Below are 53195 nucleotides of genomic sequence, written 5' to 3' on the forward strand. Positions count from 1 at the left end.
GCCTGCGCATCCTGCCGTCCTCCACGCTCAAGGGCGAGGCCAACCTGCTGGTGTGCCCGAACGTGGACGCGGGCAACATCGCCTACAACCTGCTCAAGACGGCGGCCGGCGGCAACGTGGCGGTCGGTCCGGTCCTGCTGGGCGCCAACGCGCCGGTGCACATCCTGACCTCCAGCTCGACCGTGCGCCGCATCGTCAACATGACCGCGATGACTGTGGTCGATGCCAATACCCCACGTTGAAGTCGCCAATGGCGGTCCGGCGTGGCCGCGCACGCCGACCGGCCTGGTCCTGACCGGGGGCGGCGCGCGCGCCGCCTACCAGGTCGGCGTGCTCAGCGCCATCATGGAACTGCTGGACCCCGACTGGCATTCGCGTTTCAAGAATCCTTTCGACATCATCTGCGGCACCTCGGCCGGCGCCATCAATGCCGCCGCGCTGGCCTGCCGCGCGGAGCGGCCGCACCTGGGCGTGCGCCGCATCCGCCGGCTGTGGTCGTCGCTCAACACCGACATGATCTACCGGGCCGACGCGCCCGGCCTGATCCGCACCGGCGTGCGCTGGCTGGGCTTGCTGTCGCTGGGGTGGATGTATTCCGGCCTGACGCGCAAGCGCCCCCAGTCGCTGCTGGACAACAGCCCGATGCAGGCGTTGCTGGGGCGGGTGCTGAATTTCGATCACTTGCGGTCGGGCCTGGAAAGCGGCGCCTTGTCGGCGCTGGCGATCACGGCCTCGGGTTACACCAGTGGCGAACATTTGACCTTCTACCAGGCGCACACGCCGATCGAGCCATGGCACCGCTACCTGCGGCTGGCCATTCCGACACCGATCACGGTCGATCACTTGATGGCCTCATCCGCCATTCCGTTCGTTTTTCCCGCCAGGCAGATTACCGTGCATGGCAAGGGCGAGTGGTGCGGCGACGGTTCCATGCGGCAACTGGCGCCGATCAGTCCCGCCATTCACCTGGGGGCGCACCGGGTGCTGGTGATCGGTACCGGGTTTCGCGACGACACCCACCCGGAACACCGGGAAGATGCGCCGCCCTACCCGTCGCTGGCGCAGGTCGGCGGCCACGCCTTGTCCAGCATCTTCCTGGATGGCTTGTCAATGGACGTCGAGCGCCTGGAACGGATGAATTACCTGGTCGACCTGGTGGCCCGCCACAAGGAGGGCGAGACGGTGGCGCTGCGCCGCATCCAGGTGCTGACCATCACGCCAAGCCGTTCGCTGGATTCGCTGGCGCTGGAGCATATGGACGATATGCCGCCCCAGGCCCGTGCCCTTTTCCGCGTACTCGGTGTATCGTCCGATCCAGGCCGCCCTGGGGGCGGCGCATTGATGTCCTACCTGTTGTTTGAGTCCAGCTACACCAAGCGATTGATTGAACTGGGTTATGCCGATACGATGCAGCGTAATGATGAAGTGATCGCCTTTTTCAAGGAGGCACAGGCATGACGCGCAATGCCCAATCTACCCTGCAGCGGCAGTTGAAGCGAGGTGGAGCGCTGCCCCATGAAGGGTTGGACAAAAAGGCCGTGGTCGACGCCGCGCATGAGCTCGGCCTGGCGCTGTTCGTGGCCAATTGCGATCCGGCCCGCAGCCGTTCCGCGGTGCTGCGCGCCATCGTCAAGGCGGTGGATTTCCCCGAGTATTTCGGCGGCAACCTCGACGCGCTCTACGACTGCCTGTGCGACACCGTGCTGGATCACAAGACCGGCGTGGTGCTGTGGCTGTACAAGCTGCATTCCGGCGACCCGGCGCTGGAGGAAGACGCCGCCCGCATCGAGTCGGTGTGCGCCGACGCCGCCGAATTTGCCCACGAGAATGGCCGCAGCTTTGCGTATGTGGTGGAGCACGCGGGCAAACACCCGGATCCGGAACCCGGCGTGGCCGCCGCGCCCTATGGCGAGAATGACTGACCGCCCGGGCAGGGGCGCTCGCGCCGCCGGCCCCAGGGCCATCTGTCAGTGATGCCCCGGTACGGGGCGTCGATCACCAGCCGAGCAAGGCGCCGGCCGCTGAAATCAAGGCCAGCCCCGCCGTTTCCGTGCGCAGCACGCGCGGGCCGAACCTGACGGCCTGGACGCCCGCCTCGCGCGCCTGCGCCAGTTCCTTTTCCGACCAGCCCCCTTCGGGGCCGACCAGCAGCGTCAACGATTGCAGGTTCGGCGTGGCGCCGAGCCGGCCGGCCAAGTCGGCGTCGGCGTCCGGATGACACAGCAAGCGCAGGCCGTCGGCCGGCAGGGCCAGCCAGTCGGCCAGCGTCACGGGGGCGTCGACCGCCATCAGCCGGTTGCGGCCGCATTGCTCGGCGGCCGATTGGGCGATGCGCTGCCAGTGCGCCACCCGTTTTTCCAGCCGCGGGCCGGACAATTGCAGCACGCTGCGCTGCGCGGCGATGGGGCAGACCCGGGCGGCGCCCAGTTCCACCGCCTTTTCCACCACCCAGTCCATCTTGTCGCCGGCGGGCAGGCCCTGTACCAGCGTGAGGCGGCCGACCAGCTCGGCTTCGCGCGGATCGAACGCGCCCAACTGGGCGAAACCGGCCTTGCCGTCGATCTCGAGCACGGCCGGATATTCGCCGCCCTGGCCGTTGAACAGCACCATGGTTTCCCCCGCGCGCAGCCGCAGCACCCGGATGGCGTGGTGCGCCAGGGCCTCGGGCAGGACGATGCGGGCGCCGGCGGCAAGGGGAGCGTCGCAGAAGAAGCGGGGAGCGGACATGGGTAATGCGGTGGCGGACAGAAAGCGAACGTGGGACCGGGCGCAGACCCGGGGCGCGGCACGGGCAGCGGCCCGGCGACTCAGGGCCTGGCTCGTCGCCCGGTCACCTGAGCGCGTAGCCTACCATTTTGATGCCCCAGTCGATCAGAGTAGGGGCGCTGGACGCCAGTTGCAGCGTCAGCAGGGTCAGGAAGCCCACGGTCATTTTCTTGTCCAGCCGCAGCAGGTCGTGGCGCACCTCGGCCAGGTCTTCGTGGGTGGCGAAGCGCTTGAGTTCCTCGCGGGTGGGCAATTGCTTGAGCTCTTCGCGGGTGGGCAATTGCGCGACAATTTCGACGAGTCTGTCGAATTGTTCCTGGGCGGCGCGCCTGGCGATGTCGCGTTCGAGCTCGGCGCGTTCGCGGGCGAAGTCGACGCGTGACAGGGCATAGGCCTGGAGCTCGGCGCGCGCTTCGTCCTGCGAGCGCTTGAGCAGGTCGGCCTCGCCCTGCAGGCGGGCGTGTTCCAGCGCCTGCGCCACCGCGATGGCGCGTTCCTCGCCGAGCGCGTTGCGCAGGGCCAGGATGCCGGCGGCGGGAATGGTGAAGCTCAACATGGCAATCATGATACGGATTCCGACAAGGGGCTGTGCCAGGCCATCATCAATCTCGGACCGCCCCGCCGCAATTGTGGCAACTACGCTATGACATGGCTGTCTCCACCAGGGGGCGCCACGATTTTCCCCAGGAGCATCGTCCATCTGGCGGACCCCGCCGCCCGTGGCCGGTCGGGTCATCCCCAGGTGTTAAAATCGTCTGCTTCGCAACCTACTCAACTGGCCCCCATTTCCTGCGTGGGCGCGCCAGCCTCAAAGAGCCTTCCGAATGAGCAATCCGACCGCCCCTAAACTTGCCTTGGCGGATGCCATCCGCGTCCTCGCGATGGATGCCGTGCAACAAGCGAACTCCGGGCACCCGGGCGCTCCCATGGGCATGGCGGAAATCGCCCAGGCCCTCTGGATCGGCAACCTGCGCCACAACCCCAAGGATCCGGCCTGGGCCAACCGCGACCGCTTCGTGCTGTCCAACGGCCACGGCTCGATGCTGATCTACGCGCTGCTGCACCTGACCGGCTACGACCTGCCGATCGAAGAACTGAAGAATTTCCGCCAACTGCATTCCAAGACGCCGGGCCACCCCGAAGTGGGCATCACCCCGGGCGTGGAAACCACCACCGGCCCGCTGGGCCAGGGCCTGGGCAATGCCGTCGGCATGGCGCTGGCCGAAGCGCTGCTGGCCGCCGAGTTCAACAAGCCCGGCCACACCATCGTCGACCACCACACTTACGCCTTCACCGGCGACGGCTGCCTGATGGAAGGCATCTCGCACGAAGTGTGCTCGCTGGCCGGCACGCTCAAGCTGTCCAAGCTGGTGGTGCTGTATGACGACAACGGCATCTCGATCGACGGCCACGTCGAGCACTGGTTCGCCGACGACACCGCCAAGCGCTTCGAGGGCTACGGCTGGAACGTCATCCGCGGCGTCGACGGCCACGACGCCGCCGCCGTGGATGCCGCCATCAAGGCCGCCCGCGCGCAATCGGAAAAGCCTACGCTGATCGTCTGCCGCACCGTCATCGGCAAGGGCTCGCCCAATATGGCCGGCACCCACAACGTGCACGGCGCGCCGCTGGGCAAGGACGAGATCGCCGCCACCCGCGCCGCGCTGGGCTGGTCGGCCGAGCCGTTCCAGATCCCGCAGGACATCTACGACGGCTGGGACGGCCGCAAGACCGGCGCCGCCGCGCAGGCCGAATGGCAGTCGGCGTTCAACGCCTACGCCGCCGAATTCCCGGCCGAGGCCGCCGAGTTCACCCGCCGCATGAAGGGCGAGCTGCCCGCCGGCTACGCCGACCAATTCAAGGCGTTCCTGAACGCCACGCTGGAAAAGGCCGAAACCGTCGCCACCCGCAAGGCCTCGCAGTTCGCGATCACGGCGCTGGCCGCCGCGCTGCCGGAAATGCTGGGCGGCTCGGCCGACCTGACCGGCTCCAATTTCACCGACTGGAAGGGCGTGGGCGCGGTGCGCGCCGGCGACAAGGGCATCCAGTTCGGCCGCCACATCAACTACGGCGTGCGCGAATTCGGCATGGCCGCCATCATGAACGGCGTGGCCCTGCATGGCGGCTACCTGCCGTTCGGCGGCACCTTCCTGACGTTCTCCGACTACTCGCGCAACGCCATCCGCATGGCCGCGCTGATGAAGCAGCGCGTGGTGCACGTGTTCACGCACGACTCCATCGGCCTGGGCGAAGACGGCCCGACCCACCAGTCGATCGAACACGCCGCCAGCCTGCGCCTGATCCCCAACCTGTCGCTCTGGCGTCCCTGCGACACGGCCGAAACCGCCGTGGCCTGGAACGCCGCCGTGACGCGCCCGGCCAGCATCGGCATGGACGTGCATGACGGCGGCCCGACGGCGCTGCTGCTGTCGCGCCAGAACCTGCCGTTCGTGCAACGCGACGCCGCCACCGTGGACGCCATCGCCCGCGGCGGCTACGTGCTGCGCGACGCCGACGGCGCTCGCGCCGTGATCATCGCCACCGGTTCCGAAGTCGCCATCGCCCTGGAAGCGCAAGCGCAACTGGCCAAGGACGGCATCGCGGTGCGCGTGGTGTCCATGCCCAGCACCGACGTGTTCGACAAGCAGGACGCCGCCTGGAAGCAATCGGTGCTGCCCAAGGGGCTGCCGCGCGTGGCCGTCGAGGCCGGCGTGACCGCCTTCTGGCACAAGTACGTGGGCCTGGAAGGCGCCGTGGTCGGCATCGACCGCTACGGCGAATCGGCCCCGGCCGGCGCGCTGTTCAAGTTCTTCGGGCTGACCGCCGACAAGGTGGCCGAGACCGTCAAGCAAGTTCTGTAAAAAAGGAGCCTAGTCATGACCATTCGCGTCGCCATCAACGGTTACGGTCGCATCGGCCGCAACATCCTGCGTGCCCACTACGAAGGTGGCAAGAAGCACGATATCGAAATCGTCGCCATCAACGACCTGGGCGATCCCAAGACCAACGCCCACCTGACCCGCTACGACACCGCCCACGGCAAGTTCCCGGGCACCGTCGAAGTCGACGGCGAGTACATGGTCGTCAACGGCGACAAGATCCGCGTGCTGGCCAACCGCAACCCGGCCGAACTGCCGTGGGGCGAGCTGAAGGTCGACGTGGTGCTGGAATGCACGGGCTTTTTCACCACCAAGGAAAAGGCCGGCGCGCACATCAAGGGCGGCGCCAAGAAGGTCATCATCTCGGCCCCGGGCGGCAAGGACGTTGACGCCACCGTCGTCTACGGCGTCAACCACGGCGTGCTGAAGTCGACCGACACCGTCATCTCGAACGCCTCGTGCACCACCAACTGCCTGGCCCCGCTGGTCAAGCCGCTGAACGACAAGCTGGGCCTGGAAAACGGCCTGATGACGACCGTCCACGCCTACACCAACGACCAGGTCCTGACCGACGTCTACCACGAAGACCTGCGCCGCGCCCGTTCGGCCACCATGAGCATGATCCCGACCAAGACCGGCGCCGCCGCCGCGGTCGGCCTGGTGCTGCCGGAACTGAACGGCAAGCTGGACGGCTACGCCATCCGCGTCCCGACCATCAACGTGTCGATCGTCGACCTGTCCTTCGTGGCCAAGCGCGACACGACTGTCGAGGAAGTGAACGGCATCCTGAAGGCCGCCTCGGAAGGCGAGCTCAAGGGCATCCTGGACTACAACACCGAACCCCTGGTCTCGGTGGACTACAACCACAACCCGGCCTCCAGCACCGTTGACGCGTCGCTGACCAAGGTCTCGGGCCGCCTGGTCAAGGTTTCGTCCTGGTACGACAACGAGTGGGGCTTCTCGAACCGCATGCTCGACACCACCGTCGCGCTGATGTCGGCCAAGTAAGCATCGCTGTCGAACCGAAGGGGACGAACAGGTTTTCCGCCACGGCGGGAAGCGGGTTCGTCCCCTTCGTTCGCCAACTCTAGGAGACGCAAAGCAAATGTCCAAGGTCAATACCCTGTCCGCGCTGGCCAAGGCCGGCGCCCTGTCCGGCAAGCGCGTGTTCATCCGCGCCGATCTGAACGTGCCGTTCGATGACGCCGGCCGCATTTCCGAAGACACCCGCATCCGCGCCTCGGTGCCCGGCATCCGCCTGGCGCTGGACGCCGGCGCCGCGGTGATGGTCACCTCGCACCTGGGCCGCCCCAAAGAGGGCGTGCTGACCGAGGCCGATTCGCTGGCCAAGGTCGGCCAGCGCCTGTCCGAGCTGCTGGGCATGCCGGTGCCGCTGGTGCGGGACTGGGTCGACGGCGTCAAGGTCGAGCCGGGCCTGGTGGTGCTGCTGGAAAACTGCCGCGTCAACGTCGGCGAGAAGAAGGACGACGAGGCGCTGTCGCGCAAAATGGCGGCGCTGTGCGACGTCTACGTCAACGACGCCTTCGGCACCGCGCACCGCGCCGAAGCCACCACGCACGGCATCGCGCGCTTCGCGCCGGTGGCCTGCGCCGGCCCGCTGCTGGAAGCCGAGCTGGACGCGCTGGGCCGCGCGCTGCACGAACCCAAGCGGCCGCTGGTGGCGATCGTCGGCGGTTCCAAGGTGTCGACCAAGCTGTCGATCCTGCAATCGCTGGCCGACAAGGTCGACCAGCTGGTGGTGGGAGGCGGCATCGCCAACACCTTCATGCTGGCCGCCGGGCTGCCGATCGGCAAGTCGCTGGCCGAGCCGGACCAGGTGGAGCAGGCGCGCGCCGTGATCGAGCTGATGAAGCAGCGCGGCGCGGATGTGCCGATCCCGGTGGACGTGGTGTGCGCCAAGGCGTTCGGCGCGGACGCCGAGGCCACCGTGAAGGCGGCCGATGAAGTTGCCGCCGATGACATGATCCTGGACATCGGGCCGCAGACGGCGCAGCAATTGGCCGAGATCCTCAAGCAGGCCGGCACCATCGTCTGGAACGGCCCGGTAGGCGTGTTCGAGTTCGACCAGTTCGCCAATGGCACCAAGGTGGTGGCGCAGGCGATCGCGGATTCCGAGGGCTTCTCGATCGCGGGCGGCGGCGACACGCTGGCGGCCATCGCGAAGTACGGGATCGGCGAGCAGGTAGGCTACATCTCCACCGGCGGCGGCGCGTTCCTGGAGTTCCTGGAAGGCAAGACCCTGCCGGCGGTGGCGGTGCTGCAAGAGCGGGCCACGTCATCTTCCTGACCTGCCCGATGCAAAGCCGCTCCGACAGGAGCGGCTTTTTCTTGGGCGATTGCCGCGCTGCGCCCGGGCGCGGGGCCGTGCCGCCGCGCCCGGACGGGCGCTTATTCCATCTTCGCGCCCGACAGCTTGACAATGCCGGCGTAGCGGTCGATCTCGCTGCGCATGAAGGCGCCGAACTCGGCGGGGGTCTGGCCGGCGGGGACGATAGCGCCCATGGATTCCATGCGCCGGCGCATGGCGGGGTCGGCGGTGATGGCGTTGATGTCGCGGTTCAGGCGCTGGACGATGGCGTCGGGCGTACCGGCCGGAGCGACGATGCCATACCAGGCGGAAGCGTACATGTCGCTGACGCCGGCTTCGGCGAAGGTTGGCACGTTCGGCAGGGCGGGCAGGCGCTGGCGCGCGGCGACCGCGAGGGCGCGCAGGGCGCCGGCCTGGACCTGGGCCAGGGAGCCGGTGTCGATCATCATGTCGACCTGGCCGGCGAGCAGATCGGAGACGGCCGGGCCGCTGCCTTTGTAGGGGATGTGGAGGATGTCGACGCCGGTGCGTGCCTTGAACATGGAGCCGGCCAGGTGCTGGGACGAGCCGACGCCGCCGGAACCGTAGTTGAGTTTGCCGGGCGCGGCCTTGGCGGCGTCGACCAGTTGCTTGACGGACTGGTAGGGCGACTGTTTCGGCACTTCCAGGATGTTGGGAATTTCGGCAACGAAGGCGACGGGGGCGAAGTCCTTGACCGGATCGAAGCCCAGGCGCGCGTACAGGTGCGGATTGGCGGCGTTGGTGGAGCTGGTGGCGACCAGCAGGGTGTAGCCGTCGGGCTTTTCGCGCACGAAGGTGGCGGTGCCGATGTTGCCGCCGGCCCCCGCCTTGTTGTCGACGATGACGGTCTGGCCCAGGCGCTCGCTCAGGCGCTGAGCCAGCATGCGGCCCAGGGCGTCGGTGGCGCCGCCCGGGGGCCAGGGCACGACCAGCTTGATGGGCCGGTCGGGATAGGCCTGGGCCTGTGACAGGGCAGGGAAGGCGGCGAGCGCGGCCAGGGCGAGCGCGCTGGCGGCGCGGCGCAGGAATGCGTGCGGCATGGAGTCTCCTGTTGCGCGGTCCGTGGAATGGCCGCGCCGTTTGTTATGGGGGCTGTTTGTTGACAGCCTGCGTGCGGCATTGTGGCGCCGCGTGTTGGGTGGCACGACTCTACGCAAAATGGCACTTGATAAAAAGGGATAAATATTTAAGAAAATTAATTCCTTTTTGGAATAGTGGGCCGCATGCGCCAGCGGATTTGATTTGCCGCCGGTCGAGGGCGGCCGGACTGGTGTAGGCTTGGCCCTCGCCCGCGCTTCGCGGTTTTCCAGTCCTGTCCCGCTCGTCCCGCAGTCCCATGAACCTACGTTTCTTTCCTGGCCTGAACAACCTGCGGGGCCTGACCCGGCAGGCCGCCGGCCGCGACATCGCAGCGGGCCTGAGCGTGGCCGCCGTGGCGCTGCCGGTGGGGCTGGCGTATGCGGCGATGATGGGCGTGCCGCCGGTGGCTGGCCTGTGGGCGGCGATCGCCGGGATGCTCGGCTATGCCCTGTTCGGTTCCTCGCGCACGCTGATCGTGGGGCCGGACACCGCCACCTGCACGCTGATTGCGGCAACCCTGACCAGCATGGCGTTGACCACCCCCGAGGAACGGCTGATGGCCGCGACCGGCATCGCCCTGACGGTGGGCGTGGGTTGCCTGATCGCGCGGCTGCTGCGCCTCGGGGTGCTGGCGAACCTGCTGTCGCGGCCGGTGCTGATCGGCTACATGGCGGGCGTGGCAGTGACCCTGGCGCTGTCGCAATTGAGCGGATTGACCGGGGTGGGGCTGCGCAACAGCGGGCTGGTGCATCCGTTCCTGGAACTGTCGCGGCGCGTGTCCGAGATCCGCATCCCGACCCTGTGCCTGGGGGTGGCCTCGTGCTTGCTGCTGGTGGCGATCAAGCGTTGGCGCCCGACCTGGCCCGGCCCCATCATGCTGGTGGTGGGGGCCTGTCTGCTGTCGTGGCTGTTCGATTTTCCCCGGCTCGGCATCGCCGTGGTGGGCGACGTGCCGGCCGGGCTGCCGGCCCTGCGGCTGCCGGTGCGGCTGGAAGGCGTGGACGACATCCTGCTGGGCGCGGCGGGCGTGCTGGTGGTGAGTTTCTCCAGCGGTATCGTGACCGCGCGCAGTTTCGCCGCTCGCACCGGCGAGCATGTCGACCCGAACCGCGAACTGGTCGGTTTCGGCGCGGCCAATGTGGCGGCTGGACTGTTCCAGGGGTTCGTGGTGACAGGGGCCGATTCGCGCACGGCGGTGGGTCTGGCGGCCGGAGGTTCTTCACCGTTGGTGGGCGTGAGCGCGGCAGTGGCGCTGGCGGTGGTGGTGGGGCTGCTCAGCGCGCCGCTCTATTGGCTGCCGCAGGCCGTGTTGTCGGCGATCCTGCTGCTGGCCGCCGCCAGCCTGTTCGATGGCCGCGCATTCCTGCGGCTGGCGCGCATCTCGCGCATCGAACTGGCGTTCGGCATCCTGGCGGCGGTGGGGGTGGTGGGCTTCGGCGTGCTGCAGGGGGTGGCGGTGTCGGTGGGCGCCACGCTGCTGTATGCCATGTATGTCTCGGGCAACCCGCGCGATGCGCTGCTGGGGCGGCTGCCGGGGGAGTCGGTGCTGGGCAAGATGCATCTGAACCCGCAGGCGCAACCGGTGCCGGGCACGGTGATCTGGCTGTTCGAATCGTCGGTGTGGTTCTTCAACGCCGATGCGTTTCGGCGGCGCGCGCGCGAGGTCATCGAGCAGGCGGGCGACGCTACCTGGTTCGTGCTCGACGCCGAGGCCATGACTCAGGCCGACGCCGATGCGATCGAGGCGCTGTATGAATTGCGGCACGAGCTGCGCGACCGTGGCATGGTGCTATTGGTGGCCGGCGGCCATGGCCAGTTCCGCATGGCGCTGGAGCGCTCCGGCCTGGCCGGGCACATCGGCCGCGACAAGATCTTCCCCACGCCCGAGCAGGCGGTCGAGGCCATCGAGCGCTGGCGCCAGGGGCCGGCGCCGGCGACGCTGGCCTGAGGCGCCGGGCCGCGCGACCGGCGCGCCTTCAATCGATGATGTGATAACCGCCGTCGATGTACAGCGTCTGGCCGGTCATGCGGCGCGCGGCATCGGTGGCGAGCCAGGCGGTGGCCTCGCCGACGTCGTCGATCGACACCAGGCTGCGTGCCGGCGCCTTGGCCTGGGCCCGGTCGAGCAGCGCATCGAACTCGGCGATGCCCGAGGCGGCGCGAGTCTTGAGCGGCCCCGGCGAGATGGCGTGCACGCGTATGCCCTGCGGGCCGAGCTCGGCAGCCAGGTAACGGGTGGCCGATTCCAGCGCGGCCTTGACCGGGCCCATCATGTTGTAGTGCTCGACCACCATCTGCGAGCCGTAGTAGCTCATGCAGAACAAGGTGCCGCCCGCCGGCATCAGCGGCTCGGCCAGCTTGGCCATGCGGATGAACGACCAGCACGACACGTCCATGGCCGTGAGGAAGCCGTTGCGCGAGCAGTCGGTGACGCGGCCATGCAGGTCTTCGCGCGGGGCGTAGGCGATGGAATGCAGCACGAAGTCCAGGCCGCCCCATTCCGCGGCGATGCGATCGAACACGGCTTCGAGTTCGCCGTCGCGCAGCAGGTCCAGCGGCATCAGCAGGGGCGCGTCGACCTGCCGCGCCAGCGGTTCGACGTGCGGGCGGGCCTTGTCGTTCAGGTAGGTCACCGCCAGCTCCGCGCCCAGGGCGCGGAACGCCTTGGCGCAGCCCCAGGCGATGGAATCGGCGTTGGCGATGCCAGTGACCAGGCCGCGCTTGCCGGCCAGGGGCAGGGCGGCGCTCATTGTTGCTTCACCAGGGCCAGGGTGTGTTGCGCAATGATCAGCTCTTCGTTGGTGCGCACCACGTACACGCCGATGCGGCTGTCGTCGCTGGAAATGCGCGGCCCGTGATGCGCGTTGCGCTCGGGATCGAGCCGGATGCCAAGCCAACCCCAGTGCTCGCTGATGGCCTGGCGGATTTCGGCCGAGTTCTCGCCGACGCCGGCGGTGAACACGATGGCGTCGATGCCGTTCATGGCGCAGCCCAGCCCGATCATGCCCTCGGCCACGCGCCAGGCGAAGTACTTCAGCGCCAATTTGGCCGATGGCGCGTCGCTGGCCAGCAGTTCGCGCATGTCGTTGCTGATGCCGGACAGGCCTTTCATGCCGCAGTCGTGGTACAGCAGATGCTCGATGTCGTCGTGCGACATGCCCTGCTCCATCATCCACAGCACCACGCCGGGGTCCAGGCGGCCCGGGCGCGTGCCCATCGGCAGGCCCTCGAGCGCGGTGAAGCCCATGGTGCTGTCGACGCTCTTGCCCTGGTGCATGGCGCAGGCGGACACGCCCGAGCCCAGGTGCGCGGCGACGATCCTGCCCATGGCGATGTCGGGCAGCGCCTGGCGCAGCCGCTGCGCGATGTACTCGTACGAAAGCCCATGAAAGCCGTAGCGGCGCACGCCCTGCTGGTAGAGCGCTTCGGGCAGCGCGTAGCGGTCGGCGACGTCGGAATGGCTGCGGTGGAAGGCGGTGTCGAAACAGGCCACCTGCGGGATCCAGGGGCGCCGCTCGCGAATCACGCGGATCGGCGCCAGATTGTTGGGCTGGTGCAGTGGCGCCAGGGGCGTGAAAGTGTCGAGCCTGGCGAGGATGGCGTCGTCGATCAGCACCGGCTCGGACAGGTCGGGGCCGCCATGCACCACGCGATGGCCCACCGCCAGCGGCGCGCCGCCCAGGTGGCCGCTGAGCCAGGTGCCGACCACTTCCTGGCCATTGGGCACGTCGGGCGCGTGGCTGGGGGCGATGTCGCGCTCCACCAGGGTCCGGCCGGCGGCGTCGCGCACCCGCAGGCGCGGATGGCTGGTGCCGATGCCTTCGAGCTGGCCGCCCAGCCGCGGGGCCAGCGCCTGCTTGTCGTCGATGTCGTACAGGTAGAACTTGATGCTGGAACTGCCGGCGTTGATGACGAGAATGGTATCGGACATGGGGCGAGCGCCTCCGGTTGCAACGGACAAGACGGGGCCAGGGCGGACCGACCCGCGCCGCGCGAGCGGGCGAACCGGACAAACCCGGGCCGCCGCCGCTTCAGGCCAGCGGCCGCGCCTGCTGCGTGGCCAGGTGGCACGCGTAGATCGCGGCCACCGCGCAAGACGCCAGGCGCGAACGTGGGCTGTCGGCACGGCTGGTCAGGATGATCGGCACGCGCGCGCCGAGCACGATACCGGCGGCTTCGGCATTGGCCAGGAAGGTCAGGTTCTTGGCCAGCATGTTGCCGGCTTCGAGGTCGGGCACCACCAGCACCTGGGCCACGCCCGCCACCAGCGAGCGGATTCCCTTGATGCGGGCGGCGTCGGGGCTGATGGCATTGTCCAGCGCCAGCGGGCCGTCGAGCACGCCGCCGGCGATCTGGCCGCGGTCGGCCATCTTGCACAGCGCCGCGGCCTCGATGGTGCTGGGGATGTTGGGCGTGACCTGCTCCACCGCCGACAGGATCGCCACGCGCGGTTCGCCCAGGCCCAGGCCGTGGTGCAGGTCGATGACGTTGCGGATGATGTCGGCCTTGGTTTCCAGGTCCGGGAAGATGTTGATGGCCGCGTCGGTGATGAACAGCGGTTCGGGGTAGGTCGGCACTTCCATGATGAAGACGTGGCTGATGCGCCGGCCGCTGCGCAGGCCGGTGCTGCGCGCGACCACCTCGTGCATCAGCTCGTCGGTGTGCAGGCTGCCTTTCATCAGCAGCGAGGCCTCGCCGCCGCGCACCAGGGCGACCGCGCATTCGGCCGCGGCGTGGCTGTGCGGCACATCGACGATGCGGGCGTCGCCCAGATCGAGCCGGTACTGTTCGGCGGTATCGCGGATCTTGTGCCCGGGCCCCACCAGGATGGGGCGCAGCAGGCCGAGGTCGCGCGCCTCCAGCGCGGCCGACAGCGACGGTTCGTCGCAGGGATGGGCGATGGCGCAGGCCGCGGGCGCCAGGGTCTGGGCGCGCGCGATGAGCTTGTCGTAATGCGTCGAAGGGGGCAGGCTCATTCTGGTTTGGCCTTGGAGGTGGCGGGTTTGCGGACGCGAGCGGGCGCGGCTGCGCTTTTCCGGGCGCTGGTTTTCACCGTGGCGGCGCGGCGAGGCCGGGCGCGGGGCGATTCAAGGGCCTCGGCGGCCGGTGGGGCCTTCACGGCCGAACGCCCTGTGCCCGTCTTCCTGCTGGCGCCCGCGGTCGCGCCATTGGCTGCCGGCTCCAGGGAGGCTGCCGCGGCCCGCACCGCCTTGTGCGCGCGCGGCGCCGGCGCATGCTGCTGTGCGCGGCGCGCGGCGGTCTCGAAGATCTGTTCCATCTCGGCCAGGCTGGCGCGGGCGGCCGGGTTCAGCGGCTCGGCGGCCTCCAGCACGTGCTTCATCATGGCCAGCGCCTCACGGATGGCGGCCGGCGTGGCGCCTTCCAGCAACTGCGGCATGGTCTTGATCACGGCGGCCGAATCGAGCCGCATCATCATGGCCTGGTCGCGGGTGATGTCCTTGAATTCCTGCAAGGTCATGGCATTGCCCGCTTCAGCCCGCATCTTGCGGATCAGCGCGAAGCTGCGTTCGTCCAGGCCGCCCTCGGCGCCGGCCACGTACAGCAGCATGCGGATGGCGGCCACGCGCAGGCCGCCTTCCTGCAGCAGCGACCGCAGTTCGGCGGCGCGCTCCTGCATGAAGCGGCGGTGTTCCGGCGAGACGCCCGGGTGGCGGCGAGGCGGCCCTTCCTTGGCGCCCAGGCCGGCCATGTCCTGCACCAGCGGCGAGCCATACACCCCCATGAAGGTGCGCTCGTCGGCCGAGTCGCGCAGTTCCTGGAAGATGTTCAGGCTGGTCTCGATCAGCTTGGACATCATCTCCTGGGCCAGCAGGAACGGATTGTCCGGCGCTACCGGCTGGCGGTGTTCGCGCACCTGCTCGGCGACCTGGGCGATCGGGGCGATCAGCGGGTTGCGGTCGGACACCAGCTCATACGGCAGGCGCAGGGGGTGCAGGCGCTGGCTCCATTCGGCCGATTGCGGCGTCACCAGGGCGCGCACCCAGGGCTGCAGGAAGCTGCGGTACATGCCCAGGTTGATATCGGAAATGCGGGCCACGGCGGCAAAGCGCAGGTCGTCGTCTTCCTTGCGCTCGACGATGGCGCGCACGTCGTCCATGCGGCGCTGCTCGAACGACAAAACGTAGTTGCCGTAGGCCAGGTCGGCGTTGGGCGTGTCCGGCGTCTTGTCGGTGATCTCGGCCTGGTAGATGCCGGGCGGCAGCACATCGATCATGTCGATGTTGGAGGTGAATTCCTGGTGTTCCTTGCGCGCCACGCTGCCGGACACGAAGATGCCCAGGTGGCCGATGCTCTCGTGCACGGCATAGACGATGGTCTGGTCGTGCGCCAGCACTTCGGCGTCATCCTGGTACAGGTCGGGGATCCAGCCCAGCGCCTGCGGCGGCGGAGTGATGTTGTCGCCCTTGGAGCAGAACACCACGATCGGCGAACGGATGTTGCGCAGGTCGATGCGGATGCCGTCGGACGTGACCAGCCCGGCGGTCGAGAGGCGGTTGCCGAGGAACAGGTTGTCGACGATGTACTGGATTTCCGGCCCGTTCAGGAACACGTGGCCGCCCCACCATTTCTCGAAGCTGAGGTAGCGGCCGGCCTCGGTGTCGACCTTGGAATACAGGTTGTACTGCTTGGACCAGAGCGTGTTGGCGGGATTGAGGTTCTCGAAATTCTGCACCAGCCAGGCGCCGTCGAACTTGCCGTCGCCCAGGTCGCTGGTCAGGGCGGTGAGCCAGCTGCCGCCGAGCAGGCCGCCGGCGTAGCGCATCGGATTCATGCCGCGCCAGCCGGCCCAGTACGACAGCGGCGCGCCGGCGATGATGATGGGGCCGAACAGCTCGGGGTGCACGGCGGCGGTCATCATGATCTGCCAGCCGGCCTGGCAATTGGCCACCACCACCGGCTTGCCTTCGGCGTCGGGGTGGCGCGCGATGATGGTCTCCAGGAAGTGGGCCTCGGCCTTCATCACGTCTTCGACGGTCTGGGTCGGGACCGGCTGCGGCAGGAAGGTGGCGAAATAGCAGGGGTGGCCGGCGCGCACCGCCACGCCGATCTCGCTTTCGGGCTTGAAGCCGCCGATGCCCGGGCCGTGCCCGGCGCGAGGGTCGACCACCAGGAAGGGGCGCTTGATCGGGTCCACTACCACGCCCTCGGGCGGCTTGATGCGCAGCAGGCCGTAGTTGACCGGGCGCGGCAGTTCGCGGCCGTCCAGCACCAGTTCGTACTCCATGCTGAGCACGTTGGGGGCCCGCTTGGCCATGTGCTCGTGGTATTGGTTGCCGCGCTGGCGCATGACGTCGGCGTACAGCACGCCGCGCTGCCAGGCGTCCACGGCATATTCATAGGCGGCCGTCCAGGGGTTGAAGGACGGCGCGGAAACGCGATCGTTGCCGGATCCGGCCATGGCGATCTCCTGTAGGTAGCTCCCGGCAGCGGGGGGCTGCCGGACCGGTTCCTCAAGTGGAACCAGTTGACTTGACCCCCCCATTACACCTGAATGGATGTTGCGTCGCAACATGGGGACGGTTGATGCAAGTCAAACGCCCGGAACTATCCGTCCCCTTCTTGATTGCCGCGCTGCAACCGGGCTTCACGGCGCGTCGTGGCATACGGCTTCGATGCGGTTGCCCGACGGGTCCGACAGGAAGGCAGCGTAATAATGCGGATGGTAGTGCGCACGCGGCCCCGGCGCCCCTTCGTCGCGCCCGCCATGGGCCAGGCCGGCGGCATGGAAGGCGTCCACCGCGGCACGGCTGGCGGCCTTGAAGCACCAGTGGCGGCGCGCCGGCGGTGTGGGCGGGGCGGCGGGGTCGGCCTGCACGCTCAGGTAGGTGTGGTCGGTCTCGCCGGGGCGGCAGCGCTCGCCGTACCCCAGCGCGTCGGGGCGGTCGTAGACCTTGGCCGCGCCCAGGGCGGCCATGACGGCGTCGTAGAACGGCCGGGCGCTGTCGAGCCCGGCAACGCTGATGGAGACGTGATCCAGCAAGTGCATGGCGGCTCCGGCGGGGGAAAATCAGGCGCGGGCTTGCGCGTTGTGTTCCAGCCATTGGCGCACCGAGGGCCGCTGCCACTGGGCTTCGACATAATCGCGCAGCGGCTCGGGCAGGCCGTCCTGCCACAGGCGCCGCAGCGCCACGGCCAGATCCAGGTCGGCGATGCACCAATCGTCGAACAGGCTGGTCTGGCCCGCGCCGATCAGGGCGCCGGCCACGTGGATCAGCTTGGACGCGGCCGCATGGCCGTCGTCCGACAGCGGCTGGCCGGCGTCGCCGTAGAACACCGATTCGGTCTGCCGTTCCTGGCGCAGGGCGGCCAGGTCGCTGCGCAGCCAGGCTTGCAACTGGCGGGCGCGGGCGCGCTCGCGCGGGTCGGCCGGGTACAGTGCGGCACAGGCGGGCGCCGGGTGCAGGTCTTCCAGGTATTCCGTGATGGCGGTGGATTCGGTCAGGTTGAAATCACCGTGGGTCAGCGCCGGCACGCGCGCGGTCAGGGCGCGGCATTGGTACGGCTGCATGCGCTGTTCGCCCGCGGCCAGATCGATCAGCCGCAGCTCGAAGGGCAGTTGTTTCTCGGCCAGCGCGACGTAGGCCGACATGGCATACGGGCTGAGGAAGAGGGAATCGACGTACAGCGTAAACGGGGCGCCCAAGTGCATCTCCGGTCAGGCGGTTGAAAAGGGGCCGCGCGCGGCGGCGTAGCGCAAAGCGTAACGCAATTGAAATTTCGCGTGTCGCGCCGGCGCGTCAGTCGACGATGAACAGCCTGGCGCCGACCGCCGTGGATGAGCGGTGCGGCTCGGCCTGGTCGGCCACCTGGTAGCTCATGCCGGGGGTCAGCACGAAGGTGCGGCCGTCTTCCAGCTCGGTGTGCAGTTCGCCTTCCAGGCAGAACAGGATGTGGCCCTTGCTGCACCAGTGGTCGGCCAGGTAGCCCGGCGTGTATTCGACCATGCGCACGCGCAGGTCGCCGAATTGGCGGGTGCGCCAGTAGGCCATGCCGGTATCGCCGGGGTGCTCGGTGGGTTCGACCTCGGACCAGTCGGTGGTGCCGAAGGGGATGTTGCTCATCTTCATGGTGGGTTTCCTGGGGAGCGGCGCGCCGGTGCGCGCCACGGTAAGGCAAGGGGGAATATGGGGTTCAGGCCGCCAGCTTTTTCTGCCAGAACATGGCGCGGCCGGTTTCCTCGTCCAGCGAATAGCCTTCATAGCCGAGCTTGCGGTACAGGCCCTGGGCCACCTGATTGCCTTCCAGCACTTCCAGCGTGATCTTGCAGCAGCCCAGGCGCTGGGCGCGGTCTTCCAGCGCGGCCAGAAGTTGCTTGCCCACGCCCTGGCCCTGGAAACGCGGCGACACGGCCAGGTCGTGCAGGTTCAGCAGCGGGCGGCAGGCGAAAGTGGAAAAGCCTTCGAGGTAGATCGCCACGCCCGCGGCCTGGTCATCGACCCGCGCCAGCAGGGCGCGCGCGGTCGGCCGCTTTGCCAGCTCCGCGATCAGATTGCGCTGGGCGTATTCGGGCAGGGGCGTATTGCCGCCCATGGGGCCGCTGGCATACTCGTTGAGCATGGCCATGACCTGCTGGCCGTGTTCCGGGTTGTTGAAGTCGACGTCGATGATTTCCAGCACGATCGGTTCCTGTTCATTGGCGATGGCCCGCCGCGCCCGGTGGCGGGCGGCGCAACCATTCATTATGCGCGAAGCGGCGCGGCTGACGAAACGCATTGAAAAATCGTCCCGTAGCCCCTATCTTCTTTCCAATCAGGGCCGAATCCGGCGCGAGCCGCCTTTGGCTGCAACCCTAACCATGGGCTGGAAAATGGAGTTCAAGGACTACTACAGCATTCTTGGTGTGGAGCGCGGCGCCTCCGATGACGAGATCCGGCGCTCCTACCGCAAGCTCGCTCGCAAGTACCACCCCGACGTCAGCAAGGAAAGCGACGCCGAGGCGCGCATGCGCGACGTCAACGAAGCCTACGACGTGCTGCGCGACAAGGAAAAGCGCGAGGCCTACGACAACCTCGCCGCCGGCGTGTCGCCCGGCGGCGGCTTCCAGCCGCCTCCCGGTTGGGACGAAGGCTTCGAGTTCCACCGTGGTCCCGCATCGGGCGAAGAGGCCCAGTTCAGCGAGTTCTTTTCGTCGCTGTTCGGCGGCCGCGGCCAACGCGGCCGCGGCGCGGGGCCAGGCCACGAGCAGACGTTCCGCGCCCGCGGCGACGACCATCACGCCGCCATCGAGGTCGATCTCGAAGACGCGCTGCAAGGCGCCACCCGTGACATCAGCCTGCGCTCCATGAAGGTTGACGACCAGGGCCGTCCGCAGGTGCAAACCCGCACGCTCAGCGTACGCATTCCGCCGGGCGTGCGCGAAGGCCAGTTCATCCGGTTGGCCGGACAGGGCATGCCGGGTTACGGCGGCGGCGAGAACGGCGACCTGTACCTCGAGGTGCGCTTCAAGCCGCACGCCCGTTACCGCGCCGAAGGCCGCGACCTGTACATGACGCTGCCGGTGGCGCCCTGGGAGGCTGCGCTGGGCGCCAAGGTCAATGCGCCTACGCCTGGCGGCACGGTCGAGGTCTCGGTGCCGGCCGGTTCCGGCAACGGCCGCAAGCTGCGGCTGCGCGGCCGCGGCATCCCTGGCGATCCGCCGGGCGACCTGTACCTGGTGCTGGATCTGGCGTTGCCGCCGGCCGATACCGAGGCGGCCAGGCAGGCCTACCGCAAGATGCAGCAAGACCTGCCGTTCAACCCGCGGCGCCACCTGGGGGTCTGACCATGAAGAAAATCGTCATCAGCAGCGCCACCGTGGTGGGCAAGTCGCAGCCGCTCAGCGCCGACGATCTGGCGCGCGCCTGCGGCGCCGAAGTCGACTGGGTTGCGCAACTGGTCGAGGTCGGCATCGTCGAGGCCAGTGGCCCGCGTCCGGCGGAATGGCGCTTCTACAGCATGGACCTGCAGCGCGCGTTGCATGCGCGCCGCCTGGAACGCGACTTCGGCGCCGGCCTGGATGCCGTGGCGCTGATCCTGGATCTCAGCCAGGAGGTGCGGCGCCTGAAGGCGCAATTGCGCGCGCTGGGCGCGGTCGACGAATAGGGCGCGGCGCTCTGCCACGCCGCGTCCGGCGGGTGGCCCCGCCTCCCGGGATGCGGGGGACGCTGCTGGTCCCGGCGGGGCCGCCTGCGGCACAATGGTCTCCTGGTTCCAGCCCCGCAACCCAGGAGACCGCCCATGCTGACCCTGTACCACGCACCGCGCTCGCGTTCTTTTCGCATTCTCTGGCTGCTCGAAGAACTGGGCGTGCCCTACGACACCGAGATGGTGCCGATCCGCCGCCGCGACGGCTCCGGCCACATCCCCGCCGATTACCTCGATATCCATCCCCATGGCAAGGTGCCGGCGCTGGTGCACGACGGTGTGCCGGTGTTCGAAACCCCGGCCATCGCGCTGTACCTCACCGACCTTCACCCGCAGGCGGGCCTGGGCCCCGTGGTGGGCGATCCACAGCGCGGCCCCTACCTGACCTGGCTGGCCTATTCCACCGGCGTGTTCGAGCCGGCCATGACGGAGCGCGCCTTCAAGACGGCGCACCAGCAGGGTTCGATGGGATGGGGCTCGGCCGACGAGGTCGAGCAGGTCGTGACGCGTGTGCTGCAGTCCCGCCCATACTTCCTGGGAGAGCATTTCAGCGCCGTCGACATCGTGCTGGGCGGCACCCTGCAGTTCATGATGCAGGTGAAGCTGATCGCCGAGAATCCGGTGTTCTCGGCCTACGCCGAGCGGCTGGCGGCGCGCCCGGCGATGCACCGCGCGTTGCAGCGCGACGGCGACATCGGCCAGGCCTGATCACCCCAGGCGCTGGCACAGGTCCGCCTGCCATTGCGACGGGCGGCCCAGGAAGCGCGCCGGTTCCAGCAGTTCATAGGCGCCATCGCGCTCCAGCGCCAGCGTTGGGAACCCCGTGCCGCGCACCCGCGCCAGCAGTTCGCGGCTCTGCGCAATGTGGCGTTCAGTGGCCGCGCCTTCGGTGGCGGCAAAAGCGGCCTGGAAGGCCATGCCGTCCAGGCCGATATCCTCGGCCAGACGCCGCAGTTCGGCGGGGTCGGCGATGCGCCGGCCCTCGACGTAATGGGCCTGTTGCAGCCGTTGCAGCAGGTCCAGGCCGCGGCCGCCCAGCGCCTGCGCGGCCAGGATGGCGGTGGTCGGCGGGGCTGAATCGAACACGGCGCCGCTGTCGCGCAGCAGGCCGTCGACATAGTCCGGACCGAACACCTGGCCGGTCAGCCCGGCGATGCGCTCGTCGTGCGGCATGACGTAGCGGCGCAGCGCCTCGGTGACGGGCTGGCGGTTGCCGCCAGCCATCATGCCGCCGCCATGGGCCTCGATCGTCAGGCCGCTGATGCCGCGGGCGGCCTGCACCAGCGGCGCGGCGCCATAGCACCAGCCGCAGAGCGGGTCGTAGATGTAATGCAGGATGGGGGAGAGGGTAGCCATGGCGCCATGATAGGGGCGCCTGCGCGCCCGACATAGCCCCGCGCGGTAGCCACAGTGTTGCGCCGGCCGCGCAGATGGTCCGCGCGGCCGGGCCGGGGTCAGCCGGCGATCTGCACGCCGACCCAGAACAGGCCGGCCGCCAGCAGCATCGAGGCCGGCAGGGTCAGGATCCAGGCCAGCAGGATGTTGCGCACCGTGCCGCCCTGCAGGCCGCTTTTGTTGGCGATCATGGTGCCGGCCACGCCCGAGGACAGCACATGGGTGGTGGACACTGGCAGGCTGAAGACGTTGGCCAGGCCGATGGCGCCGACCGCCGTCAACTGCGCCGACATGCCCTGCGCGTAGGTCATGCCCTGTTTGCCGATCTTCTCGCCCACGGTCAGCACCACGCGGCGCCAGCCGACCATGGTGCCGGCGCCCAGCGCCAGCGCCACCGCCACGATCACCCAGAACGGCGCGTATTCGGTGGTGGCGGTCAGGTCGGCGCGCAGGCGCTGCAGATCGGTGCGCTCGCGTGCCGGCAGCCCTTCGATGCGCGCCACTTTCTTGGCGGTGTCGTCCAGGCAAAGCAGGTAGCGGCGCACGTCGATGCGCTTGGCGGCGGACAGGTCGGCGTAGTTGCTGACGCCGCGCAGGTCGGCCTGCAGCGCGTCGATGGTGGGCAACGTCAGTTGCGGGTCGCAGCGGAAATTGCGCGGCAGGTCCGAGGCCGAACCGGCGCGCTTGAGCGCCAGGAAGTCGTCCAGCATGGCCTCGTTGCGCTGGTAGAACGCGCTCAGGTGGGTGGCGGCGTCGCGCGTGCGTTCGATCTGGTAGGTGGTGCTGTTGGTATCGAGCACGAAGTTGGCCGGCACTATGCCGATCAGCACCAGCATGATCAGGCCGATGCCTTTCTGGCCGTCGTTCGAGCCGTGCACGAAGCTCACGCCCATGGCCGACAGCACCAGCACCAGGCGGTTCCAGAATGGCGGGTGCTTTTTGTTGTCGATGGCGCGGCGCTGCTCCGGGGTCTTGTGCATCTTCGACAGCGGCAGCCAGCGCTTGAGTGCCAGCAGCAGGGCGCCTGCCACCAGGAAGCCGGCCACCGGAGACACCACCAGCGAGGCGCCGATGTCGATCGCCTTGCCCCAGTTCACGCCGTCGGCCAGCGGCAGGTCGGTGATCAGGGCGTTGGCCAGGCCCACGCCCAGGATCGAGCCGATCAGGGTGTGCGAGCTGGAGGCCGGGATGCCGAAATACCAGGTGCCGAGGTTCCAGGCGATGGCCGCGGCCAGCATGGCGAACACCATGGCCAGCCCGCGCCCGGTATCGACGTTGATCAGCAGTTCCACCGGCAGCAGGTGGACGATGGCGTAGGCCACGCCCACGCCGCCGAGCAGCACGCCGAGGAAGTTGAAGATGCCGGACAGCACGACCGCCAGGTGCGGCGGCATGGCCTTGGTGTAGATCACGGTGGCGACCGCGTTGGCCGTATCGTGGAAACCATTGATGAATTCGAAGGCCAGGACGAAAGTCAGGGCCAGGACGAGGCTGAGGCCGACCCAGGGATCTAGGCCGTGGAAGAGGGAGGACATTGGGAGGCGGGGGGAGGTTCCGGCGAGCCCAGATTATTACAGATTTGTGACCTGTCCCCGGTTGCTCCAGGCACTTTTCCTGGCTTCCCCCGGGCCATCGCGGACTTCGCCCCGGACCGTTCGCGGAGGAGGGGGCAGAATGCGATAGCATCCTTGTCTGGCAGCCGGGGCCCGCAGCCCCGGGCCGGCCGCGTCCCGTTCCCGTTTCCTCCACGCCCAACCGCCCATGACCGCCCCTACCCGCATCGCCCGCCGCCACCCCGACGAACTGATCATCGGCCTGGTGTCGATCTCCGACCGCGCCTCGGCCGGCGCCTACCAGGACCAGGGGCTGCCGGCTCTGCGCGAATGGCTCGGCGCAGCCCTGGCTTCGCCCTGGCAGGCGGTCGACCGCTTGATTCCCGACGAGGCGCCGCGCATTTCCGAGACGTTGATCGAACTGGTCGACACCTGTGGCTGCGATCTGGTCCTGACCACGGGCGGCACCGGCCCGGCGCGCCGCGACGTCACGCCCGAGGCCACGCTGGCGGTCGGCACCAAGGAAATGCCGGGCTTCGGCGAGCAGATGCGCCAGATCAGCCTGCGCTTCGTGCCCACCGCGATCCTGTCGCGCCAGGTCGCCGTGATCCGTGAACGACCCGCCCACGCCGCCCTGATCATCAACCTGCCGGGCCAGCCCAAGGCGATCCGCGAAACCCTCGAAGGCCTGCGGGACGACGACGGCGCGGTGCTGGTGCCGGGCATTTTCGCCGCCGTGCCGTATTGCATCGACCTGATCGGCGGGCCTTATGCCGAGACCCGCCCCGAGGTCAGCGCCGCCTTCCGCCCCAAGTCCGCGCGCCGTCCGCAGCCGCCCTCGGACGCTGCGGTATAGTTGGCCGCCGCTTTCCATCCTTAGCCAGAGAGTCCCGATATGAAGGTCCGTACCGCCTTGTCCCTTACCGCTGTCCTGCTCGCCGTGTCAGCCTGCGCCAACGTCAAAGACGTCCGCGAGCGCGATCCGGTGTTCTTCGGCTCGACCCAGCGCACGGCCGAGGACTACACCAATTGCGTGGCCGCGGCCTGGAAAGACATGGACGTGAATTTCGAGCGCAAATCGGTGCGCAATGGCTTCGAGCTGATTCAGAGCGACAGCATGGGCGTCGAGGCGGTGCTGACCACGACCACCTGGAAAGGCAAGACCGAGGCCCGCCTGTCGACCCGCATCGCCCGCCGTGACCAGAGCCTGATCGAACCGGCCAACCTGTGCCTGCAACCGTGATGCCGGGTCGTCGAGACATGCTGCGGCTGGGCCTGGCCGCTGCGGCCGTGGGCCTGGCCTTGCCGGTGCGTGCCCGGCAGGCCCCAGCCGCCGGGGCGGGCGGCTTCATCAGCCGCAAGCTCAATGCGCCGGTGCCGGGCGGCGTGGCAGTGCTGGCCCTGGGCGATGCCGCGACGGCGCCGGAGGTGAGCTACCGCGACCGCCGTGTGCTGGTGGTGCGCGAGGAGGGCCGGCAATGGATCGCCGTGGTGGGCATCGCGCTGGCGGTCCAGCCCGGCCGCCAGGAAGTCACGGTGCGCGATGCCGACGGCGCACGCCAACTGCCTTTCACCGTAGGGGCCAAGGAATACGTGGCGCAGCACATCACGCTGAAGAACCCGCGCCAGGTCAATCCGAATCCCGATGACATGCGGCGCATCGAAAGGGAAATGGCCGAGCAGAGCGCCGCCAACCGTGCCTATCGCGCCGGCGTCACGCCCAGCAACCTGCTGCTGGACCGGCCCGTCAGCGGTGGCCGCCTGTCCAGTCCGTTCGGGCTGCGGCGCTTTTTCAACGGCGAGGAGCGCAATCCGCACTCGGGCCTGGATTTCGCGGTGCCGGCCGGCACGCCGATCAAGGCGCCGGCTGCGGGCGTGGTGTCGTTGGTGGGGGATTACTTCTTCAATGGCAAGACCGTCTTCCTGGACCACGGGCAGGGCTTCGTGAGCATGTTCTGCCACATGTCGGCGATCGACGTGAAGGTGGGCGACGCGGTGCCGCGCGGTGACGTGGTGGGCAAGGTCGGGGCCACGGGGCGCGCCACCGGCCCGCACCTGCACTGGAACGTCAGCTTGAACGATGCGCGGGTCGATCCCGCCATCTTCATCGGCGCCTTCAAGCCCTGAGGCCGCTGGCGCGCGTTCAGGCGGTCGCCGCCTGCGGCGCGGCCGCATCCTGCGCCTGTTGCATGGCGATGCGGTGCAGGATGTATTGGTGCATGCGCTCGGCGTAGCGCATTTGTTCCATCATGTCGTGCAACTGAACTTCCTGTTCATCCAGGCAGTTGTCGTACTTGGTCTTGGCCTCGGCGTAGGCCAGGCCGGTATTGCGCAGGCTGTTGATGAAGGCTTCGCGCGATTGGCGCAGCAGGCGCAGGCCTTCTTCCCCCTTGGCGAAACGTCTTCGCGTCAGGGAGAGCTGGTCGGCCGCTTCTTTCAATTCCTGTTTCAGATCCATCTTGCTGCGCCATGCGTTGCCGCCCGGTCTGGCGCCGGGCGGAGCGCCATTCTTTCACGAACCGGGATCTTGCGCATTACTACGGCAGGGCGCGGTCGAGTTTAAGGCCGTGCCCTGCCTGCGGCTGGCCGGCGGACGCCGGCCTCGCGGTTCAGCGGCGGTGATGCTGCGGGCGGCTCGGGGCCGGGCCGCGTTCGTCCTTGTGACGGAAGTTGATGCGGCCCTTGGTCAGGTCGTACGGCGACATTTCGAGGGTGACGCGGTCACCGGCCAGGATGCGGATGCGGTGCTTGCGGATGCGGCCGGAGGCGTAGGCGCCCACTTCGATGCCGTTGTCCAGGGTGACGCGGTAACGGCTATCGGGCAGCACTTCGTCAACGATGCCGTCCAGTTCGATGAGTTCTTCTTTAGCCATTTTCTACTCCTTGATTCAATACGCGCCGCCAAGCCGTCGGCATGGCACGCCGCCTGGGCGGCGGGCGCGTCGGACGCTGGTAGCCAGGTCCTGCGGTTGAACGTAAAACGTCCGGGCAGGCGCGGGTAGGGGCCATGGCATCCCGAGTGGATGTCTGAAATGACGGATACTCGCGCCGCGAGGGCAGTGTGCGCGATGCGCAGCTTGGTCGCGGGTTGGCGCTTGTGGCGCGTTGCCGGAAGAAGCGGGTTGAAGTGTTGCGGTACCGGGCAACGCGGGTTGGCACGTCGCGTGGGTGAAGCTGGGTGAAAAGCCCGGTTTTTGCGGAAAAAACACAGGCTTATGTTACTGCAAAGCGCATTGCTTAGCCAGTTTTTATCCGCCCTGGCGGCGCGATAGTTGCTATTGAACGACTGCGTCCGTTGCCGTCCGCGGGGATAACGCCATGGAAATGGGCCCGCGGACGGCAAGGGCACCCTTAGCGGACCGGGATGCGCGCGCGGTAGTCGGTCTCCCAGCGCTGCAGGCTCGACCAGAATGGCCCCGGCTCGAGGCCGGCCAGGCGGGCCGTGAGCACGTCCAGGTGCGCATGCCAGCCGCTCGCCACATCGATCATGTCGGCGTGCGAAGCCAGTTTGCGGTGCGTCAGCACCAGCCGGGTATGGTCGCCCTCCGGGGACAGTTCGAATGTGACCTCGGACGGTTCGCCCTGCGAACCGCCCCAGGTGAACGCCAGCAGCCGGGGCGGTTCGCACCGGGTGATGACGCCGTGCGTGGTGACGCCGTTTTCATACGGTTTGTAGGGGGCGGGCGTGGGCTCGGCCACCGAGGACAGGTCCGCGTGCACGAAGCGCAGCGTCACGCCGCCGCCCTCGCGCAGGTCCATGTCGCCGCTGGCCAGCCACAGGCCGCGCTTGTCGGATTCGGTCAGGAAGGCCCAGACACGTTCCACTCCGCCGGGCAGGATGCGGGTGAAACAAAGGGACGTTGGGCTCGTTACGACACCGTGATCACTCATGTTGGCTCTCCGGGAGATCCGGCCGGGGGCGCATGGGCGGCCAGCGCGGCTTCAAGCGCGTCCAGCCGGCCCGACCAGAAATGTTCATAGAAGCGCAGCCATTGCATGGCGTCGGCCATCGGGGCCGGGTTCAGGCTGCATATGTGGCTGCGGCCCTTGACGGTGCGCCGCAGCAGGCCGGCCCGTTCCAGCGCCTGCACGTGCTTGGAGGCGCCGGCGAAACTCATGCGCAGGGGCGCGGCCAGTTCACCGATGGTCCTGTCTGCGCCGGCCAGGTTGTGCAGCATCTCGCGGCGCGTGGGGTCGGCCAGCGCGCGAAAGACGGCATCGAGGGACGGGGGATGCAGTGGTTCAACCATAAGGTTGAATATAACCCCATGCCTGGCCATGCTCAACTGCCTGGTTGAATTTTTATGTAACCACCCTAAGTGACCGCGTGCGGCAATGCCGTCCCGGCCTCTTCGTACGCCTCGGGATACTGGGGCAGGGAATCCGTGATGTCGTACCAGGGGGCCTTGCTCGCCACATGGCAGTGCGCGGTCGGCTTGATGCCGGGGTCGTCGTCCAGCGCGCCCAACGGCAGCCCGTAGATGTCGGGCGTCTGGTCGAAGCGGCTGAGCAGCGGCGTGCCGCAGGCTTCGCAGAAGCCGCGGTAGTTGCCCGGCGACGAGCAGTACCAGGTGACGTGGTTTTCCCCCTTGGTCCAGGCGAAGTCCCTGGCCTGCACGGTGGCGCGGCTGCGGAACGCGGCGCCGTGCGACTTGCGGCACATGGCGCAATGGCAGTTGAGCGCGTCGGTGAGCGGGCCGGTGATCTGATAGGCCACACGGCCGCAGAGGCAGGAACCGTTGAGCATGATGACCGCCTGTCGAAAGGGGGGATTGTCTGAATATACCCGCCGTCCGCGATGGTGGCGCGGCCTTATGTGACGGATGTCTTTCAGTCGGTTGCCTTGGCCCCTATTTTCCGACAAATGATTCGATTCCCAGGTCATCGCGCTGTCATGCCGCGAAAACAGAATGCGCGAATGAACCAATCCAAGGGGTTTCAACGATGACCTACGCCATCGAAGTACAGGGGCTGAGCAAGTCCTTCCATCGCGGCGCGCGGGCGCTGGATAACGTCGACCTGCGCGTGGCCGACGGCGAGATGGTGGCGCTGCTGGGCGCCTCGGGCTCTGGCAAGTCCACCCTGCTGCGGCACCTGGCCGGTTTCGTGGCCGGTGATGCCGGCCAGGGCAGCGTGACCGTCAATGGCCAGTCGATCCAGCGCCATGGGCGCCTGTCGCGCAATGTGCGCACCGCCCGCGCCGGCATCGGCTTCGTGTTCCAGCAATTCAACCTGGTGGGGCGCCTGCCGGTGATCACCAATGTGCTGACCGGTCTGCTGCCGCGGGTGCCGATGTGGCGCAGCCTGGCGCGCGTGTTCCTGCGCGCCGAAGTCCGCCAGGGCCTCGACGCGCTTGCCCAGGTTGGTATAGACGACTATGCATTTCAGCGTGCCTCGACGCTGTCCGGTGGCCAACAGCAGCGCGCCGCCATCGCCCGCACGCTGGTGCAGAACGCCCGCGTGATCCTGGCCGACGAGCCGATCGCCTCGCTCGATCCGGAATCGTCGCGCCGCGTGATGGACACGCTGGCGCAGATCAACCGCAGCCGCAAGGTGGCGGTGGTGGTGTCGCTGCATCAGGTCGACGTGGCCCTGCGCTATTGCCCGCGGGTGGTGGCGCTGCGCCATGGCAAGGTGGTCTACGACGGCCCCTCGGCCGAACTGACGCCAGCCATGCTGCGCGATCTGTATGGCTCGGAACTGAGCGAGCTGTTGCCCGAGTATGCGCCGCAGGTCCGGCCCGTGCCGGACCTGGCGCCGTTGTCCCGACAGGCCTGCGCGGCCTGACCCCACCCGTTTCCTACCCGGAGCTTTCCATGCTACGCAGAACCTTTGTTGCCCTGATCGCCACCGCCGCCCTGTCCACGCAAGTCCAGGCGCAGGACGCCAAGACCTTGAACTTCGGCATCATCTCGACGGAATCCTCGACCAACCTGAAATCGGTCTGGCAGCCGGTCATCGACGACCTGAGCCGCGCCATCGGCGTGCCGGTCAAGCCGTTCTTCGCTTCGGACTACGCCGGCATCATCGAGGGCATGCGCTTCAACAAGGTGCAGTTGGCCTGGTACGGCAACAAGTCGGCCATCGAGGCCGTGGACCGCGCCAAGGGCGAGGTGTTCGCCTCGGTGATCGACAAGGACGGCAACCCGGGCTACTGGTCGTTGCTGATCGTCAACAAGGACAGCGACCTCAAGACCCTGGACGATGTGCTCAAGCGCCGCGGCCAGCTGACTTACGGCGCCGGCGATCCCAACTCGACCTCGGGCACGGCGGTGCCGGGCTATTACCTGTGGGCCGCCAACAAGATCGAACCCAAGACCTTCTTCAAGGCCGTGCGCGTCAGCAACCACGAAACCAACCTGCTGTCGGTGATCAACAAGCAGGTCGACGTGGCCGTCAACAACACCGAGGCGCTGGAGCGCTATCGCCTGAGCACCGGCAAGGACGCCAACGACAGCGTGCGCATCCTGTGGAAGTCGCCGCTGATCCCGGCCGATCCGCTGGTCATGCGCAGCGACCTGCCGGCCGACATGAAGGCCAAGATCCGCGACTTCTTCGTCAACTACGGCAAGGGCAAGGACGCCGCGCGCGAAATGGTCAACCTGAAGGCGCTGACCTACCAGGGCTTCCGCGCCTCGGACAACCAGCAACTGGTGCCGATCCGCCAGATCGAGCTGGCGCGCGAGAGGGCCAAGATCGAAGCCGACGCCACCATCGGCCAGGCCGAGAAGCAGAAGCAGTTGGCCGAGCTGGACGCCAAGCTGGCCAGCCTGGGCCAGCCGACCGCCAAGCAGTAACGATGCCGCGCAGGCGCCTGTCAGTCGGGCGCCGGCGCGTGTCCATCCGATTTCTCCACTCCGGAATCCCCATGACCCTGGCCGTGCCTTCTTCCCGTTCCCCCGCCGCGCCGCGCTCGTCGCTGCCGGTCCTGCTCGTCTGGGCCTTCGTGCTGGCGCTGCTGGTCATGTCCTGGCGCGGCGCCGACATGCGGCCGCTGGACCTGTTGCGGGACTCGGGCAACATGGCCCAGTTCGCCGCGGACTTCTTCCCGCCCAATTTCCGCGATTGGCGCATGTATCTGGACGAGATGATCGTGACGGTGCAGATCGCGGTGTGGGGCACGTTCCTGGCGATTGTGCTGGCCGTGCCGCTGGGGCTGCTGTGCTCGTCGAACATGGTGCCGGCCTGGGTCTACCAGCCGATGCGGCGCCTGATGGACGCCTGCCGCGCCATCAACGAAATGGTGTTCGCGATGCTGTTCATCGTGGCCGTGGGGCTGGGGCCCTTCGCCGGCGTGCTGGCGCTGTGGGTGCACACCACCGGCGTGCTGGCCAAGCTGTTCTCCGAGGCGGTCGAGGCCATCGACCCGCGTCCGGTGGAAGGCGTGCGCGCCACCGGCGCCAATGCGCTCGAAGAGATCGTCTACGGCGTGATCCCGCAGGTGCTGCCGCTGTGGATCTCGTACTCGCTTTACCGCTTCGAGTCGAACGTGCGCTCGGCCTCGGTGGTGGGCATCGTCGGCGCCGGCGGCATCGGCACCGTGCTGTGGGAAATCATCCGCAGCTTCCGCTACGCCGAGACCTGCGCGGTGATGATCATCATCGTCGGCTTCGTGGTGGTGATCGACATGGCCTCGGCCCGCATCCGCCGCGCGCTGATCTGAGCCCGGGGCGCGCCGAGGCGCGCCCCGCATTTCAACCGGCCGGCGTGAGCGCCAGAAAGGCCGGCAGGGCCAGCAGGCCCGCCAGCCGGGCCGCGGCGATGTCGGCCGGCGCCAGCGCCGCGCGCGGCATCAGGAAGTTGACGGTGCCCAGGCAGGCGCCGTCGAATACCACCGGCACGTTGATCACCGATTGCAGGCCGAGCGCCTGGATCGCGTCATGGTCGTCGAAGAATTCGCGGATCGCGTCGACGCCCTCGCCGATGAAGACCTGGCGTTCGAGCAGCACGTGGCGGCCCCAGGCCGTGCCGCGCTTGTCCTTGCTGCCGCCGGGCGGATAGGCGGCGGGGTTCGAACTGTACAGCCGCACCACCCGCATGCGTTCTGCGTCATGGCGGTTGATGGTGCACAGCGTGTGCCCCAGCGTGGCGTGGGCATGTGCGTCGAGCGCGGCGAAGGCGGCCGGGGCCGAGGCCCCGTCATAGGCTTGCGCGAGGCGCTCGACGGTGTCGGGCGGAAGGCTCATTCGGCGGTGATTCCCAGTTCCTTGATCAACTTGCCGTATTTGTCGGCGTCGCGCGCCAGCACCTGGCCGAACTGTTCCGGCGTGGTGTCGAGCAGCAGCACGCCCATGTCGCCCATCTTCTTGACGACTTCGGGGCGCTTGAGGATCTTGTTGATCTCCTGGTTCAGGCGGGCGGTCAGCTCGGGCGGCATGCCGGCCGGGCCGAAGGCGCCGTACCAGACCGACAATTCATAGCCGGGCAGGGTCTCGGCCACGGTCGGCACCTGGGGCAGCAGCGGCGAGCGCTTTTCCTCCGTAACGGCCAGCAGTTTGAGCTTGCCGGTCTGCACGTGCGGCAGGGTCTGGGTGCCGGCGCTGAACAGCACCTGGGTGCGGCCAGCCACCGTGTCCAGCACCGCGGGCGCGCCGCCACGGTAGGGGATGTGCATCATCTTCACGCCGGCGGCCTTCTCGAACAGGGCGGCGCTCAGGTGGTTGGTCGAGCCCTGGCCGGCCGAGGCGTAGGCCACCTTGTCGGGGTTGGCCTTGAGGTAGTCGATGAATTCCTTGACGTTGCTGGCCGGCACCGAGGGATGGACCACCATGGTGTTGGTGACCAGCGCCAGTTCGGCGATCGGCGTGAAATCCTTGACGCCGTCGAACGGCATGTTGCTGTAGAGCGCCTGGTTCATGGTATGGGTGCTCATCGAACCGACCAGCAGGGTGTAGCCGTCGGGCTTGGCGCGCGCGACGAACGTGCTGCCGATGTTGCCCGAGGCGCCCGAGCGGTTCTCAACGATTACCGGTTGGCCGAGCGATTGCGTCAGTCCTTCGGACAGCACGCGTGCCAGGATGTCGGTGGAGCCGCCGGCCGCCCATGGCACGATCAGCGTGATCGGCTTTTCGGGCCAGGCGGCATGGGCCAGCGCGGGCGCGGCGCAGGCCACGGTCAGGGCGCAGGCGCGCAACAGTCGTCGGATGGTCTTCATGGTGTTTACCCCTTGCGATAAGGCCGGTCTGGTCGCCGGCTGGATGGAAAATCGGTTCATCTGCCGACCGCGTAGCCCTGCATGCCGCGCGGGTTGGCGGCGGCGCGCAGCAGCAGGCCGCCGCCGGCGGCCGGTTCGCGGGTGCAGGCGCTGATGCGGCCTTCGGACCAGTCGGGGCCGACGCGCAGCTCATGGCCCGCCTCGCGCAGCGCCTGCCGCGTGGCTTCGGGCAGGCGGCCCTCGACGGTCAGGCGGTTCAGCGTCAGCGCACGGGGCCAGAACGAGCCCGGGAAATGGTCGATGTGCCAGGACGGCGCGTCGATCGCCTCCTGCAGGTTCAGGCCCATTGCGTGGCGCAGGAAGAAAGACACGGTCCACTGATCCTGCTGGTCGCCGCCGGGCGTGCCGAAGGCCATGTAGGGCAGGCCGTCGCGCAGCGCCAGGCCGGGCGACAGCGTGGTGCAGGGCCGTTTTCCGGGTTGCAACTGGCCGGGCACGCCTTCGTCCAGCCAGGTCATCTGCAAGCGCGTGGTCAGCGGAAAGCCCAGCGCTGGCACCACCGGGCTGGACGACAGCCAACCGCCGGACGGCGTGGCGGCCACCATGTTGCCGTCGCGGTCGATGACGTCGATCTGGCAGGTGTCGCCGACGAAGATCTCGCGTTGGGCCCATTCGGCCACGGGGGGCAGCGCCGCGAACGTCGGCTCGCCCACGCCGAAGCGCGTGTCGGATGCGGCCAGCGTGCGCACGGCCGCGTCCAGGTCGGGCAGGCGCGGCGCGCGGCCGGCCGGGGCGCCCGGCTGCAGCGTCGTGGCGGCGCGGGCGCCGATGCCGGCGGCGCGCGCGCGGGCATAGTCGTCGCTCAGCAGGGCGGCCAATGGCACGTCGACGAAGTCGGGGTCGCCATACCAGGCGGCGCGGTCGGCGAAGGCCAGCTTGGCGGCCTCGGCCACGCGGTGCACGAATTGCGGCGAGGCCGGGTCCAGCGCATCCATCTCCAGGTGGCGCAGCAGCGCCAACTGTTGCAGGTGCGCAGGGCCTTGCGACCATACACCGCACTTGGCCACGGTGTAGCGGCCATATTGCAGGGTGAGCGGATCGTCGTAGCGGGCGCGCCAGTCGGCCAGATCGGCCTTGCGCAGCAGGCCGCGATTGCGCTGGCCCGTGGTGTCGCGCACCGCTTCATGGGTGTAGTAGGCGTCGATCGCGTCGGCGACGAAGCCGCGGTACCAGATGGCCAGCGCGGCGTCGATGCGGCCACGGCGGTCGGTCGAGGCCGCGTGGGCTTCGTCCAGGATGCGGGTGTAGGTGGCGGCTATCGCCGGCGTGCGCAGCAGCGCGCCGGGCGCAGGCACCTTGCCATCGGGCAACCAGACTCCGGCAGAGCTGGTCCATTCGTCGCGGAACAGCGCCTGCACCGCCAGGATCGCCTGCGAAATGCGCGGCACCAGCGGGAAGCCGTTGCGGGCATAGTCGATGGCTGGACGCAGCACCTCGGACAGTTCCCAGGTGCCATAGTCGCGCAGCAGGGTCAGCCAGGCACCGAAAGCGCCTGGCACGGTGGCGGGCAGCAGGCCGATGCCGGGCACCAGGTCCACGCCCAATCCACGGAAATAGGCCGGCGTGGCCAGCGCCGGCGCCGGGCCCTGGCCGCACAGCGCGCGCATGCGGCCTTCCCGCTCGCTCCAAAGCAGAATCGGCACTTCGCCGCCCGGACCATTCAGGTGCGGCTCGACGATCTGCAGCGTGAAGCCGCCGGCCACCGCGGCATCGAAGGCATTGCCGCCGCGTTCCAGCACGCCCATGGCGACTTGCGAGGCCAGCCAGTGCGTGGACGAGACAACGCCGAAGGTGCCGCGGATTTCCGGGCGGGTGGTGAAGTCGGACATGGGGCGACAGGGATGCGAGGGTTGGGATCGGATGCAGTATAGGAGCCTGAAATAACTCTGTTGGCCATTGTTGGCATAATTCAATAACTATTCAGTTATAGGAAGAACGGCCATGGCCTGGGACGCGGCCCGTCTTGCCAACCGCCTCCGGCAGCGCCATCTGGTTTTGCTGGAGAACATTGCCCGGCATGGCACGCTGACTCGCGTGGCGGCGGTCACCGGCATCAGCCAGCCGGCGGCGACCAAGGCGCTGGCCGAGCTCGAGGGCATCTTCGGCGCGCCGCTGTTCCTGCGCACCGGGCGCGGCCTGCAGCCCACCGCGCTGGGCGAGCTGGCGCTGGTGCGCGCGCGCCGCATGCAGAGCGACCTGGCGCTGTGGGCGCGCGAAGTCGAGGCGTTGCACGATGGCCGCGCCGCGCACTTGCACGTGGGCGTGGTGCCGTACGTGTCCAGCGCGCTGCTGACCGCCGCCATCGGCCGCTTGCACCAGCGCCATGGCGTCACGCTGACTTTGCATCGGGCCACCACCGACCACCTGGTGCCGATGCTGCGGCGGCACGAGCTCGATTGCATCATCAGCCGGGCCACGTCGACCGCGGCGCAAGACGACCTGACCCATCGGGTGCTGTATTGCCAGCAGCCACGGCTTATCGCGCACGGCCGGCTGGCACAGCGGCTGGCGCGGCGCCGGCCCGACTGGGCGGCGCTGGCCGAGATGGACTGGGTGCTGCCGGCCGTCAATACACCGACGCGCCAGTTGATCGTCGAGCATTTCATCCGCGCCGGGCTGCGCTCGCCCGCGCCGGTGCTCGAAGCCTATTCCACCGATGTGATCGAGGGCATGCTGAGCGCCAACCCCGCGCTGGTATCGGTGGTGCCCGAGGACATCGCGCGCGAATTGTGCCAGCGTGGCAAGCTCGGCATGGTGCCGTGGGACTTCGGTTGGGAGCTGCCGCCGATCAACCTGATCCGGCGCCGGCGCGAGCAGGCGCTGGCCGCCGAGGAACGCTTTTCGGAGATCCTGCTGGAATTGTGCGCCGGCCTGGATTCGCAGGCCCGGCCGTCGCAATGACGCGGTCCCGACCGGCCGCTGCAAGCGCCGTGTCCGGCGGCATCAGGCGCTCAGGCGGTCACGGGCGATGCGCAGCAGTTCGGCGGCGGCGGTTTCGGGCGCGCCGTTGTTGCCCACGCGCAGCAGGCGGCAACCCGCGGGTACGCGGAAGGCCTGCGCGGCGCGGCGCAGGCGCTCGGCGATCTGCGCCGCGCTTTCGCGACCGCGCTCGGCCAACCGTCGCGCCAGCAGGCCGGGATCGACGCTGATCTCGACCGCGGTCAGTGCCGGATAGCGCCGATGCGCCTCGGCCAGGTGGGCGCGCGAGCCATTGATGATGACGGCCGCGCCGCACTCCAGCCAGGTATCGACTTCGATGCCGATGCCGTAGTGCAGGCCATGGCTGCTCCAGCGCAAGGCGAAGCAGCCCAGCGCGGCGCGGCGCGCGAATTCGTCGACGCTCAGGCGCAGCGCGTCCTCGGTGGCGCCGCTGTCGCGCGTGATGTAGCGGTGCGCCACCAGCACCGGTTCGTCGCCGCGCAGCCCGGCCCGCAGCAGTCGCAGCAGGGTGTCCTTGCCGCTGCCGGATGCGCCCATCAGGTAGACCAGGCGTTCGCCGCTGGCGGCAACGGGTGGGTTCATGCGCTGGCCGGTCCTTCCAGGTAGGCCGCGCCCGCCGCGTCGACGTGGCCGCCATCGAAGTGATAGTGGCGCGCGACGATGAAGTCGGCGCCCGCTGCCGGCTGTACGTAGACACTGACGCCGGGCACCGTCATCGGCTGGCCGCGCAGCGGATCGGCGAACGCCGCGATGCCGGCCTGCGCCTGCTCCAGTACGGCGCCGTCGAGCTTGCCGGTCAGCGTGATGTGGAAGGTGAAGGTGTCGAACACATAGGGATAGCCCCAGCGCGCCAGCATGGCCTGTTGTTCGGGTGATAGCGCGTGCGCCTGGCGCCGGGCCAGTTCGTCGGTGCCGGGCGCGGCCCGCAGGTCGTCCAGGCCCCGCACGGCGGCGGCGGCCAGGGCGTTGATACGGTCGCGGCCCGCCGTGTCGGCAGGCGCGATGCGCCATGCCAGGAAGCCGCGCAGCGGCTCGCATTCGAGCTGAATGCCGAAGGCGCTGTCGCTCGCTGCGAGCTGGCGCGCGGCGGCATCGACATCCCGCGGCGCGGCGCCGGTGCGCAGCCGGAACGGCGGTTTCAGGGTGGCGTGCAGGCCATAGTGGCGCGGCGCGCGGGTCCATTCGCGCGCGGCCTCGGGCTGGCCGGGCAGCGGCGGCAGGGCCGCGCCGGTGTCGGCGCAGCGGCCCAGCCAGCGGCTGCCGCGTTCACGCCAGGGGCCGGTGGGGGCCAGGTACAGCGCGTAGCGGTGGGCCGACGGCATGATCAGGCCGCCATGCGCTGGCTGCGGTCGTCGCCGAAGGCGCGGGTGGCGTAGCGCAGTTCGCCGCCGACGATGGCGGCGCACACGCGCGGCAGGCCGGGCACCTGGTCATCGACCACGATGGCGTCGGCGATCAGTCCGGGCGCCAGCGCGCCGCGGTCCTGCAGGCCGGCGGCGCGGGCCGGGTTCAGCGACACCAGGTTCCAGGCCTGTTGCAGCGGCAGCACGCCGTCGTTCACCAGACGCAGCGCCGCCGCCAGCGGGGCGGGGTAGTAATAGTCGGAAGTGAGGATGTCGCACAGGCCGGCGCGGACCATCTCCGTGGCGCCGGGGGCGTTGGTATGGCTGCCGCCGCGCACCACGTTCGGGGCGCCGAACACCACTGCGTTGCCCAGGTCGCGCGCCACGCTGGCGGCTTCGCGCGTCAGCGGGAATTCCGCCACGCCGCAGCCCAGTTGGTGGTAATAGCGGCGGGTGGCGGCGTCGGGGTCGTCGTGCGAGGCGACCCGCAGTCCGGCGGCCTGCGCGCTGGCGGTCAGCTCGCGCATGGCGTCGGCCACGGAGTCGGCCGCGCCCATGGCGCGGCGGATGCGTTCCTGGAAGGTGTCCAGGTCGCATTCGGCGCGGTCGGCGTACTGCAACAGCTTGCGGTCGTCGCCCAGGCGGCGCGCCATGCTGGGCAGGTGGTCGTTGAGCGCCAGGAAGCGTACGCGGCCGTCGCGGATCCATTGCTGCGCGGTCTCGACCCCACCCACGTGGTGGGTCTCGAAGCGCAGGTGCACATAGTGGCGCGCGCCCATGATGGGTCCCATGCGCTCGAGCGCCGCGAACATGCGTTCGGCGTAGGCCTCGCCGCGCAGGCCGCCTTCCCAGGACAGGGTGACGCCGTGGAATTCGGTGGTGATGCCGTTGGCCAGCAATTGGCGGTCGACGTCGAACAAGGCGCCGTCGTAGGGAAAAGTGACGCTGGGGCGCGGCATGATGGCGCGTTCGAAGGCGTCGCCATGCAGGTCGACGATGCCGGGCAACACCAGCAGATTGCCGGCGTCGAACCAGGCCGCGCCGCGCGCGGCCGCGTTGCTGGCGTCGTCGATCAGTTCTCCATGGAATCGCAGGCTGGCGTGTTCGATGCCGCGCGGGGTCAGGATACGTTGGCCTGTGACACCGGCCAGGGGCGAGGGGGCGTGTGCTGGGTTCATGAATGGAAAGTTAGCGGTGTTGCATTACAACCAGATGTCTAGATGAGTGGCGGCGGAGGTCGCCGCGGGCGCCCGCCCCCCGGGGCCGCGCGCCGGCCTCAACTGTCGTCGGTCACCATGAGTTGCACCAGGTCGCCGACGAAACGGGTGATGCTGTATTGCAACGGCGCGCCGGCCTGGTCCACGTTCAGGGCTTCCACCTGCAGGATCGGGCGCGTCTTGGGTTGCCCCAGGATGCGCGCCACGTCCGGCGACGGCAGCGTGGCGGTGATGCGCGACCATTTGCGGGTGTAGTCGTCGATGTCGTAATGGGCGTAGACCTTCGAGACCGAGCGCAGCGCGTTCAGGCGCTCGATGAAGTCGGGGAAGCGCTTTTCATCGAAGTAGTGCTCGGAGGTGCTGATGGGGCGGTTCTCGGCCTTGCCCACCATCTGCACCCGCAGCAGCGGGGCATTGCGCGCCAGGCCCAGGTGCTTGGCGATGTCGGCGGCGCGCAGTGTCTGGCTGCCCAGGGCTTCGAGGTGCCCCAGCATGCCCTGGCTGCGCAGGTTCTCGGAAAAGCGCGTGCGCTTGCCGATGGCGTAGTCGATGGCGTGTTCCTGCACGAAGGTGCCGCGGCCCTGTTCGATGCGCACCAGCCCGCTCTGTTCCAGCTCGCCCATGGCGCGCCGGATGGTATGGCGGTTGACGGAGAACTTGGCGGCCAGCTCCGGTTCGGAGGGCAGCTGTTCGCCCGCCATGTACAGCTTGTTGCGGATGTCGTCCGCCAGCGATTCGCCAATCTGTCGCCACACGGCGATACCGGAACCTCTTTCGACCATGGGATGTGCTCGTGCTGTCATATCAGCTTCATCAGGAATGGCTGTGATTGTGCACCAAGCGGCGGACGCGGGATAGGCAATGCGTCCCCGCCGCAACTGTCATCAAAGATTCACGCCAGGCTGTTGAACTTCCACCTGAACGCGATCATACTCATCCAGTCGTCTAGACGTTTAGAGGAAATAATGGACCATCCACAAACCGCGCCGGGGGAAATCCAGGCGCAACGGGCCGCCTGGATGCGGGTGTTGGCAATGGCTGATCCGGCCATGCTGGAAGGGAAGTTCGGCGCGCTTGGCGGCGTGCCGCCGCACCGGATGCTGCGCCCGGCGCAGACCGGCATGGCCATGGTGCGGGCCCGCAGCGGCGGCACCGGGGCACGCTTCAACCTGGGGGAAATGACCGTGACGCGCTGCGCCGTCAGCCTGGACAACGGCGTGGTCGGCATCGCCTACGTGCAGGGCCGGTCGTTGCGCCATGCCGAACAGGCGGCGGTGGCCGACGCGCTGCTGCAATTGCCCGACTGGCACGACACGGTGCAGGCGCATCTTATCCAGCCGCTGGCGCGCGAACGCGCCGAGCGCATCGAGCGCCAGGCGCGCGTCGCCGCGCAGACCAAGGTCGAATTCTTCACGATGGTGCGAGGCGAGGACTGACATGCATCAAGAACTTCTTGGCGCCGCGGCCGCCAGCCGCAAACTGCTGCCGGGCTTCGCGGACCCGGTGAACGACGCCCAGGCCACCTTCCGCACCGCGCTCGACGCCATGGCGCATCCGGGCCGCGTGTATGAAGTGGCCGCCGCCAGCGGCGTGCCGGCCGGCCTGTCGCCGGCGCTGACCGCGCTGCTGCTGACGCTGGTGGACGTGGACACGCCGCTGTGGCTGCCGCAGGGCCTGGATGCTGGCGTGCTGGATTACGTGCGTTTCCATTGCGCCTGCCCGATGGTGCCGTCGGCTTCGCTGGCGCGCTTCGCGGCGGTGCCGGCGGGCGGCGGCGTGCCCGCGCTGGCGTCGTGCCATCCCGGCGATCCGGCCTATCCGGACCTGTCCACCACGCTGTTGATCGAGGTCGCGTCGCTGGACGCCGGTCCCGAGGTCTCGCTGGCCGGCCCCGGCATCCAGAGCCGCCAGGCGCTGCGCGCCGCCGGCCTGCCGGACGGCTTCTGGCGTGAATGGCGCATCAACCATCAACGTTTTCCGCTGGGCGTCGACGTGTTCCTGACGCACGGGCGGCAACTGTGCGCGCTGCCCCGCGGCACGCGCGTGGAGAGCTGACATGTACGTGGCCGTCAAAGGGGGCGAGCGCGCCATCCTCAATTCCTACCGCATGCTGGACGACTATCGGCGCGGCGACCGGGCCCTGCCCGAACTGAGCCTGGAGCAGATCCGCGAACAGATGCCGCTGGCGGTGTCGCGCGTGATGGCCGAAGGCTCGCTCTACGATCCGCAACTGGCGGCACTGGCGCTCAAGCAGGCCGCCGGCGACGTGATCGAGGCGGTGTTCCTGCTGCGCGCCTATCGCACCACGCTGTCGCGCTATGGCTACACCCAGCCAATCGACACCGGCGAGATGCGCCTGCAGCGCCGCATCTCGTCGACTTTCAAGGACGTGCCCGGCGGCCAGATCCTCGGGCCGACCTATGACTACACCCAGCGCCTGCTGGACTTCTCGCTGGAAGCCGGGCGCGAGGCCGACGCCCTGCCGGCGGGCAACGAGCCGCTGGACAGCGCCATGCCGCGCGTTACCGACCTGCTGGCGCACGACGACCTGATCGACGCCGAGGCGGTGCCCGAGGGCGATCCCGAGCCGTTCGACCTGACGCGCCAGCCGCTGGACTTTCCTGCCTCGCGCGCCGCCCGCCTGCAGAACCTGGCGCGCGCCGACGAGGGTTTCCTCTTGTCGATGGGCTATTCGACGCAGCGCGGCTACGGCAACACGCACCCGTTCGCCGCCGAGATCCGCTACGGCTTCGTGGAAGTCGAGATGCACATCGAGGAACTGGGTTTCGCCGTCACGGTGGGCGAGATCGAGATCACCGAATGCCAGATGGTGAGCCAGTTCGCCGGCAACGCCGAGGAAGGCCCCAAGTTCACCCGCGGCTATGGCCTGACGTTCGGCTACGGCGAGCGCAAGGCCATGTCGATGGCGCTGGTGGATCGTGCCCTGAAGGCGCGGGAACTCGGCGAACGCGCCGACTCGCCTGCCAACGACCACGAGTTCGTGCTGTACCACAGCGACAACGTCGAGGCCTCCGGTTTCGTGCAGCACTTGAAGCTGCCGCACTACGTGGACTTCCAGGCCAACCTGGAACTGCTGCGCCGCCTGCGCGCCGAGCGCGCCGCGCCAGCCCCCGAGAACCCCCGCCATCTGGATGAGGCCGTTGCTCCATGAAGACTTCCCCCACCCCCGGCGCCGCGGTCGAACGCGACGAGCACTACAACTACGCCTACCTCGACGAGTCCACCAAGCGCATGCTGCGACGCGCATTGCTCAAGGCGGTGGCGATTCCCGGCTACCAGGTGCCGTTCGGCAGCCGAGAGATGCCGCTGCCCTATGGCTGGGGCACGGGCGGCATCCAGGTGACCGCGTCGATCATCGGCCCGGGCGATGTGCTCAAGGTGATCGACCAGGGCTCGGACGACACCACTAACGCCATCAGCATCCGCCGCTTCTTCGGCCGCGTGAGCGGCGTGGCCACCACCGAATCGACCCGCGACGCCAGCATCGTGCAGACGCGCCACCGCATTCCGGAAACGCCGCTGCGGGCCGACCAGATCATGGTGTTCCAGGTGCCGATCCCCGAGCCGCTGCGCTGGCTCGAGCCGAGCGAGACCGAGACCCGCACCATGCACGCGCTGGCCGAATATGGCGGCATGCACGTCAAACTGTACGAGGACATCGCCCAGCATGGTCACATCGCCACCACCTACGACTATCCCGTGATCGTCAACGACCGCTACATGATGCGGCCGTCGCCGATCCCGAAGTTCGACAACCCCAAGCTGGACAACAGCCCGGCGCTGATGCTGTTCGGCGCCGGCCGCGAGAAGCGGGTCTACGCCGTGCCGCCTTACACCCGGGTCAAGAGCCTGGACTTCGAGGACCATCCCTTCACTGTGGAGAAGTGGTCGGAATGCTGCGACCTGTGCGGCTCGCGCGACAGCTTCCTCGACGAGATCATCCTGGACGATGCCGGCACGCGCCGCTTCGTCTGCTCCGATACCGAATACTGCAACGACCGCCAGGCCGCGCAAGCCGAAAAGGGAGCCACCGCATGAACGCCCAACCCTTGCTTTCCGTGCGCGGCATGACGCGCACCTGGGACGGCGTGCACGGTTGCCGCAACGTCAGTTTCGACCTCTTTCCCGGCGAAGTGCTGTGCGTGGTGGGCGAGTCCGGTTCCGGCAAGAGCACGCTGCTGTCGGCCGTGTCGTACCAGACCGCGCCCGACGCCGGCAGCGTCTGGTACGACACCCGCGACCAGGGTTTCACCGACCTGGCCGCGCTGTCCGGCGCGCGCCTGCGGCTGCTGGCCCGCACCGACTGGGGCTTTGTGCGCCAGAACGCCCGCGACGGCCTGCGCATGCAGGTCAGCGCCGGCGCCAACATCGCCGAGCGCCTGATGGCGGTGGGCGAGCGCCACTACGCAGAGTTGCGCCAGGCCGCGGGCAACTGGCTGCAAAAGATGGAGATCGACGCCGGCCGCCTGGACGATGCGCCGGCCTCGTTCTCCGGCGGCATGCAGCAGCGCCTGCAGATCGCCCGCAACCTGGTGACCCATCCGCGCCTGGTGTTCATGGACGAGCCGACAGCGTCGCTGGATGTGTCGGTGCAGGCCCGCCTGCTGGACCTGCTGCGCCAACTGGTGACCGACCTGGGCCTGGCAGCCATCGTCGTCACCCACGACCTGGCGGTGGCGCGCCTGCTGGCGCACCGCACCCTGGTGATGCGCGGCGGCGAGGTGGTCGAAAGCGGCCTGACCGACCAGATCCTCGACGATCCGCAGCATCCCTATACCCAGTTGCTGGTGTCTTCCATTTTGCAGAGCTGACCATGACTGTCGCGAAACCCATGATCGAGGTGCGGGGCCTCGGAAAGATGTTCACCCTGCACAACCAGGGCGGCATCCGCCTGCCGGTGCTGGAGGCGGTCGATTTCGACGCCGCCGCCGGCGACTGCCTGGTGCTGGCCGGCCCCTCGGGCACCGGCAAGAGCACCTTGCTGCGCTGCCTGTACGGCAATTACCTGGCCACCGAAGGCAGCATCCGCGTGCGCGCCGGCGATGACTGGGTCGAACTGGTCGGCGCGCCCGAGCAGCGCATCCTGGCGCTGCGGCGCGACGTCATCGGCTACGTCAGCCAGTTCCTGCGGGTGATCCCGCGCGTGTCGGCGCTGGACGTGGTGGCCGAGCCGCTGCGCGTGGCCGGCGTCGAGCCGGGCGAGGCGCGCGAGCGCGCCGGCGCCATGCTGCGGCGCCTGAACGTGCCGCAGCGCCTGTGGGGACTGGCGCCCGCCACCTTCTCGGGCGGCGAACAGCAGCGCGTCAACATCGCCCGCGGCTTCATCGCCCAGCATCCCATCCTGCTGCTGGACGAACCGACTGCCTCGCTGGACCCGGACAACCGCGCCGTGGTGGTGGAACTGATCCGCGAAGCGCGCGCCGCCGGCCGCTGTCTGCTGGGCATTTTCCACGACGCCGAAGTGCGCGACGCCGTGGCGTCCCGAATCCTGCCCCTGCGCCCCGCGCAGGCCGCCGTCGAACTGGAGTGAGCATGACCAGCACCTACCTGACCCACGCCCGCGTCGTGCTGCCGGACCGCGTGCTGGAAGACGGCGCCGTCCTGATCGAGGACGGTGTCATCGCGGCCGTCGCGCCCGACGGCGCCCGCGCCGCGCGCGAGCTCGACCTGCGCGGCCTGACGCTGGTGCCGGGCCTGATCGACCTGCATTGCGACGCCATCGAGAAGGAAGCCGAGCCGCGCTCGAAGGTGCTGTTTCCGCTGGACTTCGCGGTGGCGCAGGTGGACCGCCGCAACGCGGCGGCCGGCATCACCACGCCCTACCACGCGCTGTCGTTCGCCAACAGCGAATGGGGCGTGCGCAACAACGAGACCGCCGCCCAGGTGGTGCGCGGCGTGCGCGCCTTCCGCCCGCACAGCCTGGTCGACAACCGCGTGCATTGCCGCTATGAAGTCACCGACGCGACCTCGGCGCCGGTGCTGCGGCAGTTGATGGACGAGGGCGCGGTGGATCTGTTGTCGGTGATGGACCACTCGCCCGGCCAGGGCCAGTTCAAGACGCTGGAGTCGTACCTGCAGTACATGATCGGCAACCACGCCATGAGCCGCGAGCAGGCCGAAGCGACCGCGCACGCCAAGACCCGCGCCAAGGACGGCGCGGTGCAGCGTGTCGAGACCCTGCTGGCGCATGCGCGCGGCCTGGGCATCCCGACCGCCAGCCATGACGACGATTCGATCCATCGCATCGCCACCATGCGCAACCTGGGCGTGGCGATGAGCGAATTCCCGATCACCCTGGACACCGCCCGCGCCGCCGTCTCCTGCGGCCTGCCCACCATCCTGGGCGCGCCCAACGTGCTGCGCGGCAAGAGCCAGAGCGGCTCGATGCGCGCCATCGACGCGATCCGCGCCGGCGTGGCGAGCTGCCTGTGCTCGGACTACCAGCCATCCACGCTGATCGCCGCGGCTTTCGCGGCGGCGGCGCAGACCGAGCTGACGCTGCCGCAGGCGATGGCGCTGGTCACGGCCAATCCGGCCGACGCCTGCGGCCTGTCGGATCGCGGCCGCATCGCGGCGGGCCTGCGCGCCGATCTGGTGGCGGTGGCGCAGGTCGGCGCGTTGCCGCTGGTCGGCTACACCTGGAGCGCCGGCCGGCTGGTGTTTTCGACCCATTATCCGACCGCTCGGGCGCTGGCGCCGGCTGTCCAGGCGCGCGGCCTGGTGGCGGCCTGACACGCAGGGCCGGGCGGCGGGCGCCATGCCGGCCTGCAGCCCGCCGCCGCTGCGCCGCGGAAACGTGTCCGCCGCTTGTCGCCGGATAAGCGGCGGACACGCGCATCTGGTTAAATGGGTGATGACGAGGTGGCCGCGGCTTGCGCGGCCCGTCTCCCTTATTTTTCCGGAGCGCACGATGGCACGATTCAATTTCACCCAGGACCCTGAAGAACCCGATCTCTGGGCCGCGGAAAACGTGCCGGTGGGCGAGGGCCGTCCGCCGATCCACGTCATGGTCCAGACCGACGGCGAAGAGCCGGCCGGGGCGGCGTCCAAGGTGGTCAAGGCCATCATCGACAATCTCGATGAGCAGATCCTGGCCGCCGCCGACTTCCTGCTCGACAACTACTCGTACGAGCACTACAAGAAGCTCGGCATCGAGGACGACCAGTTGCTGCGCGAGGAAAGCGCCGAGGCCATGGCCGAGAAAGCCGTGCTGCGCGCGCTGTGGCTGTTCGATGAGGATGGCGACGGCTACGAACTGTGGTTTACGCTACCGTGGGACCCGGAGCACACCTACGACGTGGAATTCGAGGACGGCACGCCCGTGTCGTGCTCGGTCAACGACTGATCGCGGGCGGGGCTCGCGCGCGATCGGTCGTGTTCAGGCCTCGCGCGTGGCCGCGCGGGCCGGTTGCGCGGTTGCGGCGCAGGCCCCGGCATCGGCCGCCAGGTCCTCTTCCTTGCCTTCCATCTTGGCGATGACCGCGGTGGCAAGGCTGTTGCCGACCACGTTGGTGGCGGTGCGGCCCATGTCGAAGAACTGGTCGATGCCCATGATCAGCAGCAGGCCGGCCTCGGGCAGGTGGAACATCGGCAACGTCGCCGCCACCACCACCAGCGAGGCGCGCGCCACGCCGGCCATGCCCTTGCTGGTCACCATCAGCACCAGCAGCAGCGTCAACTGCTGCGAGAAGCTCATCTGGATGTTGTAGGCCTGCGCGATGAACAGCACCGCGAACGACTGGTACATCATCGAGCCGTCCAGGTTGAACGAGTAGCCCAGCGGCAGCACGAAGCCCGAGATGCGCTTGGACACGCCGAAACGCTCCAGCGCCTCGATGGTCTTGGGATAGGCCGATTCGCTGCTGGCGGTCGAGAAGGCCAGCAGGGTAGGTTCCTTGATCAGGCCGCCCAGGCGGAAAGTGGACTTGCCCAGGAACAGGTAGCCGACGCCGAACAGGATGGCCCACAGCAGCGCCAGGCCCAGGTAGAACTCGCCGATCAGCTTGCCGTAGCTGACCAGCACGCCCAGGCCCTCGGTGGTGATGGCGGCGGCCATGGCGGCGAACACGCCCAGCGGCGCGAAGCGCATCACGTAGTCGGTGACGCGGAACATGATCTTGGCCAACTCGTCGATCATGTTGTAGATGGTGTTGTGGCCCTTGCCGCGGATGAACGACAGCGCCGCGCCGAAGAACAGCGAGAACACCAGGATCTGCAGGATCTCGTTGTTGGCCATGGCCTCGGCGATGCTCTTGGGGAACACGTGCGCGATGAAGGCCTTGAGGGTGAAGTCGCCGGTTTTCAGGCCGGCGCTGGCGCCGACGTCAGGCAGCGCCAGGTTCAGGTGCGCACCCGGCTGGAAGAGGTTGACCAGCGCCAGGCCCAGCAGCAGCGAGATGGCCGAGGCGGCGATGAACCAGAACATGGCGCGCAGGCCGATGCGGCCGACTGCGCTGGCATCGCTCATGCTGGCCAGGCCGGACACCAGGGTGGCGAATACCAGGGGCGCGATGATCATCTTGATCATGCGCAGGAAGATGTCGGTGATGAGGCTGAAGTACGAGGCGATGTCCTTGGCCTCTTGCGCATTCTGCGCGTACTTGTTGCAGAAATAGCCCACCACGACGCCCAGCACCATGGCGATGCCGATGTAACGCGTCAGCTTCTTAGTATTCATCTTCAAAAACGGAAAACAGGGACCTGGTCGGTCGGCCGGACAGGCCATACCCGCCGGCATGGGGCGGGGCGAATCGGTCCAATGACGGATATGCCGGAGGGGACCCGGCGCGGCGCGGGTTAACCCTTGGGGCGCGATGTTAACGCCGCGAACCTGACAGTTGGTTGTCAGGTTGGGGACGGGTCAACCCCGACTGCCGCCGGGCCGGCGTCATGACAAAATGGCCTGGTCCGGCCCGCCCGGCGCAGCCGGACGCAGCACCCAACAGGGCCGACCAGGCCCGCCGCCACAAGGAGACAACGCCGTGGGAGACACCGCCATGCCGCAACGCAAATTGTCCGTACTGGCCTCGGGGTATACCTACCTGGAAGGCCTGCGCTGGCACGAAGGGCGCCTGTGGGCCTCGGATTTCTATACGGGCAAGGTAATCGCCGTCGACCTGCAAGGCCGGGTCGAGGTCATCTGCCGCGTTCTGGAGCAGCCGTCCGGCCTGGGCTGGCTGCCCGATGGGCGCCTGCTGATCGCGTCCATGAAGGATCGCAGGCTGCTGCGGCGCGAGTCGGACGGCCGGCTGGTCACGCATTGCGACCTGTCGGCCCTGACCGGCGGTCCAATCAATGACCTGGTGGTTGACGAGCAGGGCCGCGCCTACGTCGGCAATTTCGGTTTCGACCTGATGGCCGGCGCGCCCTTCGCCACCACCACCCTGGTGCGGGTGGACCCGGACGGAGTGGCGCAGGTGGTGGCGGACGGATTGTGGTTCCCCAACGGCTCCTTCATCACGCCGGACGGCAAGACCCTGATCGTCAACGAGACCTTCGGCAACCGGATCTCGGAATTCGACATCCTGGCGGACGGCGCCCTGGGGCCGCGGCGCGACTGGGCCCACTTCGGCGCCTTGCCTGAGTCGGATGACCTGTCCGCGCTGATCGCGGCGTCGGCCATCGGGCCGGACGGCGGCGCGCTGGACGCCGAGGGCGCGCTGTGGGTGGCCGACGCCATCGGCAAGCGCATCGTGCGGCTGGCGCGCGGCGGCCGCATCCTGGAACAGATCGATACCGGCGAGCTGGGCATCTTCGCCGCCGCCCTGGGCGGGCCGGACGGCAAGACACTGTTCATGGCGGCCGCGCCCGATTTCATCGAGGCCAACCGCCGCGCCAAGCCGGAAGGGCGGATCCTGGTGACCGAGGTGGACGTGCCGCACGCGGGACGGCCCTGAGCGGGGCTGCCTGGCCGCGTCCCGGGCCGATTCCAGCCGGATGGCGCAAGCGGCCCGCGCGCGGTTGCGGCCATTGGTTTAGTCCTGGCGGATAGGGATACCGGCCGTTTCAAGACCTTTCTTCGAATCCCCCGTAAAATCCCATCATCCCGCTCGATTTCAACCATCTTTCAATCGACAGTACCTAAGGAGGACCACACATGGCCCTAGTCTCCATGCGCCAGTTGCTCGACCACGCCGCCGAGCATGGCTACGGCATCCCGGCATTCAACGTCAATAACCTGGAACAGGTCCAGGCCATCATGGAAGCCGCGGCGGAGACCGACAGCCCGGTGATCATGCAAGCCTCGGCCGGCGCCCGCAAGTACGCCGGCGAAGGCTTCCTGAAGCACCTGATCCAGGCCGCCGTGGAGTCCTACCCGCATATCCCCGTGGTCATGCACCAGGATCACGGCCAGTCGCCCAAGGTCTGCCAGGGCGCCATCGACCTGGGCTTCTCCAGCGTCATGATGGACGGCTCGCTGAAGGAAGATGGCAAGACCATCGCCGACTACGACTACAACGTCGAAGTCACCAAGAAGGTGGTGGACGTGGCCCACAAGCTGGGCGTGACGGTCGAAGGCGAACTGGGCTGCCTGGGCTCGCTCGAAACCATGGAAGGCGACAAGGAAGACGGCCATGGCGCCGACGGCAAGCTGACCATGGATCAGTTGCTGACCGACCCCGAGCAGGCCGCCGACTTCGTGCGCCGCACCCAGTTGGACGCCCTGGCCATCGCCATCGGCACCAGCCACGGCGCCTACAAGTTCACGCGCAAGCCCACTGGCGACATCCTGTCGATCGCCCGCATCAAGGAAATCCACGCCCGCCTGCCCAACACCCACCTGGTGATGCACGGCAGCTCCAGCGTGCCGCAGGAACTTCTGGCCGAGATCCGTGAATTCGGCGGCAACATGAAGGAAACCTACGGCGTGCCGGTCGAGGAAATCCAGGAAGCCATCAAGTACGGCGTGCGCAAGATCAATATCGACACCGATATCCGCCTGGCCATGACCGGCGCCATCCGCCGCTTCTTCGCCGAGAACCCCGAGAAGTTCGACCCCCGCGAATACCTGAAGCCGGCCCGCGCCGCCGCCAAGGCGATCTGTGTGGCTCGCTACACCGAGTTCGGCACCGCCGGCAACGCCAGCAAGATCAAGGCGCTGCCGCTGACCGAAATCGCCGCTCAGTACGCCTCGGGCAAGCTGGCGCAGGTGGTGCAGTAAGCCGCCGGCCGCCTCCCCCGGGAGGCGGGCAGCGAAAAGGCGGGCCCTCGCGGGCCCGCCTTTTTTTCGTGCGCGTCGTGCCCGCCTCAGGCGGGCGGGGCGTTGCGGGGGAAGTTCGGCACGGTCTTGTCGACGTGGTGCCAGGACGGCGCCGAGTCGGTCCACAGGCTGACGCGGGTGTGGAAGGCCTCGGGGTCGTCGAGCGAGCCGGCCCGCACCACCTCGTAGGCCATGCCTTCCGAGCCGCCGAACAGCGGCGTGCCACAGTCCGCGCAGAAGCTGCGCATGACGGTGTGGCCGGAGTCGCCCTGGTAACGGTGTTCGCGCGCCTGGCCGCGCAGCAGGGTGACCGAGCCGGCTGGCAGGATCAGCGCGTGGGCCGGCGCGCCGCCGCTGGAATACTGGCAATCGCGGCAATGACAGGTGGCCGCCATGATGGGTTCGTCGGTGACCGCGTAGCGCACCGCGCCGCATTGGCAGCCACCGGTCAGGTGGACCTGCGCGTCGGCATGGGCCGGGCGTTTCTGGGTTGCATCCTGCATACGACTGTGTCTCCTCCAGGGGTAAGGGGGGCGCCGTGACGCGATGCGCGGCCGGCGCATTTTCTTGGAATCCGGCCAGACTAACCCGGGGCCCGCCGCGCGGCAAGAAGGGGCTATTTGCAGTAACCTATGCGCTTTGCGCGACCCCCATTTTTGCCATAGGCCATTTTTCCGTGACTTCTGCTTTGCATCAATCCAGCATCAAGTCCTTGCCGCTGCTGGGCCGCGGTAAGGTCCGCGACATGTACGCGGTGGGCGACGACAAGTTGCTGATCGTCGCGTCGGACCGCATCTCTGCGTTCGACGTCATCCTCGACGATCCCATCCCCGGCAAGGGGCAGGTGCTGACCGAACTGACCGAGTTCTGGCTGCAGAAGCTGGCCCACATCCTGCCGAACCACTCCACCGGCATCAAGCCCGAAGACGTGGTCGCGCCCGACGAAGTCGACCAGGTGCGCGGCCGCGCCGTGGTGGTCAAGCGCCTCAAGCCGATCCTGGTGGAAGCGGTGGCCCGCGGCTACCTGATCGGTTCCGGCTGGAAGGACTACCAGGCCACCGGCGCCGTCTGCGGCATCAAGCTGCCCGCCGGCCTGCAGCAGGCCAGCCAACTGCCCGAGCCGATCTTCACGCCCGCCGCCAAGGCCGAGTTCGGCATGCACGACGAAAACGTCGACTTCGCCCACGTGGTCAAGGAAGTCGGCCAGGAAATGGCCGAGCGCATCCGCGACGTCACGCTCAAGCTGTACACCGAAGCGGCCAAATTCGCCGCCACCAAGGGCATCATCATCGCCGACACCAAGTTCGAGTTCGGCCTGGACGACGACGGCACGCTGTACCTGATGGACGAAGTGCTGACGCCGGATTCCTCGCGCTTCTGGCCGGCCGACGGCTACCGCGTGGGCATCAGCCCGCCTTCGTTCGACAAGCAGTTCGTGCGCGACTGGCTCGAAACCCAGACCTGGGACAAGACCCCGCCGGCGCCGCGCCTGCCCAAGGACGTGCTGGAAAAGACCGCGGCGAAATACCGCGAAGCGCTCGACCGCCTGGTGGCCTGAGACGCCGCCGTAAGAAGCCGCCCGCTCCGTCGGGCGGTTTTTTTTTACCCGGAGCGCCAGGGCGGTCAGGGTAATCCCTGTTTTTTGGTAAAAATTATTGCGTATTGTTACGCTATACTCGCCGGCACCTGCAACAGGAAGCCGGCGTCCCCGGCGGCTTCCCTTCTGCCAACTTGCCGGACGCGGCCCGCAGCCGCCGCCTGGGCGCATCGCCCACCGGATGTAGAAAGGAGCTGCGCATGATCATGATGTTGCCATTCCTGACCGGACTGGTCGCCGTGTGGTTCGGCATGCTGGGCAAGCGCCGCGCCTGCGTCGCCTTCTGGCTGATCACCCTGCTGGTGTTCGCCGCCTGGTGCCAGTTCCACATGAACAGCCCGCTGGCGCTGTCGCTGTAGGATGCGCCGCGATGATCTTTTCCCGTAATCCGGCGCGCGGCTCGCGCGTGCTCAATGCCCTGGCCCTGCTGGGCGTGACCGCCATCCTGGGCATGGCGTTTGTGTGGCAGTTCGCCTATGACGAATTGCCCTGCCCGTTGTGCCTGCTGCAACGGGTAGCCTTCATGCTGGCGGGCGTGGGCTTGCTGCTGAACCTGCGGCTGGGGCCTTCGCCGATGCACTATGCCATGACCATCGCCGCCTCGCTCGGGGGCATGGTGGCATCGGGCCGCCAGGTACTGCTGCACATCGCTCCGGGCGACCCTGGCTATGGCATGCCGTTCCTGGGGCTGCACTTCTATACCTGGGCCTTCATCGCCTTCTGCGGCCTGATCGCGTTTTGCGTGCTGATGCTGTCGGTGGACCGCAAATGGGGCGACAACATGCTCAAGCGGCCGGTGTCGCTGCTGGGCATAGTGGTCATGGCCCTGTTTTTCATCCTGGTGCTGGCCAATCTGGGCAGCACCACGCTGCAATGCGGCTTCGGGCCTTGCCCGGACAACCCCACCACCTATCTCTGGCTGGATTCGGGCAGCGTGCCGTAGGCCTGCCGCCGACGCCGGGTAAAATAGCGGGTTTCGCGGTACCGCCGCGGCCCTCCAACTACTCGACATCGGTTATGACAGCCAAGACTTCCGCAGCGGCAGAGGCCCCCCCCGTGGTGGGCGTGATCATGGGTTCCTCCAGCGATTGGGAGGTCATGAAGCACGCCGTCACCATGCTCGAAGACTTCGGCGTGCCCTATGAGGCGCGCGTGATTTCCGCGCACCGCATGCCGCAGGACATGGCCGAATATGGCGCCGCGGCCTATCAACGCGGCTTGCGCGGCATCATCGCCGGCGCCGGCGGCGCGGCCCACCTGCCGGGCATGATGGCGGCCCTGACCGAAGTGCCGGTGTTCGGCGTGCCGGTGCCGTCCAAGTACCTGCGCGGCGAGGATTCGCTGCTGTCGATCGTGCAGATGCCCAAGGGCGTGCCGGTGGCCACCTTCGCCATCGGCGAGGCCGGCGCCGCCAACGCCGCGCTGCACCTGATCGCCACGCTGGCGGGCACCGATGCCGGCCTGCACAAGAAGCTGGTGGCATTCCGCGCGCGCCAGACGCAGGCCGCGCGCGACATGAAGGTTCCGCCCGAGGCCTGATCCCCATGACGCAATCGACCGCTTTCACCATTGCCCCCGGCGGCTGGCTCGGCCTGCTGGGCGGCGGCCAACTGGGCCGCATGTTCTGCCACGCGGCGCAAAGCCTGGGCTACAAGGTCGCGGTGCTGGACCCGGCCGCCGAATGCCCCGCCGGCATGGTGGCGGACCTGCACATCCAGGCCGCCTATGACGACGAAGACGGCCTGGCGCGCCTGGCGCAGACCTGTCAGGCCGTCACCACCGAATTCGAGAACGTGCCGGCCGACAGCCTGCGCGCGCTGGCGGCGCGCTGCCGCGTCAGCCCGGCCGCTGACGCGGTCGCCATCGTGCAGGACCGCATCGCCGAGAAGGCCTTCATCGCCAGCCAGGGCATTGCGGTCGCGCCGCACGCCGCCATCCGCGGCGAGGCCGACCTGCGCGCCGCGCCCGACAGCCTGTTCCCCGGCATCCTCAAGGTGGCGCGCCTGGGTTACGACGGCAAGGGCCAGGCCCGCATCGACACGCGCGAAGCCGCGCTGGCCGCGTTCGCGGAGTTCGGCGGCGTGGCCTGCGTGCTGGAAGCGCTGATGCCGCTGGACTACGAAATCTCGGTCGTGATCGCGCGCGGTTTCGACGGCGCCAGCGTGGTGTTCCCGGTGGCGCGCAACGTGCATCGCGACGGCATCCTGGCCGTATCGACGGCGGCGCCGGTCAAGCTCGACGCCGCCCACGCCGAACGCCAGGCGCAGGCCACCGCGGCCGCGCAGGCCATCGCCCAGGGCCTGGGCTACCACGGCGTGTTGTGCGTGGAATTCTTCGTGCTCAAGGATGGCAGCCTGATCGTCAACGAGATCGCGCCGCGGCCGCACAACAGCGGCCACTACACCATGGACGCCTGCGTCACCAGCCAGTTCGAGCAGCAGGCGCGCGTCATGGCCGGCCTGCCGCTGGGCGCTACCGACCTGCTGGCGCCGGCG

General features: G+C 68.4%; 59 protein-coding genes (1 of these 59 running past the window's edge). 32 read left to right on the plus strand and 27 right to left on the minus strand.

The window, feature by feature from the left end; translation table 11 throughout:
• The 3 genes from AC6LKG_RS15775 to AC6LKG_RS15785 form a co-directional block, all read left to right on the plus strand.
• Nucleotides 1–242: phosphate acyltransferase (locus AC6LKG_RS15775; RefSeq protein ID WP_498165702.1), on the plus strand; the 242-nt coding region annotated here is incomplete at its 5' end.
• Nucleotides 223–1458 carry a patatin-like phospholipase family protein gene (locus AC6LKG_RS15780; RefSeq protein ID WP_498165703.1) on the plus strand — a complete coding sequence of 412 codons (1236 nt, stop codon included), beginning with the start codon at nt 223–225 and terminating at the stop codon, nt 1456–1458. The genes AC6LKG_RS15775 and AC6LKG_RS15780, both read left to right, overlap by 20 nt.
• Nucleotides 1455–1922, plus strand: coding sequence for a barstar family protein (locus AC6LKG_RS15785; RefSeq protein ID WP_498165704.1), 468 nt, complete (start codon nt 1455–1457; stop codon nt 1920–1922). The genes AC6LKG_RS15780 and AC6LKG_RS15785 overlap by 4 nt, the downstream gene beginning before the upstream one ends.
• Before the next feature lie 73 nt (nt 1923–1995).
• Here AC6LKG_RS15785 and AC6LKG_RS15790 read toward each other — a convergent pair whose 3' ends face one another.
• Both AC6LKG_RS15790 and AC6LKG_RS15795 read right to left on the minus strand, forming a co-directional pair.
• Nucleotides 1996–2727: a 16S rRNA (uracil(1498)-N(3))-methyltransferase gene (locus AC6LKG_RS15790; protein ID WP_498165705.1), complete on the minus strand. Its 732-nt coding sequence runs from the start codon at nt 2725–2727 to the stop codon at nt 1996–1998.
• Nucleotides 2728–2830: 103 nt separating this feature from the next.
• Nucleotides 2831–3331, minus strand: coding sequence for a hypothetical protein (locus AC6LKG_RS15795; protein ID WP_112957904.1), 501 nt, complete (start codon nt 3329–3331; stop codon nt 2831–2833).
• Between the two features lie 259 nt (nt 3332–3590).
• On the opposite strand from AC6LKG_RS15795, the gene tkt reads away from it, so the two are divergent.
• The 3 genes from tkt to AC6LKG_RS15810 all read left to right on the plus strand — a co-directional run bounded on the left by tkt (nt 3591) and on the right by AC6LKG_RS15810 (nt 7953).
• Nucleotides 3591–5627 carry a transketolase gene (gene tkt / locus AC6LKG_RS15800; RefSeq protein ID WP_498165707.1) on the plus strand — a complete coding sequence of 679 codons (2037 nt, stop codon included), beginning with the start codon at nt 3591–3593 and terminating at the stop codon, nt 5625–5627.
• 15 nt (nt 5628–5642) lie between these two features.
• Nucleotides 5643–6653: a type I glyceraldehyde-3-phosphate dehydrogenase gene (gap, locus tag AC6LKG_RS15805; RefSeq protein ID WP_020926693.1), complete on the plus strand. Its 1011-nt coding sequence runs from the start codon at nt 5643–5645 to the stop codon at nt 6651–6653.
• A gap of 97 nt (nt 6654–6750) precedes the next feature.
• A complete protein-coding gene (locus AC6LKG_RS15810; protein WP_498165708.1) occupies nt 6751–7953 on the plus strand; it encodes a phosphoglycerate kinase in 1203 nt (400 codons plus the stop codon).
• A gap of 101 nt (nt 7954–8054) precedes the next feature.
• On the opposite strand, the gene AC6LKG_RS15815 is transcribed toward AC6LKG_RS15810, so the two are convergent.
• The gene (locus AC6LKG_RS15815; protein ID WP_498165709.1) at nt 8055–9035 is read right to left on the minus strand and encodes a Bug family tripartite tricarboxylate transporter substrate binding protein; all 981 of its coding nucleotides are present in this window, start codon (nt 9033–9035) and stop codon (nt 8055–8057) included.
• Nucleotides 9036–9331: 296 nt separating this feature from the next.
• Between AC6LKG_RS15815 and AC6LKG_RS15820 the strand changes: the two genes are divergently transcribed.
• A complete protein-coding gene (locus tag AC6LKG_RS15820) occupies nt 9332–11023 on the plus strand; it encodes a SulP family inorganic anion transporter (RefSeq protein WP_498165711.1) in 1692 nt (563 codons plus the stop codon).
• Between the two features lie 28 nt (nt 11024–11051).
• On the opposite strand, the gene fabI is transcribed toward AC6LKG_RS15820, so the two are convergent.
• The 8 genes from fabI to AC6LKG_RS15860 all read right to left on the minus strand — a co-directional run bounded on the left by fabI (nt 11052) and on the right by AC6LKG_RS15860 (nt 18714).
• Nucleotides 11052–11825, minus strand: a complete 774-nt coding sequence (gene fabI / locus AC6LKG_RS15825; protein WP_498165712.1) for an enoyl-ACP reductase FabI — start codon at nt 11823–11825, stop codon at nt 11052–11054.
• Nucleotides 11822–13006, minus strand: a complete 1185-nt coding sequence (locus AC6LKG_RS15830) for an acetate/propionate family kinase (RefSeq protein WP_498165713.1) — start codon at nt 13004–13006, stop codon at nt 11822–11824. Before AC6LKG_RS15830 ends, fabI begins: the two co-directional genes overlap by 4 nt.
• Nucleotides 13007–13106: 100 nt before the next feature.
• Nucleotides 13107–14051 (minus strand): phosphate acetyltransferase, encoded by a 945-nt coding sequence (locus AC6LKG_RS15835; protein WP_498165715.1) that lies wholly within the window; start codon nt 14049–14051, stop codon nt 13107–13109.
• The gene (locus AC6LKG_RS15840) at nt 14048–16495 is read right to left on the minus strand and encodes a DUF3141 domain-containing protein (protein ID WP_498165717.1); all 2448 of its coding nucleotides are present in this window, start codon (nt 16493–16495) and stop codon (nt 14048–14050) included. The genes AC6LKG_RS15835 and AC6LKG_RS15840 overlap by 4 nt, the downstream gene beginning before the upstream one ends.
• 186 nt (nt 16496–16681) lie before the next feature.
• Nucleotides 16682–17083, minus strand: coding sequence for a VOC family protein (locus AC6LKG_RS15845; protein WP_498165719.1), 402 nt, complete (start codon nt 17081–17083; stop codon nt 16682–16684).
• Between the two features lie 21 nt (nt 17084–17104).
• On the minus strand, nt 17105–17740 hold the full coding sequence (yfcF, locus tag AC6LKG_RS15850; protein ID WP_498165720.1) for a glutathione transferase: 636 nt from the start codon (nt 17738–17740) through the stop codon (nt 17105–17107).
• 94 nt (nt 17741–17834) lie between these two features.
• Complete coding sequence (locus AC6LKG_RS15855) at nt 17835–18164, minus strand: DHCW motif cupin fold protein (RefSeq protein WP_498165722.1); 330 nt, start codon at nt 18162–18164, stop codon at nt 17835–17837.
• Between the two features lie 64 nt (nt 18165–18228).
• Nucleotides 18229–18714: a GNAT family N-acetyltransferase gene (locus tag AC6LKG_RS15860; protein WP_498165724.1), complete on the minus strand. Its 486-nt coding sequence runs from the start codon at nt 18712–18714 to the stop codon at nt 18229–18231.
• Between the two features lie 190 nt (nt 18715–18904).
• On the opposite strand from AC6LKG_RS15860, the gene AC6LKG_RS15865 reads away from it, so the two are divergent.
• From AC6LKG_RS15865 to AC6LKG_RS15875, 3 genes are all read left to right on the plus strand, one after another.
• Nucleotides 18905–19858 carry a DnaJ C-terminal domain-containing protein gene (locus AC6LKG_RS15865; protein WP_498165795.1) on the plus strand — a complete coding sequence of 318 codons (954 nt, stop codon included), beginning with the start codon at nt 18905–18907 and terminating at the stop codon, nt 19856–19858.
• A gap of 2 nt (nt 19859–19860) precedes the next feature.
• Nucleotides 19861–20178 (plus strand): chaperone modulator CbpM, encoded by a 318-nt coding sequence (locus AC6LKG_RS15870; protein WP_498165725.1) that lies wholly within the window; start codon nt 19861–19863, stop codon nt 20176–20178.
• A gap of 135 nt (nt 20179–20313) precedes the next feature.
• Nucleotides 20314–20928, plus strand: coding sequence for a glutathione S-transferase family protein (locus tag AC6LKG_RS15875; protein WP_498165726.1), 615 nt, complete (start codon nt 20314–20316; stop codon nt 20926–20928).
• Here AC6LKG_RS15875 and AC6LKG_RS15880 read toward each other — a convergent pair whose 3' ends face one another.
• Both AC6LKG_RS15880 and AC6LKG_RS15885 read right to left on the minus strand, forming a co-directional pair.
• Complete coding sequence (locus AC6LKG_RS15880; protein ID WP_498165728.1) at nt 20929–21576, minus strand: DsbA family protein; 648 nt, start codon at nt 21574–21576, stop codon at nt 20929–20931.
• A gap of 98 nt (nt 21577–21674) precedes the next feature.
• Nucleotides 21675–23150, minus strand: a complete 1476-nt coding sequence (locus tag AC6LKG_RS15885) for an inorganic phosphate transporter (protein ID WP_498165729.1) — start codon at nt 23148–23150, stop codon at nt 21675–21677.
• A 226-nt stretch (nt 23151–23376) separates the two neighbouring features.
• Between AC6LKG_RS15885 and mog the strand changes: the two genes are divergently transcribed.
• Genes mog through AC6LKG_RS15900 form a run of 3 tightly spaced genes read left to right on the plus strand, consistent with a single transcriptional unit; the run spans nt 23377 to nt 25295 of the window.
• A complete protein-coding gene (mog, locus tag AC6LKG_RS15890; RefSeq protein ID WP_498165730.1) occupies nt 23377–24024 on the plus strand; it encodes a molybdopterin adenylyltransferase in 648 nt (215 codons plus the stop codon).
• Between the two features lie 39 nt (nt 24025–24063).
• Entirely contained in the window at nt 24064–24411 is a 348-nt protein-coding gene (locus tag AC6LKG_RS15895) for a hypothetical protein (protein ID WP_498165731.1), read from the plus strand.
• Complete coding sequence (locus AC6LKG_RS15900; RefSeq protein ID WP_498165732.1) at nt 24411–25295, plus strand: peptidoglycan DD-metalloendopeptidase family protein; 885 nt, start codon at nt 24411–24413, stop codon at nt 25293–25295. The genes AC6LKG_RS15895 and AC6LKG_RS15900 overlap by 1 nt, the downstream gene beginning before the upstream one ends.
• A gap of 16 nt (nt 25296–25311) precedes the next feature.
• On the opposite strand, the gene AC6LKG_RS15905 is transcribed toward AC6LKG_RS15900, so the two are convergent.
• The 5 genes from AC6LKG_RS15905 to AC6LKG_RS15925 form a co-directional block, all read right to left on the minus strand.
• Nucleotides 25312–25626 (minus strand): hypothetical protein, encoded by a 315-nt coding sequence (locus AC6LKG_RS15905; RefSeq protein ID WP_498165733.1) that lies wholly within the window; start codon nt 25624–25626, stop codon nt 25312–25314.
• 151 nt (nt 25627–25777) lie between these two features.
• The gene (infA, locus tag AC6LKG_RS15910) at nt 25778–26041 is read right to left on the minus strand and encodes a translation initiation factor IF-1 (RefSeq protein WP_175133858.1); all 264 of its coding nucleotides are present in this window, start codon (nt 26039–26041) and stop codon (nt 25778–25780) included.
• 478 nt (nt 26042–26519) lie between these two features.
• Nucleotides 26520–27059, minus strand: a complete 540-nt coding sequence (locus tag AC6LKG_RS15915) for an SRPBCC family protein (protein ID WP_498165735.1) — start codon at nt 27057–27059, stop codon at nt 26520–26522.
• Nucleotides 27056–27418: an ArsR/SmtB family transcription factor gene (locus tag AC6LKG_RS15920; protein WP_498165737.1), complete on the minus strand. Its 363-nt coding sequence runs from the start codon at nt 27416–27418 to the stop codon at nt 27056–27058. Before AC6LKG_RS15920 ends, AC6LKG_RS15915 begins: the two co-directional genes overlap by 4 nt.
• A gap of 65 nt (nt 27419–27483) precedes the next feature.
• Nucleotides 27484–27915: a GFA family protein gene (locus AC6LKG_RS15925; protein ID WP_498165739.1), complete on the minus strand. Its 432-nt coding sequence runs from the start codon at nt 27913–27915 to the stop codon at nt 27484–27486.
• Between the two features lie 197 nt (nt 27916–28112).
• Here AC6LKG_RS15925 and phnC point away from each other — a divergent pair, with 197 nt between their 5' ends.
• The 3 genes from phnC to phnE all read left to right on the plus strand — a co-directional run bounded on the left by phnC (nt 28113) and on the right by phnE (nt 30831).
• On the plus strand, nt 28113–28955 hold the full coding sequence (gene phnC, locus AC6LKG_RS15930) for a phosphonate ABC transporter ATP-binding protein (RefSeq protein ID WP_498165741.1): 843 nt from the start codon (nt 28113–28115) through the stop codon (nt 28953–28955).
• Nucleotides 28956–28984: 29 nt separating this feature from the next.
• Nucleotides 28985–29965 (plus strand): phosphonate ABC transporter substrate-binding protein, encoded by a 981-nt coding sequence (phnD, locus tag AC6LKG_RS15935; RefSeq protein ID WP_498165742.1) that lies wholly within the window; start codon nt 28985–28987, stop codon nt 29963–29965.
• A gap of 71 nt (nt 29966–30036) precedes the next feature.
• Nucleotides 30037–30831, plus strand: a complete 795-nt coding sequence (gene phnE, locus AC6LKG_RS15940) for a phosphonate ABC transporter, permease protein PhnE (RefSeq protein ID WP_498165744.1) — start codon at nt 30037–30039, stop codon at nt 30829–30831.
• Nucleotides 30832–30862: 31 nt separating this feature from the next.
• On the opposite strand, the gene AC6LKG_RS15945 is transcribed toward phnE, so the two are convergent.
• Genes AC6LKG_RS15945 through AC6LKG_RS15955 form a run of 3 tightly spaced genes read right to left on the minus strand, consistent with a single transcriptional unit; the run spans nt 30863 to nt 34211 of the window.
• Nucleotides 30863–31354: a GAF domain-containing protein gene (locus AC6LKG_RS15945; protein WP_498165746.1), complete on the minus strand. Its 492-nt coding sequence runs from the start codon at nt 31352–31354 to the stop codon at nt 30863–30865.
• Nucleotides 31351–32322 carry a Bug family tripartite tricarboxylate transporter substrate binding protein gene (locus tag AC6LKG_RS15950; RefSeq protein ID WP_498165748.1) on the minus strand — a complete coding sequence of 324 codons (972 nt, stop codon included), beginning with the start codon at nt 32320–32322 and terminating at the stop codon, nt 31351–31353. The genes AC6LKG_RS15945 and AC6LKG_RS15950 overlap by 4 nt, the downstream gene beginning before the upstream one ends.
• A 56-nt stretch (nt 32323–32378) precedes the next feature.
• Complete coding sequence (locus tag AC6LKG_RS15955; RefSeq protein ID WP_498165750.1) at nt 32379–34211, minus strand: gamma-glutamyltransferase family protein; 1833 nt, start codon at nt 34209–34211, stop codon at nt 32379–32381.
• Between the two features lie 112 nt (nt 34212–34323).
• On the opposite strand from AC6LKG_RS15955, the gene AC6LKG_RS15960 reads away from it, so the two are divergent.
• A complete protein-coding gene (locus AC6LKG_RS15960) occupies nt 34324–35283 on the plus strand; it encodes a LysR family transcriptional regulator (RefSeq protein ID WP_498165752.1) in 960 nt (319 codons plus the stop codon).
• 42 nt (nt 35284–35325) lie between these two features.
• Here AC6LKG_RS15960 and phnN read toward each other — a convergent pair whose 3' ends face one another.
• The 4 genes from phnN to phnF form a co-directional block, all read right to left on the minus strand.
• On the minus strand, nt 35326–35904 hold the full coding sequence (phnN, locus tag AC6LKG_RS15965) for a phosphonate metabolism protein/1,5-bisphosphokinase (PRPP-forming) PhnN (RefSeq protein WP_498165754.1): 579 nt from the start codon (nt 35902–35904) through the stop codon (nt 35326–35328).
• On the minus strand, nt 35901–36644 hold the full coding sequence (locus tag AC6LKG_RS15970; RefSeq protein WP_498165755.1) for a DUF1045 domain-containing protein: 744 nt from the start codon (nt 36642–36644) through the stop codon (nt 35901–35903). The genes phnN and AC6LKG_RS15970 overlap by 4 nt, the downstream gene beginning before the upstream one ends.
• Before the next feature lie 2 nt (nt 36645–36646).
• Nucleotides 36647–37843, minus strand: coding sequence for an alpha-D-ribose 1-methylphosphonate 5-triphosphate diphosphatase (locus AC6LKG_RS15975; RefSeq protein ID WP_498165756.1), 1197 nt, complete (start codon nt 37841–37843; stop codon nt 36647–36649).
• Nucleotides 37844–37941: 98 nt separating this feature from the next.
• Entirely contained in the window at nt 37942–38664 is a 723-nt protein-coding gene (phnF, locus tag AC6LKG_RS15980) for a phosphonate metabolism transcriptional regulator PhnF (RefSeq protein ID WP_498165797.1), read from the minus strand.
• 183 nt (nt 38665–38847) lie between these two features.
• Between phnF and phnG the strand changes: the two genes are divergently transcribed.
• The 8 genes from phnG to AC6LKG_RS16020 all read left to right on the plus strand — a co-directional run bounded on the left by phnG (nt 38848) and on the right by AC6LKG_RS16020 (nt 45248).
• A complete protein-coding gene (phnG, locus tag AC6LKG_RS15985) occupies nt 38848–39318 on the plus strand; it encodes a phosphonate C-P lyase system protein PhnG (RefSeq protein WP_498165758.1) in 471 nt (156 codons plus the stop codon).
• A 1-nt stretch (nt 39319) separates the two neighbouring features.
• Nucleotides 39320–39937 carry a phosphonate C-P lyase system protein PhnH gene (gene phnH, locus AC6LKG_RS15990; RefSeq protein ID WP_498165759.1) on the plus strand — a complete coding sequence of 206 codons (618 nt, stop codon included), beginning with the start codon at nt 39320–39322 and terminating at the stop codon, nt 39935–39937.
• 1 nt (nt 39938) lies between these two features.
• Nucleotides 39939–41054 (plus strand): carbon-phosphorus lyase complex subunit, encoded by a 1116-nt coding sequence (locus tag AC6LKG_RS15995; protein ID WP_498165761.1) that lies wholly within the window; start codon nt 39939–39941, stop codon nt 41052–41054.
• The gene (locus AC6LKG_RS16000; RefSeq protein ID WP_498165763.1) at nt 41051–41941 is read left to right on the plus strand and encodes an alpha-D-ribose 1-methylphosphonate 5-phosphate C-P-lyase PhnJ; all 891 of its coding nucleotides are present in this window, start codon (nt 41051–41053) and stop codon (nt 41939–41941) included. Before AC6LKG_RS15995 ends, AC6LKG_RS16000 begins: the two co-directional genes overlap by 4 nt.
• Nucleotides 41938–42714: a phosphonate C-P lyase system protein PhnK gene (gene phnK, locus AC6LKG_RS16005; RefSeq protein WP_498165765.1), complete on the plus strand. Its 777-nt coding sequence runs from the start codon at nt 41938–41940 to the stop codon at nt 42712–42714. The genes AC6LKG_RS16000 and phnK overlap by 4 nt, the downstream gene beginning before the upstream one ends.
• 2 nt (nt 42715–42716) lie before the next feature.
• Nucleotides 42717–43433 carry a phosphonate C-P lyase system protein PhnL gene (phnL, locus tag AC6LKG_RS16010; RefSeq protein WP_498165767.1) on the plus strand — a complete coding sequence of 239 codons (717 nt, stop codon included), beginning with the start codon at nt 42717–42719 and terminating at the stop codon, nt 43431–43433.
• A 2-nt stretch (nt 43434–43435) separates the two neighbouring features.
• Nucleotides 43436–44635: an alpha-D-ribose 1-methylphosphonate 5-triphosphate diphosphatase gene (locus tag AC6LKG_RS16015; protein ID WP_498165768.1), complete on the plus strand. Its 1200-nt coding sequence runs from the start codon at nt 43436–43438 to the stop codon at nt 44633–44635.
• A gap of 178 nt (nt 44636–44813) precedes the next feature.
• A complete protein-coding gene (locus AC6LKG_RS16020; protein ID WP_498165769.1) occupies nt 44814–45248 on the plus strand; it encodes a hypothetical protein in 435 nt (144 codons plus the stop codon).
• Nucleotides 45249–45281: 33 nt separating this feature from the next.
• Here AC6LKG_RS16020 and AC6LKG_RS16025 read toward each other — a convergent pair whose 3' ends face one another.
• Nucleotides 45282–46580 carry a dicarboxylate/amino acid:cation symporter gene (locus tag AC6LKG_RS16025; protein ID WP_498165770.1) on the minus strand — a complete coding sequence of 433 codons (1299 nt, stop codon included), beginning with the start codon at nt 46578–46580 and terminating at the stop codon, nt 45282–45284.
• Nucleotides 46581–46899: 319 nt separating this feature from the next.
• Here AC6LKG_RS16025 and AC6LKG_RS16030 point away from each other — a divergent pair, with 319 nt between their 5' ends.
• Nucleotides 46900–47799 carry an SMP-30/gluconolactonase/LRE family protein gene (locus AC6LKG_RS16030; protein WP_498165771.1) on the plus strand — a complete coding sequence of 300 codons (900 nt, stop codon included), beginning with the start codon at nt 46900–46902 and terminating at the stop codon, nt 47797–47799.
• A gap of 200 nt (nt 47800–47999) precedes the next feature.
• A complete protein-coding gene (fba, locus tag AC6LKG_RS16035; RefSeq protein WP_049075489.1) occupies nt 48000–49064 on the plus strand; it encodes a class II fructose-bisphosphate aldolase in 1065 nt (354 codons plus the stop codon).
• A gap of 86 nt (nt 49065–49150) precedes the next feature.
• On the opposite strand, the gene AC6LKG_RS16040 is transcribed toward fba, so the two are convergent.
• On the minus strand, nt 49151–49606 hold the full coding sequence (locus tag AC6LKG_RS16040) for a GFA family protein (RefSeq protein ID WP_498165772.1): 456 nt from the start codon (nt 49604–49606) through the stop codon (nt 49151–49153).
• Nucleotides 49607–49779: 173 nt separating this feature from the next.
• Here AC6LKG_RS16040 and AC6LKG_RS16045 point away from each other — a divergent pair, with 173 nt between their 5' ends.
• The 5 genes from AC6LKG_RS16045 to AC6LKG_RS16065 form a co-directional block, all read left to right on the plus strand.
• Nucleotides 49780–50661 (plus strand): phosphoribosylaminoimidazolesuccinocarboxamide synthase, encoded by an 882-nt coding sequence (locus AC6LKG_RS16045; protein WP_498165773.1) that lies wholly within the window; start codon nt 49780–49782, stop codon nt 50659–50661.
• 239 nt (nt 50662–50900) lie between these two features.
• Complete coding sequence (locus AC6LKG_RS16050) at nt 50901–51059, plus strand: DUF5993 family protein (RefSeq protein ID WP_498165774.1); 159 nt, start codon at nt 50901–50903, stop codon at nt 51057–51059.
• 11 nt (nt 51060–51070) lie between these two features.
• Nucleotides 51071–51643: a disulfide bond formation protein B gene (locus AC6LKG_RS16055; RefSeq protein WP_498165776.1), complete on the plus strand. Its 573-nt coding sequence runs from the start codon at nt 51071–51073 to the stop codon at nt 51641–51643.
• 74 nt (nt 51644–51717) lie between these two features.
• Nucleotides 51718–52239 (plus strand): 5-(carboxyamino)imidazole ribonucleotide mutase, encoded by a 522-nt coding sequence (gene purE, locus AC6LKG_RS16060; RefSeq protein WP_498165778.1) that lies wholly within the window; start codon nt 51718–51720, stop codon nt 52237–52239.
• A gap of 5 nt (nt 52240–52244) precedes the next feature.
• Nucleotides 52245–53195: the 5' portion of a 5-(carboxyamino)imidazole ribonucleotide synthase gene (locus AC6LKG_RS16065; RefSeq protein WP_498165780.1), read on the plus strand. Its footprint extends 240 nt past the window's final position; 951 of the gene's 1191 nt are visible here — the first part of the coding sequence; the start codon lies at nt 52245–52247; its stop codon lies off the right edge, out of view.

This window comes from Achromobacter sp. 46006 (assembly GCF_059761975.1).

Bases quoted from the DNA above. Each gene is read 5' to 3' on its own strand.
- AC6LKG_RS15780 (WP_498165703.1), top strand. From the start codon at position 223: ATGCCAATACCCCACGTTGAAGTCGCCAATGGCGGTCCGGCGTGGCCG.
- AC6LKG_RS15785 (WP_498165704.1), top strand. From the start codon at position 1,455: ATGACGCGCAATGCCCAATCTACCCTGCAGCGGCAGTTGAAGCGAGGT.
- AC6LKG_RS15790 (WP_498165705.1), bottom strand. From the start codon at position 2,727: ATGTCCGCTCCCCGCTTCTTCTGCGACGCTCCCCTTGCCGCCGGCGCC.
- AC6LKG_RS15795 (WP_112957904.1), bottom strand. From the start codon at position 3,331: ATGATTGCCATGTTGAGCTTCACCATTCCCGCCGCCGGCATCCTGGCC.
- tkt (WP_498165707.1), top strand. From the start codon at position 3,591: ATGAGCAATCCGACCGCCCCTAAACTTGCCTTGGCGGATGCCATCCGC.
- gap (WP_020926693.1), top strand. From the start codon at position 5,643: ATGACCATTCGCGTCGCCATCAACGGTTACGGTCGCATCGGCCGCAAC.
- AC6LKG_RS15810 (WP_498165708.1), top strand. From the start codon at position 6,751: ATGTCCAAGGTCAATACCCTGTCCGCGCTGGCCAAGGCCGGCGCCCTG.
- AC6LKG_RS15815 (WP_498165709.1), bottom strand. From the start codon at position 9,035: ATGCCGCACGCATTCCTGCGCCGCGCCGCCAGCGCGCTCGCCCTGGCC.
- AC6LKG_RS15820 (WP_498165711.1), top strand. From the start codon at position 9,332: ATGAACCTACGTTTCTTTCCTGGCCTGAACAACCTGCGGGGCCTGACC.
- fabI (WP_498165712.1), bottom strand. From the start codon at position 11,825: ATGAGCGCCGCCCTGCCCCTGGCCGGCAAGCGCGGCCTGGTCACTGGC.
- AC6LKG_RS15830 (WP_498165713.1), bottom strand. From the start codon at position 13,006: ATGTCCGATACCATTCTCGTCATCAACGCCGGCAGTTCCAGCATCAAG.
- AC6LKG_RS15835 (WP_498165715.1), bottom strand. From the start codon at position 14,051: ATGAGCCTGCCCCCTTCGACGCATTACGACAAGCTCATCGCGCGCGCC.
- AC6LKG_RS15840 (WP_498165717.1), bottom strand. From the start codon at position 16,495: ATGGCCGGATCCGGCAACGATCGCGTTTCCGCGCCGTCCTTCAACCCC.
- AC6LKG_RS15845 (WP_498165719.1), bottom strand. From the start codon at position 17,083: ATGCACTTGCTGGATCACGTCTCCATCAGCGTTGCCGGGCTCGACAGC.
- AC6LKG_RS15855 (WP_498165722.1), bottom strand. From the start codon at position 18,164: ATGAAGATGAGCAACATCCCCTTCGGCACCACCGACTGGTCCGAGGTC.
- AC6LKG_RS15865 (WP_498165795.1), top strand. From the start codon at position 18,905: ATGGAGTTCAAGGACTACTACAGCATTCTTGGTGTGGAGCGCGGCGCC.
- AC6LKG_RS15870 (WP_498165725.1), top strand. From the start codon at position 19,861: ATGAAGAAAATCGTCATCAGCAGCGCCACCGTGGTGGGCAAGTCGCAG.
- AC6LKG_RS15875 (WP_498165726.1), top strand. From the start codon at position 20,314: ATGCTGACCCTGTACCACGCACCGCGCTCGCGTTCTTTTCGCATTCTC.
- AC6LKG_RS15880 (WP_498165728.1), bottom strand. From the start codon at position 21,576: ATGGCTACCCTCTCCCCCATCCTGCATTACATCTACGACCCGCTCTGC.
- AC6LKG_RS15885 (WP_498165729.1), bottom strand. From the start codon at position 23,150: ATGTCCTCCCTCTTCCACGGCCTAGATCCCTGGGTCGGCCTCAGCCTC.
- mog (WP_498165730.1), top strand. From the start codon at position 23,377: ATGACCGCCCCTACCCGCATCGCCCGCCGCCACCCCGACGAACTGATC.
- AC6LKG_RS15895 (WP_498165731.1), top strand. From the start codon at position 24,064: ATGAAGGTCCGTACCGCCTTGTCCCTTACCGCTGTCCTGCTCGCCGTG.
- AC6LKG_RS15900 (WP_498165732.1), top strand. From the start codon at position 24,411: ATGCCGGGTCGTCGAGACATGCTGCGGCTGGGCCTGGCCGCTGCGGCC.
- AC6LKG_RS15905 (WP_498165733.1), bottom strand. From the start codon at position 25,626: ATGGATCTGAAACAGGAATTGAAAGAAGCGGCCGACCAGCTCTCCCTG.
- infA (WP_175133858.1), bottom strand. From the start codon at position 26,041: ATGGCTAAAGAAGAACTCATCGAACTGGACGGCATCGTTGACGAAGTG.
- AC6LKG_RS15915 (WP_498165735.1), bottom strand. From the start codon at position 27,059: ATGAGTGATCACGGTGTCGTAACGAGCCCAACGTCCCTTTGTTTCACC.
- AC6LKG_RS15920 (WP_498165737.1), bottom strand. From the start codon at position 27,418: ATGGTTGAACCACTGCATCCCCCGTCCCTCGATGCCGTCTTTCGCGCG.
- AC6LKG_RS15925 (WP_498165739.1), bottom strand. From the start codon at position 27,915: ATGCTCAACGGTTCCTGCCTCTGCGGCCGTGTGGCCTATCAGATCACC.
- phnC (WP_498165741.1), top strand. From the start codon at position 28,113: ATGACCTACGCCATCGAAGTACAGGGGCTGAGCAAGTCCTTCCATCGC.
- phnD (WP_498165742.1), top strand. From the start codon at position 28,985: ATGCTACGCAGAACCTTTGTTGCCCTGATCGCCACCGCCGCCCTGTCC.
- phnE (WP_498165744.1), top strand. From the start codon at position 30,037: ATGACCCTGGCCGTGCCTTCTTCCCGTTCCCCCGCCGCGCCGCGCTCG.
- AC6LKG_RS15945 (WP_498165746.1), bottom strand. From the start codon at position 31,354: ATGAGCCTTCCGCCCGACACCGTCGAGCGCCTCGCGCAAGCCTATGAC.
- AC6LKG_RS15950 (WP_498165748.1), bottom strand. From the start codon at position 32,322: ATGAAGACCATCCGACGACTGTTGCGCGCCTGCGCCCTGACCGTGGCC.
- AC6LKG_RS15955 (WP_498165750.1), bottom strand. From the start codon at position 34,211: ATGTCCGACTTCACCACCCGCCCGGAAATCCGCGGCACCTTCGGCGTT.
- AC6LKG_RS15960 (WP_498165752.1), top strand. From the start codon at position 34,324: ATGGCCTGGGACGCGGCCCGTCTTGCCAACCGCCTCCGGCAGCGCCAT.
- phnN (WP_498165754.1), bottom strand. From the start codon at position 35,904: ATGAACCCACCCGTTGCCGCCAGCGGCGAACGCCTGGTCTACCTGATG.
- AC6LKG_RS15970 (WP_498165755.1), bottom strand. From the start codon at position 36,644: ATGCCGTCGGCCCACCGCTACGCGCTGTACCTGGCCCCCACCGGCCCC.
- AC6LKG_RS15975 (WP_498165756.1), bottom strand. From the start codon at position 37,843: ATGAACCCAGCACACGCCCCCTCGCCCCTGGCCGGTGTCACAGGCCAA.
- phnF (WP_498165797.1), bottom strand. From the start codon at position 38,664: ATGGTCGAAAGAGGTTCCGGTATCGCCGTGTGGCGACAGATTGGCGAA.
- phnG (WP_498165758.1), top strand. From the start codon at position 38,848: ATGGACCATCCACAAACCGCGCCGGGGGAAATCCAGGCGCAACGGGCC.
- phnH (WP_498165759.1), top strand. From the start codon at position 39,320: ATGCATCAAGAACTTCTTGGCGCCGCGGCCGCCAGCCGCAAACTGCTG.
- AC6LKG_RS15995 (WP_498165761.1), top strand. From the start codon at position 39,939: ATGTACGTGGCCGTCAAAGGGGGCGAGCGCGCCATCCTCAATTCCTAC.
- AC6LKG_RS16000 (WP_498165763.1), top strand. From the start codon at position 41,051: ATGAAGACTTCCCCCACCCCCGGCGCCGCGGTCGAACGCGACGAGCAC.
- phnK (WP_498165765.1), top strand. From the start codon at position 41,938: ATGAACGCCCAACCCTTGCTTTCCGTGCGCGGCATGACGCGCACCTGG.
- phnL (WP_498165767.1), top strand. From the start codon at position 42,717: ATGACTGTCGCGAAACCCATGATCGAGGTGCGGGGCCTCGGAAAGATG.
- AC6LKG_RS16015 (WP_498165768.1), top strand. From the start codon at position 43,436: ATGACCAGCACCTACCTGACCCACGCCCGCGTCGTGCTGCCGGACCGC.
- AC6LKG_RS16020 (WP_498165769.1), top strand. From the start codon at position 44,814: ATGGCACGATTCAATTTCACCCAGGACCCTGAAGAACCCGATCTCTGG.
- AC6LKG_RS16025 (WP_498165770.1), bottom strand. From the start codon at position 46,580: ATGAATACTAAGAAGCTGACGCGTTACATCGGCATCGCCATGGTGCTG.
- AC6LKG_RS16030 (WP_498165771.1), top strand. From the start codon at position 46,900: ATGCCGCAACGCAAATTGTCCGTACTGGCCTCGGGGTATACCTACCTG.
- fba (WP_049075489.1), top strand. From the start codon at position 48,000: ATGGCCCTAGTCTCCATGCGCCAGTTGCTCGACCACGCCGCCGAGCAT.
- AC6LKG_RS16040 (WP_498165772.1), bottom strand. From the start codon at position 49,606: ATGCAGGATGCAACCCAGAAACGCCCGGCCCATGCCGACGCGCAGGTC.
- AC6LKG_RS16050 (WP_498165774.1), top strand. From the start codon at position 50,901: ATGATCATGATGTTGCCATTCCTGACCGGACTGGTCGCCGTGTGGTTC.
- AC6LKG_RS16055 (WP_498165776.1), top strand. From the start codon at position 51,071: ATGATCTTTTCCCGTAATCCGGCGCGCGGCTCGCGCGTGCTCAATGCC.
- purE (WP_498165778.1), top strand. From the start codon at position 51,718: ATGACAGCCAAGACTTCCGCAGCGGCAGAGGCCCCCCCCGTGGTGGGC.